The following is a 57,458-nucleotide window of genomic DNA, read 5'->3' as shown; positions in this document are numbered from 1 at the left end:
CTTTCTGGTGAGCTAAGGGTTATCCCTGATGCTGGAGTATGTTGTTAAGCGCGGGTTCGACGCGTGAATAACTGAACTGGAAACCAAGTTCAGTCAGGCGCTTAGGTTTCGCTCTGATACTGTCAAATAGCAGCACAGACGCTTCGCCCATCAGCAGTTTAATCACCCACTTGGGAGTAAACAAGATATGGGGGCGGTGAAGTATTTTCGCCAGCATCTGGCTAAAGTGTTTATTGGTGACCGGATGGGGAGCACAAAAATTAAATTCTCCGTGAGCGTGTGGTGTCTCCAATAAATACAGGATACCGCGCACCATATCCAGGATGTGAATCCAGGGGAAATATTGGTTTCCATCGCCGATGGGGCCGCCCAAACCTAATTTGTACGGAGGCAGCATTTTGCTTAGAGCGCCACCGTTGGGAGCCAGTACCACACCGGTGCGCAGCAGACAGACCCGGGTATCATCGGAACGAGCTCGTTTGGCGATCTGCTCCCAGGTAGCGCATACCTGATGGGGAAATCCATGGTGATGGACTTGCAGCGACTCGTCGAATCTGTGCTCTTGTTGATCGCCGTAATAGCCCACGGCAGAGCCGCTGATGAATACTGCAGGAGGTTTCGTGCTGGCATGGATCAGCTCAACGATTTTTTCAGTGAGTTTCCAGCGGCTGTCGCAGATAATCTTTTTCTGTTTGCTGGTCCAGCGTTTATCGGCAATAGGCTCACCAGCAAGATTGATTACCGCATCAAAGTCATTCAGATCGTGGAAGCCGTCCAAACTGTCGATATAGGAGATATTACCTAAGTCCGCATGGTTAACCAGTTGTTTGGCTCTGGTTGGATTGCGCGTCAGCAGAACTAACTTATGCGTGGCCAGGTGTTTTATCAACTCTCTGCCAATCAAACCGGTACCGCCAGTTATCAGAATCTTCATAGCTCCTCCTTTTCAGCTGTAATTATAGCGGGTTAGCTTATCTTCGCCGTCGGTGCCATCCGTTATTTTTAGTGTCTGCTTCCACAAAACGTAGCTTAAATATAGACCTTTGTGGTTTTGTTACATCTCGTTAAAAACTCGTTGGTCTTATCACAGCAAATATGCACGTGATTTGTCATCATAGCATTAATTCTGGGTGGTAAAGGAATCAGGATGATTGCACTCAAAGCACTGTTTCTCTCCCTGTTAGATAGCCTGCGCGATATCCTGCCCATTATTGTAGTGGTCGCCTTCTTTCAGTTGCTGGTGCTCGATCAGCCAATGCCTAATCTGCTCAATATTCTGCTCGGTTTGTCCCTGGTCGTTGTGGGATTGACACTATTTCTATTTGGTCTGCAAATGAGTCTGTTTCCCATCGGTGAATCGATGGCGCATGCGTTTGCACGCAAGGGGAGTTTGAGCTGGCTATTGGTGTTTTCGTTCTGTCTCGGCTTTGGTACGACGGTCGCTGAACCGGCCCTGACTGCGGTAGCAAATGAAGCGGCAGAAGTTGCCGCCGAGGGCGGTATGATCCCGGCAAGTGGATCAGAGAAGCAGTCTTATGCGAACGGGCTGCGCTTCACCGTCGCGTTGTCGGTAGGAGTCGCGATTGTGATCGGCGTGTTTCGGATCCTGAAAGGGTGGCCGATTCAGTATTTGATCATCGGCGGATATGTCTGTGTGGTGATACTAACCGCGTTTGCCCCTCAGCATATTATTGGCATCGCGTATGACTCCGGCGGTGTGACCACTTCGACGGTAACGGTGCCTCTGGTGACGGCGTTAGGGGTAGGGCTGGCTTCATCAATTAAAGGTCGTAATCCGATGGTCGATGGGTTTGGCTTAATCGCATTTGCGTCGTTACTGCCCATGATGTTTGTGATGGTCTATGGGATGCTGCTGTCATGACTTTAACTGAGATGTTAGTCGTCCTGCTTAATACCTTTCTAGACGTGATTCCCATTGCGGTGATCATTTTTGGTTTTCAGTTCGCAGTGTTACGCAAACCGGTAACCAATGCCAGGCAGGTGATTCTGGGATTTGTCTACGTGGTGTTTGGTCTGGCGCTGTTTCTGATCGGCTTGGAATTAGCCCTGTTTCCGTTGGGGGAGACGATGGCTATACAGCTCACTACGCCGGAATTTGTCGAATCTTTTCGCCTCAGCTCCGGTGATAAGCTGCTGTGGTCAGATTATTACTGGGTTTACCTGTTTGCCTTCTGTATTGGCTTTAGTACCACTGTGGCGGAGCCATCATTAATTGCAGTGGCAATTAAGGCCAACCAGGTATCCGGTGGCAGTATCAGTGTTAACGGATTACGTCTTGCCGTGGCACTTGGGGTGGCATTTGGCATTGCCCTTGGAAGCTATCGCATTGTGGTGGGCGATCCGATTCACTACTACATTATCGCTGGCTACGTCGTGGTAGTGATTCAAACCTGCTATGCCCCCAAATTGATCATCCCATTAGCCTACGATTCAGGCGGTGTGACAACGTCTACCGTCACAGTTCCGCTGGTGGCAGCATTAGGATTAGGGTTAGCATCGACCGTACCCGGTCGCAATCCGATGATCGATGGTTTCGGATTGATTGCATTTGCCAGTTTATTTCCGATGATTACAGTGATGGGCTACGCGCAGATCACTCAGTGGTTGAACAGAGAGCCAGTCTCAAAGGAGAAAGAAGATGCGCTTTAAGTTGTTATTGGCGTTTGTTGACGACAGCAGAACCAATGAAGTGCTGGACGCCGCGCGTGACGCCGGCGCAACGGGAGCCACGGTGATTAATAATGCCCGTGGTGAAGGATTAAATAAAAAACGGACGTTTCTGGGGCTGACGTTGGAAGTGCAGAAAGACGTGTTGCTATTTGTTGTTGAAGAGCATCTGGCGCGTCATATTCTGGAAACCATCGCCGAAGTCGCCGAATTTGATACCGAGTCGGGGCAGGGGATCGCGGTACAGATCGATGTGGAAGACGCGGTGGGGGTTGCCCACCAGGTGGCAACATTGACCAAGATTGTAGAGGAAGAGCTATGAGCCAACATGAAAAAATGCGTGTCCGGGATGTAATGGCCAATACCTACGTGATAGTCGACGGTCTGACCACAGTCCATGAAGGAATTGAACTGGCCAGGGCCCATAAAGTTAAGGCGTTAATTGTGCATAAGCGGCATGAGGATGATGAGTTCGGCATCGTTTTAATGAACGATATTGCCAAGAAAGTTCTGGCGAAAAACCGGGCGCCCAAGCGCACCAATATCTATGAGATCATGACCAAACCCGCGCTGTCGGTTAGTCCGGATATGAATGTGAAATATTGTGCCCGGCTGTTTGAACGGTTTGGTATTAGCCGGGCACCGGTGATCGAGCATGGCCAGGTAATCGGTATGGTGAGTTACAACAACATCGTGATTAATGGTATGGCGAAAGGTGACGATTAACCGTACCAGGCGTACAATTATCGGATTCCCATTCTCAGGAGAGCGATAGTGAAGCTGTTTTTTGCCTCTGATATTCATGGCAGTCTGCCTGCAACCGAGCAGGTGTTGACTGCCTTTCAACATTCTGGCGCCGATCAACTGATACTGCTGGGGGATATTCTTAACCACGGTCCCCGCAATCCGATTCCGGCCGGTTATCAACCGACTGAAGTGGCTGAGGCACTGAACCAGTACGCTAACCAGATTATCGCGGTACGAGGCAATTGCGACAGTGAAGTCGACCAGATGCTGCTAAAGTTTCCCATTATGGCCGATTATGCCTGGCTATTGCTGGAAAACGGCACGCGACTGTTTTTAACCCATGGTCACCTTTATCATCAAGACCAGATCCCGCCGCTGGCTGAGGGTGATGTTCTGGTTCATGGCCACACGCACATTCCAAAGGCCGAGCGTTGCGACCATTTCTGGCTCTGTAATCCAGGTTCTGTGACTTTTCCTCGAGGGGACTTTGCGGCCAGTTATGCCCTTTATGAACACGGCCAATGGCGAGTGTTCACCTTTAACGGCGAACAACTCGCTCAGGCTCAGTTCTAAACCTGTGCGTGAATGGCGTTAGCGATCCACATGGCCTAAATCGCGTTGTGGATCGATGATATCCCGCACTCGCTGTTTAAGCTGTTTGGCATCGGGGAATCCGCCATCAGTTTGTCGCTGCCAGATGGTTACGCCGTTACATACTATTTCGAAACGACCTCCAGTATCCGGGTGTAGCGCGACCTGGTCGAGTTCTTCGCTGAAGGTGTGCAGCAGTTCCTGCGCCATCCAGCTTGCGCGCAGCATCCAGTTACACTGGCGGCAATAGTAAATATCGATTTTGGCTTTCATGTCCCACCTTAGTCCTGGTTGGCAGATTAGATTATCAATTTGATCCCAACCGCGAAGGTTAAGATCTCAAACGCTATCTTAATGTGGCGGTTACTGCTCTTATGGGCGATGTAGGCGCCCAGCCCACCGCCGACAAATGAGCTGAATAACAACAGCGGAATCCACGGCCAGTAAATCGGGGCACCAGCCTGTGCGACAGCCCAACCGCCAATGCCATTCCAGAAAATACCGACGCAGATCATCGTCAGTGCGACCGCTTGTTTGTAACTGTAGCCAAACCAACGCACCAGGAACAGGGTAACCAGAAGCCCGGAACCTGCCGTTAGTGAGCCATTAATGACACCAATCAGGGCCAGCATCAGACCGCCGACAAACCAGCCAACACTGTCTCGGTGCTGAGGCGACTCCTGTTGACCCAACTGCTTTTTCATCCGGGAATAGATACCCAGCGCCAGTATCATCAAGCCGAGCAGTGTACGAGCCAGCTGCTCGGGAATGTTGATCACCAGATTGGCACCGAGTATCACGCCCACGGTACCGGTTGCAATCAGGTAAAGGGCTGCATTGAGATTAACGGTTTTGGCTTTCAGGTGACTGTAAGCGGCGCCGAGCCCCAATGCCACACTGGCGACTTTATGAGTACCAAGGGCGACAGAGAACGGAAGACCGAGAAAAATCAGCAGCGGAAATTGCAGTAAGCCAGCGCCGCCGCCGGATAGCGAGGCGAGAGTGTTGGCAACTAAGGAGCCAAATAGGAGGATCAGTGAATTAAGCCAGTCCATGAATTAACAAAGGGGCTTCCTGCCCCTTTTCCCAGATGATTAGTTAGCAAACATTACCGTAGAGCCATGATTTAAGCTAGTCAGCAGTAAGGTTTTGTCATTGACGACATCGACTCGTCGGCTTTGCTCTGCTTCCATGCGAAACAGTTGCGCGATCACCTGCAGTTGTTCCTGGGTAAAGTCCTTCTTCGATTGCGGTGATGAGTCATCTTTGAAGCTGGTCGGTGAGATCAGTAAATAGTTGTCGCTAATGCTCCAGTCGCCGGTTTCCGAAATGAAAATGACACTTTCGTTGTCACTGTTATCAGTGTACAGGCGCGCTGTGGCGACGCGAATATAGGTACCATTGGTCAGGTATTTAACATTCGAGTTCACGTCAGCCTGTCTTAGTGGACCGACGGCCGGTTCTGCTTGCGACGGTAATACCACGGTGACCATTTTAGACTGCCACTCATGGGAAGTCAGGAGTCGTTCGACCTGAAATTCGTTATTCCAATAAATCCAGCCACTGACCAGTATGGAAGCAGCAATAAGCACGGTGTTGATTTTGGTTTTCATGTTGCTGGCCTCTTATCTACTTACACACTTTTTTCAGTTCTTTCTGGCCGGCATAGATACGCACGGTGAAGTTTAAACCAGACTGCTCCAGAGAATGGATATAGTTCAGCACCAGGTCATTATTCTGACCACCGGTGGCGATCACTTCCTGTGGCTTCTGAGCTTCACCATGAAAATCACTGTAACGATTCAGGCACTGCTCTATGGTCGGCAGCCAGCTATCCAACTCTGGATGGTTGAACGGTGTCTTAACCGGCACCTCGTTGTAAACCCCCAATTGGCGGAACTCAGAAGGCGACGGTTCACTGCTAAAGTAGACGATCACAGGTAGCAGGATTGCCAGCAGTGGGAGCAGTCGACTTAACCAGCGTGGTGATACCGGTTTATCCGATGGTGGCTCTACACTGACTGCAGTGCTGGTATCCAGCTCGGCCGATAAACTCTCATTGTCAGGAGTCTCCAGTGTGGCTTCATCAGCTGAAAGCTCTTCCACTGCCGGTTTGTTGGTGAATAAAGGCGCAATGCGGTTCACACTGCAGATTAACTGGTAGCCGCGCTTTGGCACAGTTTTGACAAATTGAGGCGATTTAGTCGAATCTTTGAGCATTTTCCGCAGTGTGGAGATCGCTTGGGTAAGGCTGGAATCGTCCACTTCGAAACCTTGTTCACGCCAGACAAATTCGTGTAATTCGTTGCGGGTTATGACTTCATTGGGCCTTTCGCACAACAAAAGCAGTATGCGGCTTTCATTGCTGCCCAGACGGGTAAGCTCATTGTTGTCTTCAAGATCGACGAGGGAGTTACTATTGGGATCAAAAGTGAATCGTTCAGCGAGGTTAAACTTTATGCCTATGTTACTCATTGATTTGGCCATTGATATAAAATTACCTAAATTATGGGCGCCTGAATATGAAACTGCGAAACGAGGAATTGGGCTATTTTATAATTTTTGATGTTGTAATCGGCCTAGGATAGACAAAAACGTGATAAAAAAACACTGTTTTTATTTTTTTTGACCTTGAATTTACAATCATCATCCTCATTTACAAGGTCAAGCATAAGCAATCTTTGCTTGTTCAAAAAAAAACACACGAACTAGTTCAGACAGATGTTAGGGAGCGAATATGAGCGAGACCGCTACTGCCAACAAAGAAACCCGTGGCTTTCAATCCGAAGTAAAACAGCTGCTTCATCTAATGATTCACTCTTTGTACAGCAACAAAGAGATCTTTTTACGTGAGCTGATTTCAAATGCCTCTGACGCGGCCGATAAACTGCGTTTTCAGGCGTTATCTGATGCCAATTTGTATCAGGGCGATGCCGATTTAGGTGTGAAGTTATCGTTTGATGAAGATAAACAGACACTGACCATTTCTGACAATGGTATCGGTATGAGCCGTGACGATGTCATAGAACATCTCGGCACCATCGCTAAATCCGGTACCGCTGAATTTTTCTCTAAATTATCCGAAGAACAGAGCAAAGATTCCCAGTTAATCGGTCAGTTCGGGGTCGGTTTCTATTCAGCCTTTATCGTTGCCGATGCCGTGACGGTCAGAACCCGTGCAGCAGAGTGCAGTGCAGACCAGGCCGTCCAGTGGCACTCGTCTGGCGAGGGTGAATACACCATTGAGACGGTCAACAAGGAGTCTCGTGGTACGGACATCATTCTGCATATGCGAGATGACAGTAAAGAGTTCCTCAATGAGTGGCGATTGCGTGAAGTGATCGGCAAATATTCTGACCACATTGGTATCCCGGTTTCTATCCAGACCGCCGAGCGGGATGACGAAGGTAAAGAGACCGGTGAGACAACCTGGCAGCAGATCAACAAAGCGCAAGCTCTGTGGACTCGTGCCAAGTCTGACATCAGTGAAGAAGAGTACCAGGAGTTCTATAAACACGTATCCCATGATTTCGCCGATCCTCTGGTGTGGAGTCATAACCGGGTGGAAGGCAAGAATGACTACACCAGTTTGCTGTATATTCCGTCTAAAGCACCGTGGGATATGTTTAACCGCGACCATAAAAGCGGCCTGAAACTGTATGTCCAACGCGTGTTTATCATGGACGATGCAGAGCAGTTCATGCCTTCTTATCTGCGTTTCGTTCGTGGTTTGATCGATTCCAATGATCTGCCGCTCAACGTTTCTCGAGAAATCTTGCAGGACAACAAAGTCACCCAGTCTCTGCGTAATGCCTGCACTAAGCGGGTGCTCACTATGCTGGAACGCCTGGCAAAAAATGATGCTGATAAGTATCAGGCGTTTTGGAAAGAGTTTGGCCTGGTGCTGAAAGAAGGCCCGGCAGAAGACATGGCCAATAAAGAAAAAATCGCCGGCTTGCTGCGCTTTAACTCCACTGAGCTAGATAGCGATCAGCAGACTGTCGATCTGGCAGGTTACGTCGAGCGGATGAAAGAGGGTCAGGATAAAATTTATTACCTGACAGCTGACAGTTATGCCGCGGCGAAAAACAGCCCACACCTGGAGCAGTTTAAAGCCAAAGGTCTTGAAGTTATTCTGATGTACGACCGTATAGACGAATGGTTGATGAATTATCTGACCGAGTTTGATGGTAAGTCTTTCCAGTCGATCACCAAAGCGGGTCTTGATCTGGGTAAATTCGAAGACGAAGCGGAAAAAGAGAAGCAGAAGGAAACCGAGCAGGAATTCCAGTCTGTGGTGGAGCGTACCAAAGAGTACCTGGGTGAGCGGGTTAAAGATGTGCGTACCACTTTCAAATTGGCATCCACCCCGGCGGTTGTGGTAACGGATGATTTTGAAATGGGCACTCAGATGGCCAAGTTGCTGGAAGCAGCTGGTCAGGCAGCACCGGAAGTGAAATACATTCTTGAGATCAACCCGAACCACCAGTTGGTGCAACAGATGGCCGATGAAGCAGACCAAGAAGCCTTTGGCCGCTGGGTTGAAGTGTTGCTGGGGCAGGCCATGCTGGCTGAGCGCGGTTCGATGGAGGACCCGTCTCAGTTCCTTGGCGCAATCAACCGACTGTTAAGCAAAGCGTAATTGCAACGACTGAAAAAGCTCGCAAACGTGCGGGCTTTTTTGATTAACTGACAGAGAAATTCATTGAAGTTCGGTTAAGTGCCGTTATCTATTTCGAGCGGTAATGGATTACATTCTTTAGTCTAATGGCCGCCATTTTTGACTAAAGTGTGGTAGACTCTCCGGACTTGAATATCTCTTGCGGGGTGTGTGGCTAGCATGCCCCGCTAATCGTTATACCGAAACTTACCGTTGCACCGTCAGATCCGTGTCGATGGCGGACTGTGAGCTTCGGTATAAATCATCATTTTCTAAAGAGGATTAAACATGCGCATCATTCTTTTGGGTGCTCCAGGTGCAGGTAAAGGCACACAAGCTCAATTCATTATGGAAAAGTATGGCATTCCACAGATCTCTACTGGTGACATGTTACGTGCTGCAATCAAAGCGGGCACCGAGCTGGGCAAAAAAGCAAAAGAAGTAATCGACGCAGGTCAGCTGGTTTCAGACGATATCATTCTGGGACTAATCAAAGAACGCATCGCTGAAGAAGACTGTGCGAAAGGATTCCTGCTGGATGGTTTCCCACGCACTATCCCACAAGCTGACGGTCTGAAAGAGATGGACGTTCAGGTTGACTACGTGATCGAATTTGATGTTGCAGATGAAGTTATCGTTGAACGTATGGCCGGTCGCCGTGCTCACCTGCCTTCTGGCCGTACTTACCACGTTGTGTTTAATCCGCCAAAAGTAGAAGGTAAAGACGACGTGACCGGTGAAGATCTGGTGGTTCGTGATGATGATAAAGAAGAAACCGTTCGTGCACGTCTGGGTGTGTACCATGAGCAAACTGCTCCGCTGATTAACTACTACCAGGCTGAAGCTGAAGCGGGCCGTACTCAGTACCTGAAATTTGACGGTACTAAGCAAGTGGCTGAAGTAAGTGCGGATATTGAGAAGGCGCTATCTTAATTAATCGAGCGTAAATTCAATTATTTGTTATATTAGAAGGCGACCAGATTGGTCGCCTTTTTTTATTGCGATCAGTAGAGACGACAGTAGCCGAACAACTTAGTATTACTATGGAAAATAACAATCACACAGGCGTACTTCTGGTGAATCTGGGAACTCCCGATGCACCAACATCACAAGCGGTGAAACGCTTCCTTAGCCAATTTTTACACGACCAGAGAGTAGTCGACATGTCGCGCTGGCTCTGGTGCCCATTGCTGCACGGAATTATCCTGCCGGTGCGCTCACCCAAGGTTGCCAAACTCTATCAGTCAATCTGGATGGAAGAGGGTTCTCCGCTGATGGTCTACTCTAAGCGGCAGGCGCAAAAGCTGGAGGCTAAACTGGATATGCCGGTCGAGCTGGGGATGACCTATGGCAATCCCAGCTTACTTGATGGTATCAAGGCGCTGATGAGCCGCGGCGCAAAGGACATTGTCGTACTGCCCCTTTATCCGCAGTATTCGGCGACGACAACCGCTGCGGTGGCGGATGGAGTGCAGCAGGCGCTACGCAAGCTCAGGGTAATACCCGGCTACCAGCTGATTCGCGATTACTGCGATCATCCAATGTATATCAAGGCATTGGCGGACAAAGTTCGTGATAACTGGAAGAAAAATGGTCAGGGTGATTACTTGCTCTGTTCTTTCCATGGTATTCCGAAACGGTTTGCTGATTTAGGTGATATCTATCCGCAACACTGCCAACTGACCACGCGACTGCTGGCGGAAGAGTTGGGGCTGAATGAAAACCAGATAGGCATGAGTTTCCAGTCCAGGTTTGGCCGTGAAGAATGGCTGCAACCTTACACAGATAAAACGTTAGAGCAATTACCGGGGCAGGGGATTAAACGGCTGGATATTATCGCACCAGCATTTTCTTGTGACTGTATTGAAACTCTGGAAGAAATCGCCCTGCAGTGCAAAGAAGTCTTCTTAGACGCGGGTGGTGAGTCGTTCCATTATATTGAATGCCTGAATGACAGCGATAGTCATATCACTCTGATGGCGGAGCTGATCCAGCGTCGTTAAACCAGATCAGCCAGATCAAAAAAGGGTCACCAGGGGGACCCTTTTGATTACCATTGAGTCTGGCAACTGTTGGCTCCCATGGCCGTTGGCTTAAGCCGTCTGCGGTTTAGCATCCACAACATCGCTCTCATCTGTCACTATGTTGGATTCTGCGCCATGCATCCAGCAAACCAGACTATTGGCACACAGCAGTAACATAACGCCGCAGATAGCGGCAGTGACAGCGATACCGCCAAAGATGGCCATCGCACCCAGTTCACCCACATGGGAACCGATTAATCCTGCCACATAGTTGGCAATCGCGTTGAAACCAAACCAGGCACCCATCATCAGCGAAGCCAGGCGCAGTGGCGCCAGTTTAGTCACCAGCGATAAACCGATTGGCGACAGGCACAATTCACCCAGAGTATGGAAGAAGAACGCGCCCACAAGCCACAGCATTGAGGTTTTTACACTGGTGTCGCCGCCTTGTTCCATGACAGCACCGACCATACAGATAAAGCCAATAGCCAGGAAAAACAGCGCCATGGCAAACTTAACCGGTGAGTTAGGTTCGCGTTTGCCCAGCTTGACCCAAAGTGCGGCCAGCACAGGAGCCAGAGTGATAATGAAAAATGGATTCAGGGACTGGAACCAGGCCGCTGGAACCTCAAAATCACCCAGCATACGGTCGGTGTATTGTTGAGTGTAAATATTCATCAGTCCGCCAGCTTGCTCAAAGCCTGCCCAGAACACGATCACAAACAAGCCCATCACCAGGACAACCTTCAATCGGTCCACTTCTTTTGCGGTCAGTGGCTGTTTCTGAGCGGAATGCTTGCTTTCAAGATCGCGTTTTGCCGCAGGCACGACACCAATTTCTCCCAGCAGGCCGGGCGCCAGTGCAATCTGCATCACCAGGCTGACCAGCATACCGATACCGGCGGCGATAAAACCGGCTTGCCAGCCGTACGATTCGGTCACCAGCCCAGAGATAATCCCTGCCAGCAACGCGCCGATATTAATGCCCATGTAGAATATGGTGAATGCGCCGTCACGGCGGTGATCACCTTCCTGATACAGATCGCCAACCATGGTGGAAATATTGGGTTTAAACAAGCCGTTACCGGCAATTAACAGCGCCAGACCAAGATAGAAGGCGTTCACAGAGGAAAATGGCAGTATTTCTGCGGGCAGAGCCAGGGTAAATTGACCGATCGCCATCAGAGTGCCACCGATCAATACAGAACGTCGCTGGCCCAGATAGTTGTCGGCCAACCAGCCGCCGATCAGCGGGGTAATGTAGACAAGACCTGTATAGGTACCATAAAGATCCAGTGCATCTTTGGTTGTCCAGCCCATGCCTCCGTTCAGAGTGGTATCGGTTAAATAGAGCACCAGAATGGCGCGCATGGCGTAGTAAGAAAACCGTTCCCACAATTCAGTGCCGAACAGTAAAAATAAGCCACTAGGATGGCCTAGAATGAGTCGTTGGTTTGCCATAAGTTTTTATAATCCGCAATACGATGGATATTTATGTGGCAATACGTATACATGATGGATTAATAAACTGCAAATATAGGCATATGTAGAATAAGTGTTAAATGTGGAATTAATGTTCTGATATTTAAAACTTTTTATGTCTGGCACGCAATTCGTGTCACAGATAGTGAAAAATTAGATTACGCTTTTAGCAGGTAGATTAACTGCCAATCAGACGGGGTAATGAGCTCTACGGTTGTTGTAGATTGCGCCGGTCTGCTGAACATTAGCAGTGAAAATGTTAGGATGCGCCAAACATAAAAATAATTTGGCTAGAAAAAATGAAGCAATGGTATCTGTTATATTGTAAACGAGGCGATCAGCGTCGCGCCAAGTTACACCTGGAAAACCAAGGTGTAGAGTGCTATTACCCGCAAGTTAAGCTGGAAAAGCTGGTCAGAGGTAAGCGGCAAGCGGTAACGGAGCCGTTATTCCCCTCCTATATGTTTGTCCGTTTTGACTATCAAGACGGGCCGACGTTTACTGCTGTCCGTTCTACACGGGGTGTGGTGGACTTTGTCAGGCAGGGGGCCTATCCGCAGGAACTACAGGGTGACCTGGTATACGCGCTGAAAGAGCTGGAAGGGGAATACGCCGAACAGGTGGCTTCCACACTCCCCGCTAAAGGGGATTCAATGCGTATCCAGCGTGGCCAGTTTGCTGGCATTGATGCCATCTACCATGAACCGGATGGTGAGACGCGTTCTATTTTGCTGGTTAAGCTGATCAACCAACCGGTACCTGTTAGCATTGACAATCAGGATCTGGATATAGATTAATAAAAAGGCACCGAGAAGGTGCCTTTTTGCTAACGGTGGACGTTATCGTTAGTAAGCGTCGTTGTGGACGGTTTGTACTGCACGGCCTGACGGATCGACACAGTTTTTAAATGATTCGTCCCATTCAACTGCTTTGGCTGAAGAACAAGCCACAGATGGTCCGCCAGGTACGCATTTGGCGGCAGATTCCAGCGGGAACAGCTGCTCAAAGATCTCCCGGTACACATAACCTTCTTTGGTGGTTGGCGTGTTGTAAGGGAAGCGGAACGATGCTGTTTCCATCTGCTGGTCGGTTACTTTCTGCTCGGCCACTTCTTTCAAAGTATCAATCCAGCTGTAACCGACGCCATCTGAGAACTGCTCTTTCTGGCGCCAGGCGATAGAGTCTGGCAGGTAGTGTTCAAAACATTCGCGCAGAATGTGTTTTTCCATTTTGCCGTTGCCACACATTTTGTCTTCCGGGTTCAGGCGCATCGCGACGTCGATAAACTCTTTATCCAGGAACGGAACGCGCCCTTCTACGCCCCAGGCGGCCAGAGATTTGTTCGCGCGGGCACAGTCAAACATGTTCAGGGCCAGTAGTTTACGCACCGTCTCTTCATGGAACTCTTGCGCGTTTGGTGCTTTGTGGAAATACAGGTAGCCACCAAAGATCTCGTCAGCTCCTTCGCCGGACAGCACCATTTTAATTCCCATGGCTTTAATCTTACGTCCCATCAGGAACATAGGTGTAGAGGCTCGGATGGTAGTGACGTCATAGGTTTCAATGTGGTAGATAACATCACGAATTGCGTCTAAACCTTCCTGGATAGTGTAAGTCATCTCATGGTGTACGGTACCAATCTTGTCCGCCACTTCACGAGCAGCTTTCAGGTCAGGTGCACCTTCCAGCCCAATAGCAAATGAGTGCAGCTGTGGCCACCACGCAGCAGATTTTTCATCATCTTCGATACGCATCGCCGCAAAGCGTTTTGCGACTGCTGAGGTAATCGAAGAGTCCAGGCCTCCAGACAGCAGTACACCGTATGGTACGTCGGTCATTAGCTGGCGTTTGATTGCCGCTTCCAACGCTTCCGTCAGTTCTTCTTTGCTGGTGGAATTCCCAGCAACTGCCGCGTATTCGTTCCAGTCACGGATATAGTAGCGTTGTGGCTCGCTGTCGCCGGAGCTGAAGTAGCAACCCGGAGGGAACTCACTGATGGTTTTGCACACTGGAACCAGTGCTTTCATTTCTGAAGCTACATAGTAGTTACCGTGTTCATCATGGCCATGGTACAGCGGGATAATACCGATATGGTCGCGACCGATCAGGTACTGGTCTTTTTCTTCATCATACAGAACAAACGCGAAGATGCCGTTCAACTCTTCCAGCATATCCATCCCCAGATCCTGATACAGAGCCAGAATGACTTCGCAGTCAGAATCGGTTTGGAATTCGTATTTGCCTTCATAGCGGGCACGAATTTCTTTGTGGTTATAGATTTCGCCGTTAACGGCCAGGATATGTTTCTTATTATGGCTGTATAGAGGTTGCGCACCGCTATTCAGACCTACGATGGCCAAACGCTCGTGAGCGAGGATCGCTTTGTCTGAAGAATAGATACCTGACCAGTCCGGGCCACGGTGGCGTAATTTTTTAGACATTTCCAAGGCCACATGGCGCAGCGCTTGAGCATCACTTTTAATGTCCAGAATGCCAAATACAGAACACATACTACTTCCTTAATCTGTTGTCACAAAGTTTCTACATCTAAATTTGCCAGTTTGACTAAAAAAAGCAACAGCTCTTGATGGAAATAAAATTAAAAAGCGCTGTTGATTAGATATTATTTAATAAAAACCTTTTTTTATAAAATGAAATCCATGTTTTGCTGGAAATGTAGCCAAAAAGAGTTGTTGTCCGGTCAATTTTGTCCGTTCTGGGCTGTGAATTTGGGCGCCAATTGATCGCATACGTGTCTCGCAAAGCCGCTACCGGCTTCGCGGTAAATATTAAACGCGGCATCGGCTCCGTCGTCGAGCAGGGTTTCTATCTGGTCCGGATAAGCGGCGATGGCGGCAATTTTACCAGTAAAACCACGTCGCCTTAACAGATCAAGCGCAATCTGATTCCCCTGATGATTTGGCATTGCCAGCAACACCAACTTAACCTGAGCCGTGTCCAGTACCCTTTCCCAGAAGTCTGGGTCGGTGGCATCTCCACTGATGACATTGCGTCCGTGGCGCTGGTGATGATCAACACTCTCTTCGCGCACTTCTATTCCGAGGCAGACCTCACCAAATCGGCTGACCATTTCGTCATAAGTGCCGGTACCGATACGGCCCATGCCCAGGATCAGTACCTGCGCATGGCCGGGATTGATCAGTTGATCTTTAAAGTGCAACTGTTCCGCTGCATGCTCTTTGAGCCAGTGGCGAGAGCGCAGATAAACTTGATGACCAAGGCGGTTTAGTGGTGCAGCGATGACGAATGAGATTGAGACAGCCAGTGCCAACGCCACCAGGATATCGCCACTCATCCAACCCATCTTAAACGCCAGTCCACCAACAATCAGGCCAAATTCACTGTAGTTAAACAGTGACAACGCGGCGAGCAGTGAAGTGCGGATACGGAACTTGAACCGATTCAGAACCACGAAATAGAGCACGCCTTTGACCGGCAAAAGCAATAGAAATAGCAAGGCGAGGGCAAAGCCATTCAGGGTGGGTTGTTCCGACAGGCCAATATTGAGAAAGAAGGCGACCAGAAACAGCTCTTTGAGGTTAAATAAAGATTTGGATAGCTCGGATGCTTTCTTGTGTCCCGCCAGCATCATGCCAAGGATAAGCGCGCCCAGGTCAGGTTTCATACCGACTAATTCAAACAGGCCGGCGCCAAATATCAGCGCAATAAATACGCCAAACAATACTAGCATCTCACCGTGGCCAACGCTGTCGAGGGCTTTAAACAGCAGTGGACGAACCAAGGGTAGGCCAAACAGCGCAATCGCATACCACTCGGGTAGCTTGCCGGTAGAGGCGGTAAGAAACACCACGGCAAAGATATCTTGCATCACCAGAATGCCGATGGCGATGGTGGCATAGGTGGCGTTCATTTCGCCTTTTTCCTGCAGCGATTTAATCGCAAATACCGTGGAAGAGAATGACAGGGCAAAGCCGAGCAGGACCAACTGACCCAGTGTCATCGCCGCCAGTGAGCTGACTCCAATCAGCTTAAAGGCGATCAATGCCAGTGAAAAGCCCAGGGTCGACAGTAGGTTATGTATGCTGGCGCCAGCCCAAATCTCTTTGGACAGCAATGTTTTAATATCCAGCTTCAAACCGATAGTGAACAGCAGCAGTGTCACACCTAAATCGGCCAGAGTGACGAGTGTTTCATCGGAGCGAACGCCAAAGGCGTGCAGGGCGAATCCTGCTAGTAGGAAACCCACCAGAGGGGGAAGGTGGCATTTTAATGCCAGTAAACCGGCCACAAAGGCGGCCGCAATGAGTATCAGATCCATGGTACCTTACAATAAAAAAGCTATGCGTTAGCGGGCATAGCTTTGATTGTAACTGATTGAGATACTTTAAGGATTACTCTTCAAGTAATTTTTGTAACAAGACGCCATTGAGCATTGCGCGCTTGATCATCGCGAATGCGCCCAGGGTTGGCTGACTGTCGATCTGCGAGGCGACGATCGGTAACCCGTTGTGGAAAGTGGTTAAAGACTGGTTTTCCACATTGCGCCGAATTGCAGGAAACACGATATCTTCACAAGCGGTAATATCACCGGCGACCACTATTTTCTGCGGGTTGAACAGGTTGATTGTGATCGCGATGGCCTTACCGAGCTGATTGCCGACCCGGACCAGGCTCTGCTTCGCCAACTCGTCACCCGTGTTGGCGTGTTCACAGACATCTTTAATGGTGATGTCATCCAGCTCGGCCAAGGAAGACTCGTATCCTTGTGCGATCAGCTTCTTAACTCGTTCCACAATAGCCGGGTTGGCGGCCACGGTTTCAAGACAGCCAAAGTTACCGCACTGGCACTGCTCTCCAAGAGGGTCGATCTGAATGTGGCCAATTTCACCGACGTTGCGGTTTGACCCGAGAAATACCTGGCCGTTGACGATAATACCTGCACCGGTACCCCGGTGGACACTGACCAGTATAGAGTCCTGGCAGTCTTTGCTGGCACCGAAATAGTGTTCTGCCAGGGCCATACCGCGGACATCGTTACCGACAAAACACTGAACGTGGAACTCGTTCAATACCAGCTCAGCCAGAGCCAGGTTATTGATTTCAACGTTAGGCATGTAGTCGATAACACCGGTTTCCGGGTTGACCAGCCCCGGCAGCGAAATGCCAATCGCAATTAACTGGTTGATGACACCCTGCTGGCTATCGATAAAGGATTTGATTTGGGCCAGTAACCCTTCAACCAGCTCTGCTTGGGTCTGATATTTAAAGTTGTGCTGAGCGGAGGCCAACTCTTCACCGGCCAGGTTAAACAAGCTCAGCTGCAGATAATCTCGGCCTAGCCGCGCGCAAACGGAGTGGAATGGCGCTACTTCCGTTGTCAATGAAATCGCCCGGCGCCCGCCCGTAGACGCTTGCTGAGCCACTTCCTTGATCAAACCGCGTTCCAGAAGTTGGCGGGTGATTTTAGTAACGCTGGCCGGAGCCAGTTGACTAACATCAGCTACCTGAATTCGCGAGATCGGCCCTTGCTGGTCGATAAGGCGATAAACCGCAGCACTGTTTAACTGTTTAACGAGATCTACGTTACCTATTTGTCCGCCATTCATTCTCAATCTTGCTCGTATTGTCCATTCACTATTGTCGCGACGAGATTAAAGTCCCGATCGAAAGCGGTTAAGTTGGCGATCATTCCTGGTTTTATCCGCCCCAGAACATCGTCTTTACCAATTGCTTTTGCCGGGTAAAGCGTTGCCATACGTAACGCTTCATCCATCGCGATGCCTACATGCTCAACCGTATTCTGAACTGCTTCGATCATGGTTAGAGCTGAGCCGCCAAGTGTGCCGTTTTCATCGACGCACTTGCCATCTCGGTAATATACTTTCTTACCGACAAAAATAAAGTGATCCATGTTCGCGCCTGCCGGAGCTGTGGCGTCGGTCACTAATACTAATTTTTCGCCCTTAATTTTGTGAGCGATTCGAATATTGGCATAATCTACATGGAATCCGTCGGCAATGATACCCGCGTAAACCTCTGGTGTATCAAGAATTGCTCCGACAACACCCGGTTCGCGGCCCACCATAGGCGTCATAGCATTAAACAGATGGGTGGCGAAGCGGATACCAGATTCAAACCCTTTGCGCGCTTCCTTATAAGAAGCATTGGTGTGACCGATGGAGACTAAAATGCCCGCTTTTGCCAACCGCTCGATGTGTTCCGGACGGTTCTGTTCCGGTGCGAGCGTGACTTTAGTGATGATATCGGCATTGTCACAGAGAAAATCGACCATCTCGTCGTCTGAACGGCGAATGTAGTCCACGCAGTGGATGCCTTTTTTCATTACGCTCAGGTATGGACCTTCCAGATGCAGCCCTAGCGAATGGTTCTGATATTGGCGATGGTACTCTCGGGCTGCCGATACTGCCTGGCGCATGTCCTGATCAGATGAGGTGATAAGAGTCGGTAAAAAGCTGGTACAGCCAGACTTTAGGTTGGCCTTGTGCATAGTATGAATGGTGTCTGCGTCAATCGTGTCATTGAACATGACTCCGCCACAACCGTTCAGCTGCAGATCAATAAACCCCGGACTCAGGTTGGCACCTTGCAGATCCTGCTGAGCGATGTCTGCGGGAAGTTCAGATCGCGGGCAGACAGAGACGATTTTATCCTGCTGGATAATCACCGCGTGATCGACCAATACTTCTGATCCGGTGTAGATTTTACAGTTAGTTAGCGCATACATTTTAGCTAATCCTTATCAACTTGAATCTTTTGTTCTTTGGCAATCAAATCAGCGCTGAAAATAACTTTATTTGTGCGCTTCAATTAGATTGCAAAATTGGTTTTGCGAGCGAAAAATTTGCCGTCAATTTGGTGACTGGTTGCTTATGCTGTTTGGCATTGGCATAACTTTTTATTTATTTTACCTTTTCGCCCAATCCCCCGTCTTTATTAAGATTGACGCAATTGCTTTGTCTGAAAGCAAACCAATGTTAACGCCAAACCGCTGTTTTTTTGAATTGTAAAATAAGTTTTATGATCTGGCTAGCAAAAACTTCCCGAACAGCCGGTATCTGGTGATTAGGATCACAAATGATGAGGTTTTAATTTGCGGGGCGAAATTATTGTCATACACTGACCCTGACTAAATTGAATGACTAAAATAAGTCTCAGGGCGATATTCCAAAAATCCTATAGGGGGAAACTAAGGTGAACATTCTTGGATATTTTCAAAAGGTAGGTAAGGCACTGATGGTGCCGGTTGCTACACTACCTGCAGCGGCGATACTGATGGGTATCGGTTACTGGATCGACCCAACCGGTTGGGGTGCTAACAGTGCATTAGCTGCATTTCTAATCAAGGCTGGCGCGGCGATTATCGACAATATGTCGGTACTGTTTGCCATCGGTGTTGCTTACGGTATGTCGAAAGACAAAGACGGCGCAGCGGCTCTGGCTGGTTTCGTGGGCTACACAGTTATTACAACACTTTTAAGCCCAGGAGCGGTTGAGTCTATCGGCCTGGTTGCTCTGGATGATGCAGAAACCAAGCTGGCGTTTGCTAAGATCGGTAACCAGTTTATCGGTATTCTGTCTGGTATTGTTGCCGCTGAACTGTACAACCGTTACTACCAGGTTGAACTGCACAAAGCGCTGGCATTCTTCTCAGGCAAACGTCTGGTTCCTATTCTGACTTCATTTGCGGCTATCGCAATCTCGTTTGTACTGATGTATGCGTGGCCTGTCATCTTTGGTGGTCTGGTAAGCTTTGGTGAGTGGATCACTGGTCTGGGTGAAGTTGGTTCTGGTCTGTACGGCTTCTTTAACCGTCTGCTGATTCCTGTTGGTCTGCACCATGCACTAAACTCAGTGTTCTGGTTCGATATGGCGGGTATTAATGACCTGGGCAACTGGTGGAATCCTAACGCAATCGCTGAAGGTGTTGGCGTAGTGGGCGAGACTGGTCGCTACATGGCAGGCTTCTTCCCAGTGATGATGTTCGGTCTTCCTGGTGCAGCTCTGGCTATCTACCACACTGCGAAACCTGAAAACAAAGCGAAAGTTGCTTCTATCATGATTGCAGCCGGCTTTGCATCATTCTTTACTGGCGTGACTGAGCCACTGGAATTCTCATTCATGTTCATGGCTCCGGTACTGTACCTAATCCACGCCGCGCTGACTGGTCTGTCTCTGTTCATCGCCGACGTAATGAACTGGACTGCGGGCTTCGGCTTCTCTGCAGGTCTGGTGGATATGGTACTGTCTGCTCAGAACCCTCTGGCAAACAAATGGTACATGCTGCTGGTGCAAGGTGCGGTATTCTTCTGCCTGTACTACGTAGTGTTCCGTACTGCCATCGTCAAGTTCGGCCTGAAAACACCTGGTCGTGAAGATGACGAAAGCAGCGAAATCGCAGGTTCGTCAAACTCTTCTGAACTGGCGAAGCAGTACCTGAAAGCGCTGGGTGGTCATGCAAACCTGACTAACATTGATGCTTGTATCACTCGTCTGCGTCTGACTCTGAAAGACACCAGCGTGATCAACGAAAAAACCTTGAAAGACCTGGGCGCCATGGGGGTCGTGAAACTGGGTTCAAACAACATTCAGGTTATCCTTGGTCCTCTGGCTGAAATCATTGCCGGCGAGATGAAAAACATTCCGGCTGATGCAGATTTATCAGGAGTACAACTGCCAGCATAAGCGGATTTATTATCTCAAATCAAAATGCCTCCCTTGTGGAGGCATTTTTTGTCTGTTTCAGGCGAAATTTCGTAGTTATTAGTTGTCTAGCTAGCCAGAAATGTGGATGATTGACGATTATCGCTAGAAACATAAAATTGCAAATCAGAGGTATTCCTTGATGAGTGAAGCTGAGGCTCGTCCATCGAACTTTATTCGCCAGATCATTGATAAAGATTTGGCGGATGGCACCCACAACAGCGTGCATACTCGTTTCCCGCCGGAACCGAACGGTTATCTGCATATCGGTCACGCTAAATCCATCTGCCTGAACTTTGGTATCGCTCAGGACTATCAAGGCAAATGTAATTTGCGTTTTGATGATACCAACCCTGAGAAAGAAGACGTTGAATACGTTGAGTCAATCAAGAATGATGTTCATTGGCTTGGGTTTGAGTGGGATGGTGAAATTTGTTATTCATCCAACTATTTTGACCAGCTGTATGGCTTTGCCGTAGAGCTGATTGAAAAAGGCCTGGCTTACGTAGAAGAACTCAGCCCGGAGCAGATTCGTGAATACCGTGGTACGCTGACAGAACCAGGTAAACCAAGCCCATATCGCGACCGTAGCGTTGAGGAAAACCTGGCGCTGTTCGAAAAAATGCGTGATGGTGGCTTTGAAGAGGGTAAGGCATGTCTGCGTGCAAAGATCGACTTGGCTTCGTCCTTTATCGTTCTGCGCGATCCCGTGCTGTACCGGGTACGTTTTGCTCACCACCATCAAACCGGTGATAAATGGTGCATCTATCCGATGTACGATTTTACCCACTGTATTTCCGATGCGCTCGAAGGCATTACCCACTCCCTGTGTACACTGGAGTTCCAGGACAACCGCCGTCTGTATGATTGGGTACTGGATAATATTACTATCCCTTGTCACCCTCGCCAGTACGAGTTCAGTCGCCTGAACCTGGAATATACAGTGATGTCGAAGCGTAAGCTGAACCAATTGGTCACGGAAAAATTGGTCGACGGCTGGGATGACCCGCGTATGCCAACCATTTCGGGTCTGCGTCGCCGCGGCTTTACGCCAGCATCCATTCGTGAGTTCTGCAAACGCATCGGTGTGACCAAACAGGACAACATGATCGAAATGGGCTCACTGGAATCCTGTATTCGTGATGATCTGAATGAAAACGCACCGCGTGCAATGGCCGTTCTTGACCCGGTGAAAGTTGTGATTGAAAATTTTGCTGACAGCAGCGAAGTACTCACTGTTGCCAATCACCCGAATAAGCCTGAAATGGGCGAACGCCAGGTGCCATTCAGCCGCGAACTGTGGATTGAACGCGAAGATTTCCGTGAAGAAGCCAACAAGAAATATAAGCGCTTAGTATTAGGCAAAGAAGTGCGTTTGCGCGGCGCTTATGTGATTAAAGCCGAGCGGGTAGAAAAGGATGCCGAAGGCAATATCACCACCATTTTCTGTAGCTACGATGCCGATACATTAGGTAAAAACCCGGCGGATGGTCGCAAAGTCAAAGGCGTGATCCACTGGGTATCTGCGGAGCAAGGTCTGCCGGCGGAAATCCGTTTGTACGACCGTTTGTTTACCGTGCCAAACCCTGCAGCGGCAGACAATTTTGCTGAAACCATCAATCCGGACTCGCTGGTTAAGGTGAACGGTTATGTTGAACCAAGCCTGGCCGAAGCTCCGGCCGAGAAAGGCTTCCAGTTTGAACGTATGGGCTACTTCTGTGCCGATGTGAAAGACTCTTCTGCAGAAAAGCTGGTGTTTAACCGCACTGTGGGTCTGCGTGATACCTGGGCCAAGATCGAATCGAAATAAGTGCGCGGTGCAGGCCGGTGTGTTCCGGTCTGTCATCTTACAGGTATAAAAAAGCCAGCTGAATAAGCTGGCTTTTTAGTATCGGTAACACGATCAGGACTTAGGCTTGTGCGCGTCAGGGTTGTCTTTGCATGAACCATCACTGCATTTACCGTAGAGGTAAAGACTGTGGTTAGTCAGAGACACGTTGTATTTCGCTGCGATTTCACGTTGACGTTGCTCAATGACGTCGTCTGAGAATTCGATCACTTCGCCACAGTCCAAGCACACTAGATGGTCATGGTGGTGCTGGGTGGACAATTCAAACACCGACTTACCACCTTCAAAATGGTGGCGGGTAACGATACCTGCATCATCAAATTGGTTCAGAACGCGATAAACCGTAGCCAGGCCAATCTCTTCACCTAAGTCGATCAGTTTCTTATAAAGCTCTTCAGCACTGATGTGTTGGCACTCGGGTTGCTGTAATACTTCTAAAATTTTCAGCCTTGGAAGGGTAACTTTTAGACCAGCATCCTTTAACGCTTGGTTATTGTCTGACATATGTTTTCCTGTTGATGATCTGCAGCAAATAACAGAGTTCAATATTCCTATTATTATAGGGTAGTCCATCTTAACAATAAACCACGAACTTCAAAGGGTTACTAGTTAAAATTGGCTAACTGAGCACGATATGAGTAGTAAGTTGTGGTATGACCAGTTACAATTGATTAACATTGTCGATTGGAACAGGTTAGGAAATCAGTTGATGAATAAGGGACTAGCTAAGATTTATACGCCAAAGTTGGTTAAGTGGGCGTTGAATATCTGGCCACCGTTTTGGGGCGCCGGAATTCGTATCCTGTCTATTAGTGACGACTTTCGTCAGGTACAGATGAAACTTAAGCTACGCTGGTGGAACAAGAATGCCAACCGTACTCAGTATGGCGGCAGTATCTTTTCCCTCACCGATCCGGTCTACTCACTGATGTTGATGGGCATACTGGGTGAGCAATATTATGTGTGGGATAAGGACGCCAGCATTAATTTTGTTAAACCGGGTAAATCAGATCTGTATGCTGAATTTGAAATTAGCCAAAGTCAGCTGGAAGAGATCCTGCATATGACATCACTCGGTGAGAAGTGTTTTCCGGAGTTTATTATTCACGTTAAAGACAGCCGTGGCGAAGTGGTGTCTGAAGTGCAGCGTCGCCTGTATGTGCGTAAAAAACCTGAATACCGTGAAGAAGAACTGGCATAAAAAAACCTCCGCGGGGAGGTTTTTTTACATTAGTCTTCCAGCTCTGCCAGGCACATTTCCTGGTAAATCTGTTCAACCCAGCTTTTGACGCGCTGATCAGTCAGTTCAGGTTGACGGTCTTCATCGATACACAGGCCGACAAACTGGCTGTCGTCGCCGTCAATCAGGGCTTTAGACGCTTCAAACTCGTAACCTTCGGTGGAAGTGTAGCCCAGGATAGTGCCGCCTTTGGCTTCGACGATATCACGAACAGTACCCATGGCATCGCAGAAGTACTCGGCGTAATCTTCCTGGTCACCACAACCGAAAATCGCGACCAGTTTGGTGGAGAAGTCGATTTGCTCCAGTTCTGGGAAGAAGTCATCCCAGTCACACTGAGCTTCGCCGTAATACCAGGTTGGAATGCCCAGTAGCAGCAGGTCAAAATTCTCGATGTCTTCTTTGCTACTTTTAGCAATGTCTTGTACGTGAACCAGTTTTTTTCCTAGTTGCTTTTGAATCATCTTAGCAACGGCTTCAGTATTACCTGTGTCGCTACCGAAGAAGATACCTACACTTGCCATAGAATCTATACCTTTCGTTGTGTCTGTAATTGGCGGAGGAGGAGAGTCGATTAACCTAACCCGGTTCCTTCCCAGCTCAACTGAATGATGCCTTTGGCAATGAATCCGGCACAGCCGAGAAACAGTACCAACCATACAATACGACGACCGAATGGCGGAACATTACCTTGTTTGAGGACGTCTTTTATCGCCATACCAATCAGCAAGAAGATGGATGCGAAGAGCAAGTCCAGCCCTATAGACTCAAGCATGTTCATGTAGTCGTACAGCATGGGTTTCCTTTCAGCCAAATTTGTTGCGCGCACTATACCACTGTTGCCGGCTAAAGTTAATGAGATAGTCGACACTGACCTCTCAATAACAGCGCTAAATAAACTTACGGATTACCCGCAGTACCTCAACCGGTTTTTCCGCGTGCAGCCAGTGACCAGTATTGGCGATCACGTGTGCTTTGGCATGGCTGAACTGCTGCTGCACTAATGGTTGATGCTCGTTGGTCAGGTAATCTGAGTTGCCCCCTTTAACAAACAGGGTGGGGATGGCGGTAGGCGAGATAGGTTGCCAGCCTAAAATGTTCCAGTAATTCTGTTCGATCGCCGGTACGTTAAACCGCCATGCCAGGTGATTGCCCTCTTTATACAGCGACTTACTCAGGAACTGACGTACGCCGTCAATCTCGATGTGCTGGGCCAGGATTTGCAGCGCCTGCTGACGGCTGGCCGGTTTCTGCGCTGTTACCGCATTAAGCCCGGCCAGGACGTTGTCATGTCGGCGGGTCTGATAGGCGACCGGAGCGATATCCAGCACCACCAGTTTAGCAACGCTTTCGGGGGCGATTTCAACCAGTTTCATCGCCACCTTCCCGCCCATGGAATGACCGATGACGATAGCCTGGCTAATGGCCAGATGATCCAGCAGGGCGCTGACATCGGTCGCCATGGACTGATAATCGAGCTGGGAAGAGTGGAAAGACAAACCGTGATTGCGTAAATCGACACTAAGCACCGTATGGTCGCTGCGCAGGTCGCGCGCCAGTAAACCAAGGTTATCAAGATTTCCAAACAGACCGTGCAGTAATACCACCACCGGTCCCTGACCTTCTAGTTTATAGTTGAGCAACTTCGACATTTTATCTTATTCGTGACTGGTTTATCGTAGAGTATCAGAAAAGATCTCGTTATAATCCCACAGAGTTTAAACATAGAGATTGTGAAAAGCGAATGAAAACAATTGAGGTTGATGAAGATCTTTACCGTTATATAGCGAGTCAAACCCAGCATATCGGAGAGAGTGCGTCAGACATTCTGCGTCGGCTGTTGGACGTCGATGGCAAAGTTTCCGGTCAGCCCGCAGTCAATCACGCGGTTACTCCTGCGGCACCAAGTGGTTTGGTCGTGGGGAAAGAGGCGGTACAAGAGGTACAGCTAGACGGAGTGAAAGAGATGCGCTCACTGCTGATCTCCGATGAATATGCCGGCCTGAAAAAAGCCATTGATCGTTTTATGTTGGTACTGTCGACTCTGCATCGCATCGACCCCGACGGTTTCACTGAAGCAACGCAGGTTAAAGGCCGTAAACGGGTTTACTTTGCCGATAATCAGGAAACACTGCTTGCCAGTGGCAATACCACTAAACCTAAAGCCATTCCGGCGTCGCCGTTCTGGGTTATCACTAACAACAATACCAGTCGCAAGCGGCAGATGGTTGACCAGTTGATGGCGAGGATGAGTTTCCCCGCTGACTTAATTGAAAAAGTCGCCAATTCAATCTAATAATTCTGATAGAAGCCTCATAATGTTCAAGATGAACTCCGTAATATGAGGCTTTTTTATTTGTCGTTATTTTAAGAAAGGATGTCAACATGGCAATGCACCCACGTGCTGGAGAGAAAGCACAGCAACAGGATCTCCACAACATTCCTGCTCTGGTCGCCAACTATTTTTTGCTGCAACCGGATCCTGCCAACCCGCAACATAAAGTTCAGTTTGGTACTTCTGGTCACCGAGGTACTGCGGACAAGTCCACATTTAACCAGAATCACATCCTGGCCATCGCACAGGCGGTGGCAGAAGTTCGTGCCAAACAGGGCACTAGCGGGCCGCTGTTTGTCGGCAAGGACACGCACGCACTGTCTGAACCGGCTTTTGCCAGTGTGGTTGAAGTACTGGTGGCGAATGGTGTTGAGGTGATTGTTCAGCAGGACAATGGTTATACACCGACACCGGGCATTTCACATGCCATTTTGACTTACAACCTTAACCACCAGGCTAAAGCAGACGGTATCGTGATCACGCCATCACACAACCCGCCTCAGGATGGCGGTATTAAGTACAACCCAGTCCATGGTGGCCCTGCAGAGGCTGAACTGACACAGGCGATTGAAGATCGAGCCAATGAGCTTATTGCGGCGGGGCTAAACGGTGTCAAGCGTATGTCACTGTCTGAAGCAAAGGCATCTGAGCTGTATATCGAGAAGGACCTGGTGCAACCGTATGTGGAAGATCTGGTGAATGTGATCGATATGGAAGCGATCCAGAAATCCGGCCTGAAAATCGGTGTGGATCCTCTCGGTGGTAGTGGTATCGATTACTGGCGTCATATCGCTGCACATTACGGGCTGGATCTTACCCTGGTGAATGAAGCCATCGATCCAAGCTTCCAGTTTATGTCGCTGGATAAAGACGGTGTCATTCGTATGGACTGTTCTTCGCCTTACGCGATGGCGGGCCTGCTGGCACTGAAAGACCAATACGACCTGGCGTTTGGCAACGACCCTGACTATGACCGCCACGGCATTGTCACACCTAAAGGGCTGATGAACCCTAACCATTACCTGGCCGTGTGCATCGACTATCTTTACCGCCATCGTCAGGCGTGGGGCAAAGAGGTCGCCGTGGGTAAAACGCTGGTATCCAGCGCTCTGATCGACCGGGTGGTCGCGGATCTAGGTCGCCAGTTATGTGAAGTACCAGTTGGCTTTAAATGGTTTGTCGATGGCCTGTATAACGGCAGTTTCGGCTTCGGCGGTGAAGAGAGCGCCGGTGCCTCTTTCCTACGTAAAGATGGTACGCCTTGGTCAACCGACAAAGACGGTATTCTGCTCTGCCTGCTGGCAGCAGAAATCACCGCCGTGACCGGTAAAAATCCGCAGCAGTACTATGAAGAGCTCGCCGCGAAACACGGCGAATCCCAGTATACCCGTATTCAGGCGGTAGCCAACGGGCCACAAAAAGACGTACTGAAAAAACTGTCGCCAGAAATGGTCGCAGCCGAAACGCTGGCGGGCGATCCGATTACCGCCCGTTTGACTCATGCGCCGGGTAACGGTGCTGCGATCGGTGGACTAAAAGTCACCACCGATAATGGCTGGTTTGCCGCGCGCCCTTCCGGAACAGAAGATATCTATAAAATTTACTGCGAAAGCTTTAAAGGTGAAGAACACCTGAAGCAGATCGAGCAGGAAGCGCAGGAAATTGTCAATCAGGTGTTTGCTGCAGCGGGTCTGTAACGGCATCGACTTAATAGCGTTAAAGGCGGCCTTGGGTCGCCTTTATTTTTTCTGCTCTGGCCAATTGTCGGGCACGATAAACCAGAACTGGCCGTCTGCGGTTTGGGCGTGAATAAAGCGCTCCGGTAGGCTCAATATAGGCTGTGATAGATCGGTTAAACCGGTTGCCCAACAGGGTTTATCCAGCGTAAACAGGGGTTGTTTAATCAAAGGCCATTGATGTTGGTAACACCAGTAGCCAGAAATCTGTGACGGATTGAGCTGATACCCGTGACAGTGGGTTGGGATGGTTTCCGGCTGAAACGGATTGATATAGAGCCTTCCCTGCATCAGCAACTTTGGTTGCAGCGGAAGCGGATCGGACCAAAGCTGCTTGAAAGTGGGTTTCTGGCTCAATGTAAGCTGATGATTCAACATATGCGCGAGTTTTTTGTCCAGCCGATCCTTGGCGTTCGGTCCGTACCAGAGGCCCTGATGTAATAGGTAAAACTTGATGGCCACTTCCCAGTGCTCGGTCTGTCGTTGTTGATGGTTTTCAACGATAAAATCGATGGCACCGATGGTCTGGCCATCGTGATTAAGTTGCAGTTCTTCCGCTTTAATCTCAAACTGCCTGGAGTGGTGCAACCACTGCTGGCAGAGGTGCTGATACACAAAACCCAGCCGGCGGTTTCCCTGGTATGCCTGCAATTTTGGCGCTGGTATCGCGTCAAACTGACGGAAATCAATCATAGGAGGCGTTATTTCAAACAGGGAAGCGGAGGACTGAATCCAGTGAAAAAAGTGCGTTAGCTGATCCATGCGTGATTCCGTGAAAAAGGTGCAGAGCGACGTTTCGACATTCTAGCGTGAAATTGTTTTAATGTATGAAATTGTTTTAATGTATGAAAATGTTATAACGGGTGAAATTGCTATAACCTGTGTCGAAAAGTTAATTAGGACATGATTATGAATCATCTTGAGTTGGAACGCATTCTCAATGCAGAGCTGTCGCCTGAGCTGATCAAAGACTATTGCCCAAATGGCCTGCAGGTGGAGGGCAAAGCGGTAATCAAACGCATCGTTACCGGTGTCACCGCTTCACAGGCGCTGATCGATAAGGCGATCGAGTTAAACGCCGACGCCCTGCTGGTGCATCACGGCTACTTCTGGAAAGGAGAGCCCGAGCCGATTCGCGGTATGAAAGGCAATCGTATTCGTAGCCTGATTGAAAATCAGATCAATCTGTATGCCTACCACTTACCCTTAGATATCCATCCGACGCTCGGCAATAACGCACAGCTGGCGCGCTTGCTGGATATCCAGGTTGAAGGTGGTCTGGAAGGTCATCCTCAGTCTGTGGCGATGTTTGGCCGCCTGAACCAGCCAATGACAGGCAGTGAACTGGCGAAAAAAGTGGAACAGATGCTCAGCCGGGCACCATTACATATTAGCCCAGAGCAGGGGGATGGTGTGATTGAAACCGTCGGTTGGTGTACCGGTGGTGGTCAGGACTATATAGATTTGGCAGCCAAGTCCGGCCTGGATGCGTTTATCTCGGGTGAAATCTCAGAGCGAACCACTTACTCGGCCCGTGAGCAGGGGCTGCACTATTTTTCTGCCGGCCACCATGCAACCGAGCGTTATGGCATCAAAGCGCTGGGAGAATGGCTGGCGAATAACCATGGCCTGGACGTCACCTTTATCGATATCGATAATCCGGTTTAGCCACAACGTTGATAACGTTGATCAAGATAAAAAAAGCGAGCCAATTGGCTCGCTTTGTTGTTCAAACATGCCGGACGGGCAGTAATAGTAATAATTATATTATTCGCGCTCGTGGAGCGGCTTAAAATCACGCACGGTCTGACCCGTGTATAGCTGGCGAGGACGACCAATACGGTTAGTCGGATCGCTGTGCATTTCGTTCCAATGGGCAATCCAGCCGATAGTACGAGACAGGGCAAAGATTACGGTGAACATTGAAACCGGAATGCCGATGGCTTTCAGGATAATGCCTGAGTAGAAATCGACGTTCGGGTACAGTTTCTTCTCAACGAAATACTCGTCAGACAGAGCAATACGTTCCAGCTCCATCGCAACGTCCAGTAGTGGATCGTCGATACTCAGTTCGCTCAGTACTTCATGGCATGCTTCACGCATTACAGTCGCACGTGGGTCGTAGTTCTTATATACACGGTGGCCAAAGCCCATTAGACGGAATGGATCGTCTTTGTCTTTGGCTCGTTCGATGTATTCAGGAATATTCTCAACGTGACCAATTTCTTCCAGCATACGCAGGCAGGCTTCGTTAGCACCGCCGTGTGCAGGCCCCCACAGAGAGGCAATACCCGCAGCGATACAGGCAAATGGGTTAGCACCCGAAGAACCTGCCAGGCGAACTGTTGACGTTGAAGCGTTTTGCTCGTGGTCAGCGTGCAGAGTGAAAATCTTATCCATCGCACGTGCTACTACCGGGTTCACTTCATACTCTTCGCAAGGGTTTGCAAACATCATATGTAGGAAGTTTTCTGCGTAGCTCAGGTCGTTACGAGGGTAGATGAACGGCTGACCGACAGAATATTTGTAACACATCGCTGCCAGAGTCGGCATTTTTGAAATCAGACGGTACGCGGCGATTTCGCGGTGCGTATCGTTGTTTACGTCCAGTGAGTCGTGGTAGAACGCAGCCAGAGCTCCGACAACACCACACATTACCGCCATCGGGTGAGCATCGCGGCGGAAACCGTGGAAGAAACTGGCGATCTGCTCATGCACCATAGTATGGCGCGTGACAGTCTTTTTGAATTTCTCGTATTGTTCACGATTAGGGGCTTCACCGTAAAGAAGGATGTAACATACTTCTAAATAGTCAGCATTGTTGGCTAACTGATCGATTGGAAAACCACGGTGTAGTAGTACGCCTTTGGCTCCGTCGATATAGGTGATTTGAGATTCACAGGATGCAGTGGCAAGAAAACCTGGGTCGAATGTGAAATATCCATTCGCACCAAGTTTACGAACATCGATTACCTCTGGGCCTACAGTGCCTTCCATAATCGGCAGTTCGATTGGCGCAAGACCTTCGATATGAAGGGTCGCTTTCTTATCTGCCATAACAATCTCCTTTGTATATTATTTAATCCGTCCAGGATGTTTGTGTGCCAATTTTTTACGTGGGATCGCTTACAAAGTCAATTCTTCTCAACTGATGTGTGCACTTGTCTTTATTTTTTTATCGATATTAAGTTAAAAATCTGTTCTGTGTAGCAAAAATTGTTACATCAATTGTATTAGAATGTTGCGGTCCGTATAGTGGCGCAGTAATTTTTGGTTAAAACCTTATAAATTCAAGGCTAGAAACAAATAAGCGGTAGTCAATTTAGTTTTGGTTGTTAACATTTATTTTACATTTAACTCGCTCTAAATCGCAGTTTGCTGTTAATTAAATGTTAACTTTTATGGGTTTATAGCCAAAATTCGTATATAACAAGAAATGCTCAAAAGAGCGGAGTGAGCAAGCCCGTGAAAGAAAGAAAGTCAAGACCTGTTAATCTAGATTTACAGACTATCAGCTTTCCAATCACCGCAATCGCCTCTATCCTGCACCGTGTTTCAGGAGTAATTACGTTTGTGGCAGTTGGAATTCTGCTGTGGTTGTTATCTATCTCACTATCATCCCCACTTGGTTTCGCAGAAGCCAGTGACATCGTCGACGGATTTTTCGTCAAGTTTATCCTCTGGGGTATCCTGACGGCGTTGGCGTATCACATTGCCGGTGGTATCCGACACCTCATGATGGACTTCGGCTATTTCGAAGAGCTTGAGTCGGGTGCAATGAGCGCCAAAGTTGCCTTCGGTGCGACGGCTGTTCTGTCTCTGTTAGCGGGGGTTCTGGTATGGTAAACAATGTTTCTACCTTTGGTCGCAATGGCGTACATGACTTCCTGTTGATTCGTGCGACCGCAATCATCATGACACTTTACACCGTTTATATGCTGAGCTTTGTCGTATTCTCCGGTGATATCACTTACCAAAGCTGGACTCAGTTCTTCGGCGGCACATTTACCAAATCCTTCACAATGCTTGCTCTGGTTTCTGTACTGATCCACGCCTGGATCGGTTTATGGCAAGTACTGACTGACTACATTAAGTGCGCCAAGCTTCGTGGTGGCCTACAGCTGGGTATTATTGCTGTTCTCTTCGGCTACTTCTTCTCTGGTCTGTTTATTCTGTGGGGTGCATAAGTGTCTATTCCAGTTCGCGAATTTGATGCCGTAGTAATCGGCGCTGGTGGTGCAGGTATGCGCGCTGCACTGCAAATCTCTGAGCAAGGCTTGACCTGTGCTCTTTTGTCAAAAGTATTTCCGACCCGCTCACATACCGTCTCTGCTCAGGGTGGTATTACTGTAGCACTCGGAAATTCACACAAAGATAATTGGCAATGGCACATGTACGATACGGTAAAAGGTTCCGATTACATCGGTGACCAGAACGCTATCGAGTATATGTGTAAGAACGGTCCTGAATCGGTAATCGAATTGGAGAAAATGGGTCTGCCATTCTCTCGTTTTGAAGATGGTTCTATCTATCAGCGTCCGTTTGGTGGCCAGTCGAAAGAATTCGGTGGCGAGCAGGCTGCTCGTACCGCCGCTGCAGCAGACCGTACCGGTCACGCCTTGCTGCACACTCTGTATCAACAGAACGTTAAGCACAAAACCACTATCTTCTCAGAATGGTATGCCCTGGATCTGGTGAAGAACCAGGACGGCGCCATCATGGGCTGTACCGCGATCTGTATGGAAACCGGTGAAATCTGCTACTTCAAGTCGAAAGCGACTATCCTGGCTACCGGTGGTGCTGGCCGTATCTACGCGTCTACCACTAACGCCCACATCAATACCGGTGACGGTGTCGGTATGGCGCTGCGTGCCGGCGTACAGATGCAGGATATGGAAATGTGGCAATTCCACCCGACCGGTATTGCCGGCGCGGGTGTACTGGTTACAGAAGGTTGTCGTGGTGAAGGTGGTTACCTGCTGAACAAAGACGGCGAGCGCTTTATGGAGCGTTATGCGCCGAATGCCAAAGACCTGGCAGGCCGTGACGTGGTCGCTCGCTCGATGATGATCGAAATCCGTGAAGGTCGCGGTTGCGATGGTCCGTGGGGCCCACACATTAAACTGAAACTGGATCACTTAGGTAAAGACGTACTTGAATCTCGTCTGCCAGGTATCTGTGAGCTGTCCCGTACTTTCGCTCACGTCGATCCGGTTAAAGAACCAATTCCAGTTATTCCAACCTGTCACTACATGATGGGCGGTGTACCGACTCAGGTTTCTGGTCAGGCTATTCACCAGCATGCCGACGGCAGCGAATCAGAAGTTCAAGGCTTGTATGCATGTGGTGAAATCGCTTCTGTATCGGTTCACGGTGCTAACCGTCTGGGCGGTAACTCACTGCTTGACCTGGTGGTATTTGGCCGTGCAACCGGCTTGCATCTTGGTGAAACTCTGGCGGCACAAGCGGAAGCTCGTCCGGCAACGGAATCAGACATCGAAGCCTCACTGGCTCGTACCATGCGTTGGGAAAACAGTGCACGCGGCGAAGATCCGGTCCAAATCCGTAAAGATCTGCAGACCTGCATGCAAAACAGCTTCTCGGTATTCCGTGAAGGCGATGCCATGGCCACTGGCCTGGAAGAGCTGAAAGTGATCCGTGAGCGTCTGAAAGATGCCCATCTGGCAGATAAATCTCAGGAGTTCAACACTCAACGTATCGAGTGTCTGGAGCTGGATAACCTGATGGAAACCGCATTCTCCACTGCTGTTGCCGCCAACTATCGTACGGAAAGCCGTGGTGCTCACGCACGTTTCGACTTCCCAGAACGTGATGACGCGAATTGGCTGTGTCACTCAATTTATACCCCGGAAACTGAGCAAATGACCAAGCGTGACGTTAATATGTCACCGGTTCACCGCGAAGCGTTCCCACCAAAAGTTCGTACATACTAAGGGAGGCTAGAAACAATGAAACTGAACTTCTCTGTGTATCGCTACAACCCTGACGTGGACGCTAAGCCGTACATGAAAGACTACACACTTGAGGTAGGCGAAGGCTCTGATATGATGGTGCTGGATGCCCTGATTCTTCTTAAAGAACAGGATGCTACGCTGTCATTCCGTCGCTCATGCCGCGAAGGTGTTTGTGGTTCAGACGGTCTGAACATGAACGGTAAAAACGGTCTGGCTTGTATCACACCACTTTCAGCACTGAACGGATCTAAAGACAAAATTGTGATCCGTCCTCTGCCTGGTCTGCCAGTGGTTCGTGACCTGATCGTCGACATGACTCAGTTCTATGACAACTACGCAAAAGTGAAACCGTTCCTGATCGATGACGGTAGTCTGCCACCTTCTCGCGAGAATCTACAATCGCCGGAAGAGCGTGCTCATCTTGACGGTCTGTACGAATGTATCATGTGCGCATGTTGTTCCACATCATGTCCGTCATTCTGGTGGAATCCGGATAAATTTATCGGTCCTGCTGGCCTGCTGGCGGCGTATCGCTGGTTAATCGACAGCCGTGATACTGCAACGGATGAACGTTTATCAAATCTTGATGATGCATTTAGCGTTTTTCGTTGCCATGGCATCATGAATTGTGTCAGTGTTTGTCCTAAGGGACTCAACCCGACGAAAGCCATCGGTCATATTAAGACTATGCTGGTGAATCGCTCGGTATAAAGTAATAAAAAAATTGCCGGTTATCATTGTGGTAACCGGCATTGATAGCTCGGCGAAGACCGCAGCAGACGTGAAAACTACTGGTTAAGGGAAAATATGCACAACGGCGTGATGAAGGCATGGCTCGAGTCTTCACACTTGGCTGGCGCCAATGCAACGTACGTAGAAGATCTCTACGAACTGTATCTAAGTGATCCCGATCTGGTAAGTGAGGAGTGGAAACGTGTTTTTGAAGAGTTGCCTGTGCGCTCTGAAGAAGTGGCTGAGCAGCCACACTCGCGTGTCCGTGACTACTTCCGACGACTCGCTCAAGAAACAAAGCATTACAATGTCCAAGTTAGTGATCCAGATGTCGATGCTAAGCAAGTAAAAGTTCTACAGCTTATCAACGCGTACCGATTCCGCGGCCATGAAGCCGCAGAACTCGATCCTCTCGGTCTATGGAAACGCCCACCTGTGGCGGAACTGGACCCAGCATTCCACAGTCTTACTGAAGACGATCTCAACGAAACATTCAACGTAGGCTCTTTTGCTATTGGTCAGGAGACCATGGCACTGCGAGATATCCATTCTGCCCTGAAAAAAATCTATACCGGCTCGATCGGTGCTGAATACATGCACATGACCGACACTGAGCAGAAGCGTTGGATTCAGCAACGTTTGGAGTCCGTGGTAGGCCAACCCAGCTTTAATGCAGACGAAAAACGCACCTTCCTTGAAGAGCTGACGGCTGCAGAAGGCCTGGAACGTTACCTGGGTGCGAAATTCCCGGGCGCGAAACGTTTCTCGCTGGAAGGTGGTGATGCGCTTATTCCAATGACCAAAGAGCTGATTCGCCACGCTGGTAATAGCGGTATGCGTGAAGTCGTTATCGGTATGGCTCACCGTGGTCGTCTCAACATGTTGGTTAACGTGTTGGGTAAGAAACCGCAGGATCTGTTTGATGAGTTCGCGGGTAAGCACGATGAAACCTGGGGTACTGGTGACGTTAAATACCACCAGGGTTTCTCGGCAGACTTCGCCACACCTGGCGGCGACGTTCACCTGGCACTGGCGTTTAACCCGTCTCACCTAGAGATCGTTAACCCTGTGGTTATCGGTTCGGTACGTGCCCGTCAGGATCGCCTCGGTGATAAAAACGGCAGCACGGTATTGCCGATCACTATTCACGGTGACTCGGCGATTGCCGGTCAGGGTGTGGTAGCTGAAACCTTCAACATGTCACAGGCGCGTGGTTTCCAAGTCGGTGGTACTGTGCGTATCGTGGTGAATAACCAGGTTGGCTTTACTACCTCCAACCCGAACGATACCCGCTCAACCATGTACTGTACCGATATCGCGAAAATGGTGCAGGCTCCGATCTTCCACGTCAACGCGGACGATCCTGAAGCCGTTGCCTTCGTAACCCGAATCGCACTCGATTACCGTAACGAATTCAAACGCGACGTGGTGATCGACCTGGTTTGTTACCGCCGCCACGGTCACAACGAAGCTGATGAGCCAAATGCGACTCAGCCGCTGATGTATCAGAAAATCAAAAAACATCCGACGCCACGCAAGCTATACGCGGATGTGCTGATCGAGCGTAATGAGTTAGGTATCGACATCGCCACCCAATTGGTGAACGAATACCGCGATGCTCTGGACCACGGTGAAGTAGTGGTGAAAGAGTGGCGTCCGATGGCGATGCACTCGGTAGACTGGTCACCATACCTGGGCCATGAATGGGACATGGAGTGGGATAACCAGTACGACCGTCAGCGTTTGTTAGAGCTGGGTAATCGTATCACCCAGTACCCGGAAAGCCACAAGCTGCAAAGCCGGGTAAACAAGCTATACAACGACCGCAAAGCGATGCTGACCGGCGAAAAAGCCATTGACTGGGGTATGGCAGAGACGCTGGCCTACGCGACTCTGGTCGACGATGGCAAACGTATTCGTATCTCAGGTCAGGATTCCGGACGCGGAACTTTCTTCCATCGTCATGCCGTTCTGCACAACCAGTCAGATGCCAGCACTTATGTACCGCTGGAGAACATCCATGACAAACAAGGTCCGTTCCAGGTATTCGACTCGGTCCTGTCCGAAGAAGCGGTACTGGCCTTCGAATACGGCTATGCAACTGCAGAGCCGGGTGGCCTGACGTTGTGGGAAGCGCAATTTGGTGATTTCGCCAACGGCGCTCAGGTTGTAATCGACCAATTTATTTCTTCTGGTGAGCAAAAATGGGCTCGTTTGTGTGGTTTGACCATGCTGTTGCCACACGGTTACGAAGGCCAGGGTCCAGAGCACTCCTCAGCCCGTCTGGAGCGTTACCTGCAGCTTTGCGCAGAGCAAAACATGCAAGTGATCGTTCCGTCGACGCCAGCTCAGGTATATCACATGCTGCGCCGTCAGGTGGTTCGTCCGATGCGTCGTCCTCTGGTGGTCATGTCGCCAAAATCTCTGTTGCGTCATCCACTGTGTATTTCTACGCTGGAAGACCTGGCAGAAGGGACTTTCCAACCAGCGATTGGCGAAATTGATAATCTGGATCCTGCCAAAGTGAAACGCGTTGTATTCTGTTCAGGTAAAGTTTACTACGACCTGCTAGAACAACGTCGTAATAACGAGCAGGACGATGTCGCGATTGTGCGTATCGAGCAGCTGTACCCGTTCCCGATGGACGATGTTAAAGCGGCGATCGCACCATATACCAATGCTGAAGACTTCGTCTGGTGCCAGGAAGAGCCACAAAACCAAGGTGCCTGGTACTGTAGTCAGCACAACTTCCGAGCCTCGATTCCAAAAGGTGCGGAACTTAATTACGCAGGCCGCCCAGCTTCTGCTTCGCCAGCAGTTGGTTATATGTCGGTACATTTGAAACAGCAGAAGGCGTTGGTTGAAGACGCTCTGACTTTGGGTTCTAAATCGTCAGATTAAGAACCAGAAGTATAAGGAAGAAAGAAAGATGACAATTGAAATTCTGGTTCCAGACCTACCTGAATCAGTTGCGGACGCAACAGTTGCGACTTGGCACAAACAACCTGGCGAAGCTGTGGCACGCGACGAAGTACTCGTTGATATCGAAACCGATAAAGTGGTTCTGGAAGTTCCGGCTCCTGACGATGGCGTACTGGAAGCGATTGTAGAAGCAGAAGGTGCGACCGTACTGTCTAAGCAGCTTATAGCAAAACTGAAGCCTGGTGCGGTAGCGGGTGAACCAACTAAAGACACCACTGAAGCGTCTGAATCTTCTCCAGACAAGCGCCACAAAGCCAGCCTGACTGAAGAGAGCAACGATGCGCTGAGCCCTGCTGTTCGCCGTCTAATGGGTGAACATGGCCTGGAAGCGAATCAGGTTAAAGGTACCGGTGTGGGTGGCCGCATTACTCGTGAAGACATCGAGGCCTTCCTGGCTAAAGCCAAGGATAAGCCGGCAGCGGAAACCAAACAGGCTGATATCGAGCTCCCAGCGGCTGCGCGCACGCAAAAACGCGTTCCTATGACTCGTCTGCGTAAACGTGTTGCCGAGCGTCTGCTGGAAGCGAAAAACAGCACCGCAATGTTGACAACCTTCAACGAAGTCAACATGAAACCTATCATGGATCTGCGTAAGAAATACAAAGATCAGTTCGAAGAGCGTCACGGCATTCGTCTGGGCTTCATGTCGTTCTACGTTAAAGCCGTTGTGGAAGCGCTGAAACGCTACCCAGAGGTGAATGCCTCTATCGATGGCGAAGATATCGTTTACCACAATTTCTTCGATGTCAGCATGGCGGTATCGACTCCGCGTGGCCTGGTGACTCCTGTCCTAAAAGACTGTGACAACCTGAGCCTGGCTGAAATTGAGAAAGGTATCAAAGAGCTGGCCATTAAAGGCCGCGACGGTAAGCTGACTGTTGAAGAGCTGACTGGCGGTAACTTCACCATCACCAACGGTGGTGTGTTTGGTTCACTGATGTCTACACCTATCATCAACCCACCACAAGCGGCCATCCTGGGTATGCACAAAATCCAGGAACGTCCTATGGCGGTTGATGGCAAAGTAGAGATCCTGCCAATGATGTACCTGGCGCTGTCTTACGATCACCGTCTGATTGATGGTCGCGAGTCAGTAGGCTTCCTGGTTACCATCAAGGAATTGCTGGAAGATCCAACTCGCCTGCTGCTGGACGTTTAATCCAAAGCTAAGCCCGGTGACCAGTTCACCGGGCTGACGTTAATTTTGGGCTGGGCTACGCTCATCGCCTCGCCTTCATTTGAGCTGTATTGGCTTATTTGAGAAGACCCTACAGACGTCGTTAGTTGTAATAGCGCGTCAAAGAATATAAAGCCCCTTAGGGAAGAACGAACGGAATATCAAAATGAATTTGCATGAATATCAAGCCAAACAGCTGTTTGCAGAATTCGGTTTGCCTGTACCGGAAGGTTACGCTTGTGATACGCCACAAGAAGCTTTTGAAGCTGCAGGTCGCATCAGCACGGAGAAAAAAGTCGTTAAGTGTCAGGTACACGCCGGTGGTCGCGGTAAAGCGGGCGGTGTTGAGCTGCACGATACTAAAGATGGCGTAAAAGAGTTTGCACAAAAGTGGCTGGGTAAAAACCTGGTAACTTACCAAACAGATGCTAACGGTCAGCCTGTCACTAAGATCCTGGTTGAAGAAGCATCAAACATCGCTAACGAACTGTACTTGGGTGCAGTAGTTGACCGCGCTAGCCGCAAGATTGTGTTCATGGCATCGACTGAAGGTGGCGTGGAAATCGAGAAAGTGGCAGAAGAAACTCCAGAGTTGATTCACAAAGCCGCTATCGACCCATTGGTCGGCCCGCAAGCATATCAAGGCCGTGAACTGGCGTTCAAACTGGGCCTGGAAGGCGACCAAATTAAACAATTCGTTAAGATCTTCATGGGTCTTGGCACTATGTTCGCCCAATACGACCTGGCTCTGCTGGAAATCAACCCGCTGGTTGTTACTGCCGAAGGCAACCTGCTGTGCCTGGACGGTAAGATCAACATCGACTCAAACGCGCTTTACCGTCAGCCTAAACTGCGTGAAATGCACGATCCTTCTCAGGAAGATGAGCGTGAAGCACACGCAGCTCAGTGGGAACTGAACTACGTCGCACTAGATGGTAACGTTGGCTGTATGGTTAACGGCGCGGGTCTGGCGATGGGCACGATGGACATCGTAAACCTGCACGGCGGCAAACCAGCTAACTTCCTGGATGTTGGTGGCGGCGCAACCAAAGAGCGCGTAGCGGAAGCATTCAAGATCATCCTGTCTGATGACAACGTGAAAGCAGTACTGGTTAACATCTTCGGCGGTATCGTTCGTTGTGACATGATCGCTGAAGGTATCATCGGTGCGGTTAAAGAGGTAGGTGTAAGCGTACCTGTTGTGGTTCGTCTGGAAGGTACTAACGCAGACCTGGGTCGCGAAGTACTTGCTAATTCGGATGTTGATATCATTGCAGCTGAGTCGCTAACCGACGCAGCTCAGAAAGTTGTTGCTGCTGCGGAGGGCAAATAATGTCGGTACTAATTAACAAAGACACCAAAGTAATCTGTCAGGGTTTCACTGGTGGTCAGGGTACTTTCCACTCAGAGCAGGCTATTGCATACGGCACTCAGATGGTTGGTGGTGTATCTCCGGGCAAAGGTGGTCAAACTCACTTGGGCCTGCCAGTATTCAACACTGTACGCGAAGCAGTAGAAGCGACTGGCGCAACCGCGACAGTTATCTATGTACCAGCACCTTTCTGTAAAGATGCCATTCTGGAAGCGATTGATGCGGGTATCGAGCTGATCGTGACTATCACCGAAGGCATCCCTACGACTGATATGATCGACGTGAAAGTGAAGCTGGAAGAGACTGGCGTACGCATGATCGGTCCAAACTGCCCAGGCGTTATCACTCCTGATGAGTGCAAGATCGGTATCATGCCAGGTCACATCCACAAGAAAGGTAAGGTCGGCATCGTTTCTCGTTCAGGCACACTGACTTATGAAGCGGTTAAGCAGACCACTGACGAAGGTTTCGGTCAGTCTACTTGTGTTGGTATCGGTGGTGACCCAATCCCAGGATCTAACTTTATCGATATCCTGAAACTGTTCCAGGAAGACCCGGAAACTGAAGCGATCGTGATGATCGGTGAGATCGGTGGTACTGCGGAAGAGGAAGCGGCAGCGTTCATCAAAGAGAACGTCACTAAACCCGTTGTTTCTTACATCGCAGGTGTGACTGCTCCTCCAGGTAAACGTATGGGCCACGCTGGCGCGATTATTTCTGGCGGTAAAGGTACTGCTGAAGATAAATTCGCAGCTCTGGAAGCAGCCGGCGTTAAGACTGTGAAAAGTCTGGCAGAAATCGGCAAAGGGCTACGCGAAGTTACCGGTTGGTAATTCGTTAGTCTCAGATTAAGCACAAAGCCTGGCAATGCCAGGCTTTTTTAATGTTTGACGCTACCGAACTCAGGGCAACAAAAAAGGGACTGGCTTTACGCACAATCCCTTTTAACTGGAATCTATGGCGGAAATTACAGCGTCATTGCTGCAATCCAGCCAAAGATAATCAGCGGAATATTAAAGTGAATAAAGGTGGGTACCACGGTTTCCCAGATATGATCGTGCTGGCCATCGGCATTCAGGCCGGATGTTGGCCCCAGTGTTGAGTCAGAAGCCGGCGAACCTGCGTCACCCAGCGCACCTGCCGTACCCACAATGGCTATGGTGGCCAAAGGTGAAAAGCCGAATGCGGCGGCCAGTGGTACGTAGATGGTGGCAATGATTGGAATCGTCGAGAAAGAGGAACCAATCCCCATGGTTACCAGCAGGCCAACAATCAGCATTAGCAGCGCTGCCAGGGCTTTATTGTCACCGATGCTGCCTGCAATTGACTCCACCAGAGTTTCGACGCCCCCGGTTTGCTTCATCACAGCGGCAAAACCGGCCGCGGCGATCATAATAAAGCCGATCATCGCCATCATGTGCACCCCACGGGTGAAGACATCATGGGTTTCTTTCCAGGCGATCACGCCACCAAAGGTAAACACCAGGAAGCCGGCCAGACCACCGACGATCATCGAACCGGTCGACAACTGGGCTGACAGAGCGACTACGATACCGACCAGTGCAACGATAACATTCTTTTTGTTGATCGCTTGCGGACTCTCTTCAACGTGAGTCATTTCTGTTTCCGGATAGGCGCGAGGTTTGCGGTAACTGAAGAATATTGCGATCAACAGACCAACCACCATGCCGGCACCCGGCAGTAACATCGCTGTTGGTACCTGGCTGGCAACGATAGACTCTAAGCCGTTGTCCTGCAGGTTTTTCAGCAGGATGCTGTTTAAGAAAATACCACCAAAACCGATCGGCAATACCATGTAAGTGGTAACCAGGCCGAAGGTGAGCACACAGGCGATCATTCTACGGTCAATGTTAAGTTTGGCAAAAACGCCCAACAGAGGTGGAATCAAGATTGGGATGAAGGCGATATGGACCGGAATAACGTTTTGTGACGACATGGTTACCAGGATCAACGCGATCAGTACCGCGTATTTCAGCCCGGTGCTGGCAGCCTGACTGTGACGACCGTGGATACGGCGAATCACACTTTGTGCCATTAGGTCAGTCAGACCCGATTTAGAAATGGCCACCGCAAAGGTACCAAGCATCGCGTAGCTCAGCGCGATAGTTGCACCGCCACCAAGTCCGCTTTCAAAAGCAGAGACTGCTTGAGAGAGATCCATACCGGCAACCAGACCACCCACGATAGCGCTGAATGTCAGGGCAACCACGACATTGACGCGCATCAGGGCCAGAGCCAGCATGATACAAACAGAAATTACAACAGGATTCATAGTTTACTCTTTTATTGTGTTTACTTGTTTTCTGCGGCGTCAGGTTCAACCAGCGGCCAGCCACCCAGGGCTTTCCACTTGTTGACGATGCCACAGAATAATTCCGCCGTTTTTTGAGTATCGTATAAAGCGGAATGGGCTTCCTTATTGTCAAATTCCATCCCGGCCGTTTTGCACGCTTTAGCCAGTACTGTCTGGCCATAGGCCAGACCGCTCAGCGTTGCGGTATCAAAGGTGGCAAAGGGATGAAACGGGACTCGTTTTAGCTGGCTGCGCTCGCTGGCAGCCATGACAAAACTGTGGTCGAAAGTCGCGTTGTGGGCGACGATGATGGCACGGCTGCATTCCGCTGCCTTCTGCTCTTTCCGCACCAGTTTATAGATCTCTTTTAACGCTTCAGATTCGCTTACCGCGCCCCGCAACGGGCTGAACGGGTCACGAATACCGTTGAATTCCAGTGCCTCACGTTCGATGTTGGCGCCTTCAAACGGTTCGACATGAAAATGGATGGTACTGGCAGGTTGCAGGTTACCCTGTTCATCCATCTTGAGGGTCACGGCGCAAATTTCTAAAAGGGCATCGGTTTTGGCGTTGAACCCGGCGGTTTCAACATCGATTACCACTGGAAAATAGCCGCGAAAGCGTTTTTTCAGCGTCAAAGCTTGGTTGTCTGTAGTCATGATTACGTCATTTTACCTGCGAGGGCTGGCATTATTGCAGATTCTTATCCTGATAAAAACCGTTGCCCGCCAAATTAATGCCTGCGGAAACCGGGCTATTGGCGGGATAATTGCATGATGGTGAATTAATAACGATAGGGGGCAATGCTTCGCCGCCGTAACTGAGCACTGAGATAGAGACATGTTATCGACTAGAAGCCAATTCGTGACAGGGCTGGCTGCCTTCATCGCCTTTAGCGGGCCTGCAATCGCAATGGAGAAGCAGTATGTGGCCACCCCCCAGCAATCCACCTGGCAGATGGTGGAGAACTCGCCGCTGGAGTGCCGTCTGGTACATCCTATCCCGGGGTACGGTGATGCCCAGTTCAGCTCGCATGCCAGTAAGAAAATTAACCTGGATTTTGAACTGAAAATGCGCCGGCCGATGGGGCAAACCCGCAATGTCGATCTGGTTTCACTCCCGCCGGCATGGCGCCCGGGCGACAACGCTGAGCGGATCAATAATCTGAAATTTTTTCAGCAGTTCGACGGCTATGTCGGTGGACAAACGGCATGGGGTATCTTGTCGGAACTGGAGAAAGGCCGCTATCCGACATTCAGCTATCAAGACTGGCAAAGCCGTGACCAACGTATAGAAGTGGCTTTGTCCTCGGTAATGTTTAAAGCCCAGTACCAGGTTTTCAGCGACTGTATTGCCAATTTACTGCCGTACAGTTTTGAAGATATTGCCTTTACCATTCTTCATTACGACCGCAGTAGTGTAGAACTGAACAAAGCATCACGCAAGCGGCTGGCTCAGATTGCCGATTATATTCGTTACAACAAGGACATCGACCTGGTGCTGGTGTCTACCTATACCGATTCGACCGACAGTAAAAGTGCCAGTCAGAATTTATCTGAACAGCGGGCGGAGGTGTTGCGTAAGTATTTCCAGTCACTGGGCTTGACCGAAGAGCGGATCCAGGTGCAGGGATATGGCAAACGGCGGCCGATTGCAGACAATGCGTCGCCGATCGGCAAAGACAAAAACCGCCGCGTGGTGATATCTCTGGGCCGGACCCAGGTTTAGGCTCGCTGCGTTACAAACACTTAAAAAGCAAAAAGGACGGCGAACCGCCCTTTTTGTTAACCTTCCAGACCAGCACTGGCCTGTTTGTTCTGGATCAGCTCAATCATATAGCCGTCCGGATCTTTAACGAAAGCGATATGGGTGGAACCACCTTTGACAGGACCTGGCTCGCGGGTCACGTTGCCGCCTGCGGCTTTAATCGCATCACAGGTAGAATAGATGTCGTCAACACCGATAGCGATATGGCCAAATGCATTGCCGAGATCGTACTCACTGGTTCCCCAGTTGTAGGTAAGTTCGATCACCGCGCCCTGAGATTCATCACCGTAGCCGAGAAATGCCAGTGTGTATTCATACTGGGTGTTTTCGTTTTTACGCAGTAACTGCATCCCCATCACATCGGTATAAAACTGTATTGAGCGGTCTAAATCACCCACGCGTAGCATGGTGTGTAAAATACGTCCTGAGGCCATAATACTCTGCTCCCTAATTAATCAGTTCTCTGGATAAACTTTGTCTTTGAATTCGCACAAATCTTCGATGATGCAACTGCCACAGCGCGGTTTACGCGCAATGCAGGTGTAACGTCCGTGCAAAATCAACCAGTGGTGGACATCCACTTTAAATTCTTTCGGTACCACTTTCAGCAGCTTTTGCTCAACCTGGTCAACGTTTTTCCCTATGGCAAATTTGGTTCGGTTGGAAACGCGGAATATATGGGTATCGACCGCGATGGTCGGCCATCCAAAAGCGGTATTGAGTACCACATTGGCGGTTTTACGCCCTACGCCGGGTAACGCTTCTAACGCTTCGCGATCTTCCGGGACCTGTCCCTGGTGTTGCTCGACCAGGATCTGGCAAGTTTTGATGACGTTTTCCGCTTTGGAGTTAAACAGACCAATGGTTTTGATGTGCTGTTTGACCCCTTCGACACCTAAATTCAGCATGGCTTGCGGCGTGTTGGCCACTGGGTAGAGCTTGGCGGTGGCTTTGTTGACGCTGACATCGGTCGCCTGAGCAGACAACAACACCGCAATAAGCAGTTCAAAAGGTGAATTCCAGGCGAGTTCTGTCTGCGGATGTGGATTGGCTTCGCGCAGACGCTGCAGTATTTCGACTCGTTTACTGTTATTCATTTTGAGTTAGATATCCTTACTGGTTGGTGACTCGGGCTCGTTCGATAACAGGTTTTGCCTGCTTCGGCTGACGAGCTTGCAGTTGTTTATCGATGACATTTTTCAGCGCGATAAGAAGGCCCACACCGATGAAAGCGCCGGGTGGCAGCAATGCCAACAGAAAATGGCTGTCAAAGTGGAACAGCTCGATTCTCAGGCTGCGTGCCCATTCGCCAAACAGCAAATCGGCGCCATCAAACAGGGTGCCGTTGCCGATAATTTCGCGCATTGCGCCCAGTACCACCAGGACACTGGTCATGCCAAATCCCATCCAGAAACCGTCGATGGCTGCCGGAATAACATCGTTTTTGGAGGCAAACGCTTCGGCCCGGCCGATGATTATACAGTTGGTCACAATCAGCGGGATAAAGATACCCAGCGACAGAAACAGCCCGTAAGCGTAGGCGTTCATCAGCAGCTGTACACAGGTCACCAGCGCAGCAATGATCATGACAAAGATCGGAATCCGCACTTCTTTAGGTACTTTGTGCTTCACCAGCGACACGGTGACGTTAGATCCCACCAATACCGCCAGCGTTGCTAACCCTAGCCCCAGCGCATTGGTTACCGTTGACGAGACCGCCAGCAATGGACAAAGACCCAGCAACTGTACCAGAGCCGGGTTGTTGTCCCACATGCCGTCTTTTATCAGTTTTTGATAATTACTCATCGGCACCTCCACAATTTGGTGTCTGCTTGATCAACTGTTCACGGTTGAGGTTAACATATTGTACGCTGCGTTTAATGGCTTTCACCACCGCTCGAGGCGTGATGGTGGCGCCGGTAAACTGGTCGAACTGTCCACCATCTTTGCGTACTTTCCAGCTGTCCGCGTTGCTCTCATTGAGCAGTTTACCGGTGAATCCGAGCATCCAGTCGGTGACGCGCAGGTCGATCTTATCGCCCAGTCCAGGAGTCTCCTGATGGGAGAGAATACGGCTGCCGGTCACTGTGCCACTGTGGTCGACCGCAACGATGAGTTTGATGGCACCGTTATAGCCGTCGGGCGCAATCGCCTCGATGGCGATCGCGCTGGGCTCACCATTCAGGCTGGCAATATAAGCCGGCATAGGCTCTAAACTGCCCAGCTCAGGGCTGCTGACTAAGGTACAGGCCTGATACAAATCGTTGTCGTGTAACTGGTGAGGAATGACCTGGTTTAGCACCGACAATAGTTGTGCCTGCTGCTGTTTGGCAATGGTGTCTGCAGTCAGGTAATAAGTCACTGCAACCATACCGGTTGAAACACAGGCAAATATTGCCAAAATCAGGCCATTGTTTTTAATTGCGTTAAACATGCTATTCCTTCGAGACCCGTGTAATTAATGCCCGTAAGTACGAGGTTTGGTGTAGTAGTCCAGCATCGGTACGCACATGTTGGCCAGCAGTACGGCGAATGCTACGCCATCAGGAAAACCACCCCAGCTGCGAATAATGAACACCAGCATGCCGATCAATGCACCATATAGCAGTCGGCCTTTCACTGTCGTGGACGCTGTTACCGGGTCGGTGGCAATAAAAAACGCACCCAACATGGTGGCACCCGACAACAGCTGGATCAGCGGTGAGGCGGTAGTGCCGGGAACAATAATTGCAAACAGTCCGCTGATTACCGTCAGGCTGAGCAAAAATGCCAGCGGGATATGCCAACTGATCACCCGCAGTTTGATCAGCAGTAACCCGCCAATCAGGTACGCTAAATTGACCCATTCCCAGCCGATGCCTGCCAGCCCGGCGAACTGGGGTTGCGACAGTGCCTCCGCGCTGGTGCGGCCACTATGCAGGGCAGTTTTGAAGGCATCCAGCGGCGTCGCCATCGTCAGGCCGTCAATACCGGTACGAACTTGCTGTAAAGAGAGCCCCTCCAGGTTATAGCCGGTAAAAATCAGTGCCAGGGTATCGGCCAGACTATTTGGGCTGGCACTCAGCTGTTCCGGCGCAATCCAGCTGGTCATTTGGACCGGGAACGAAATCAGCAGCACCACATAGGCGACCATCGCCGGATTGAACAGGTTTTGACCGATACCACCATAAAGATGCTTGGCCACTACTATGGCGAATATCAGCCCAATTAACACCAGCCACCATGGCGAGAGCGGGGGAATCGCCACTGCCAACAGCCATGCAGTTACCAACGCACTGTTGTCGCGCAGCGCCATCGCTGGTGGCCGCTTACGCAGCAGCATGATACTGGCTTCTAGTGTCAACGCGAACAGGATCGCGATCACCAGTTGGATTAGAGTACCCCAGCCGAAATAGTAGCTCTGAGCTGCCAGGCCAGGGAGGGCGCACACGGCGACCCATTTCATCAGATCAGCGGTACTGCGCCGACTATGACTGTGGGGGGAGCTGGCAATAAAAAACGACACTACTCTTTCTCCTGGTTATTTTTGCTTTGTTGCTGAGCTTTGCGTGCTTTAGCGCGGGCAATAGCGGCGGCAACCGCGGCTTTTTTATCGCTGGCTTCGCTGGCGGGCTCGGAAGTTTCCGTTTCACTGCCAGCCTGTTCCGCTTTGCGCGCTTTGGCGCGGGCAATGGCGGCAGCGACCGCGGCTTTTTTATCGCCGGCTTCGTTGGCGGGCTCGGAAGTTTCTGTTTCACTGCCAGCCTGTTCAGCTTTGCGCGCTTTGGCGCGGGCGATGGCAGCGGCGACCGATGCCTTTTTATCAGCTTTCTCCGGCTGGGCTACGTCATTCGTTTCAGAGCTTGCCTCAGCTTGTTGGGCCGCTTTTCGCTCACGAGCCTGCTGCTTACGTTGTTCTCTAAGCTTCGCCATTTCGCGGTTATCCGGTTCGGCTTGCCCAGACTCCAGAGCAGCGGCTTGCTTGGCTTTCGCTTTAGCAATGGCGGCGGCGACGGCAGGTTTGACTTCGTCACTTGATGGCTGTTTTTGCGCCTTCACTCGAGCAATGGCTGCAGCGACAGCATCACCACCACCAGACTGTTGCATTTCTTTGCGGCGCTGATCGGCGGCTTTTTTGAAGCGATTCTCCCGCTCGGCTTTTTCCCGCTCCATCCGGGCTTTTTTCTCTTCAAAACGGATTTTTGCCCGTTCCGCAGCCTCGGCATCTTCTTTGCGGGTACGGATTTCGGCTTTGGCCTGGCGGTAATACTGCACCAGCGGAATTTCGCTCGGACAGACATAAGCACAGGCACCGCATTCAATACAGTCGCGAATGTGTAATTCTTCGCACTTATCCAACTCTTGAGCCTTGGCATGCCATTGTAATTGCTGCGGCAGCAGGGAGGCCGGACAGACTTCCGCACATTGCGCACAGCGTATGCAGGCCATTTCGAACTGTTCCGCGGCGATTTCATTGCGCTGCGGAGCGAGAATACAGTTGGTCGTTTTGGTTATCGGTACGCGGCTGTGGGGTAGGGTAAATCCCATCATAGGCCCGCCCATGATCAGCCGTGGCAGCCGTTTGTCTGGCTCATAGCCGTAGCTATCGAGTAGATACTGTACCGGTGTACCTATCAGCGCCCAGACATTGCGTGGCTGGATAAAGGTGTTACCGGTCAGGGTGACGACTCTACGGATCAACGGTTCGCCGTCAATAACCGCTTTTTTAATGGCATACAGCGAGCCGACATTTTGTACCAGTAGGCCAATATCAGCCGGAATTCCCCCATTAGGCACCTCTTTATTGGTCAGCACTTTTATCAGTTGTTTTTCCCCGCCAGAAGGGTATTTCGTGGGGATGACGCGGATAACAATGTCTTTGTTTTGTGCTGCAATCTTTAGCGCTTCAATGGCCAGGGGTTTGTTATCTTCAATACCGATGATAGTCAGCTTGGGTTTTAGAATATGTTCGACAATTTCGATACCCTGAATAATTTCGTCAGCATGATGCTGCATCAGGGTGTCATCTGCGGTGATATAAGGCTCACACTCGGCTGCGTTGATGATCAGTATCTCTGTACGTGACAGGCCAGCCTGAATTTTTTTTGCCGTCGGGAAGCCAGCACCGCCTAAACCGGACACCCCGGCCAGGCGTATCAGTTCAATCAGCTCCCCAGGCTCTTTCGCTTGGTAGTCGGCCAGTGGAGACAGCTCGATCCATTGATCTTTTCCGTCTGGACGCAAAATAATGCAGGTTTCGCTCAGACCGGATGGGTGAGCGGTGGTTCTTGGTTCTATTGCTTCAATGAGGCCGGATGTGGGCGCGTGAACCGGCAGCATAAAGCTGGTGTTGTACTTGGTTAACGGCTGACCTTTTAAAACGCGTTCGCCGGTTCGGACCAGCAGGTCACCTGGCTTACCGATGTGCTGCTTCAGCGGCAGAATGATTTCGTCCGGAACCTGAACCTCGGCAATCGTCATCTGGTTGGACTGAGTCTTGTTATCCGCAGGGTGGATACCACCGGGAAAGTCCCACAGTGCGCCGTTTCGGATTTGTTCGATTAGTGACAGCATGCCAGTCCTTAATTTCCACCGCTGCGATCGGTTTGCTCGACCGCTTCGGTAATATCAACAACAGGAATGGCGTTCATTTGCCACTTCCAATTTTCAGTGGTGGTTTCCAGTGGGATCATTTCGATACAATCGGTCGGACATGGCGCGACGCATAAATCACATCCGGTACACTCATCGATGATGACGGTATGCAGTGCCTTGGTGCCACCGACGATGGCATCGACCGGACAGGCCTGGATACATTTGGTGCAGCCTATGCACATATCTTCGTGGATAAAGGCCACTTTCTTAACGGAATCTTCGAGATCGTGCGCTGATTCGGGCACATCGACGCCCATTAAATCGGCCAGTTTTTCTATTGTCGCCTGTCCCCCCGGAGGACACTTGTTAATGGCATCGCCGTTGGCAATAGCTTCTGCGTAAGGTCGGCAACCTGGGTAGCCGCACTGGCCACATTGGGTTTGGGGCAAAATGCTATCAATTTGATCGACGATGGGATCCGCTTCCACTTTAAAGCGGATGGAGGCAAAACCCAGAACGGCACCGAATATGGCCGCCAGGACAGCAATAGCAATAATGGCGATAACGATACTATTCATTACAGTTTCACCAACCCAGTAAAGCCCATAAATGCCAACGACATTAACCCGGCAGTGATCATGGCGATGGACGCTCCTTTAAAGGGCGCTGGGACATCCGCGGCGGCAAGACGCTCACGCATCGACGCAAACAGGATCAGTACCATGGAAAAACCAACAGCGGCACCAAAGCCATAGATGATCGATTCGATAAAGTTATGGTTTTCGTTGATATTCAGCAGCGCCACGCCGAGTACGGCACAGTTGGTGGTGATCAGCGGGAGGAAGATACCGAGTAATCGGTACAATGTCGGGCTGGTTTTATGTACCACCATTTCGGTAAATTGAACCACCACTGCGATCACCAGAATGAAACTCATGGTTCGCAGATACTGCAGCCCAAGCGGGGCGAGAATGTAAGTTTCTACCAGGTAAGCACACACCGAAGCGAGTGTCAGGACGAAGGTCGTAGCAAGTCCCATACCGATTGCGGTCTCCAGTTTCTTGGATACCCCCATAAACGGACACAAGCCCAGAAATTTTACCAGCACAAAGTTATTGACCAGCACAGTACCGATCAATAACAGAAGATATTCGGCCATAACGAGACAGTAATTAAAATTCTGATCCTGACATTATCCTGCTTTGCTAGCTTAATAACAACCGACCAAATACATGGTTTTAAGCTGTTGGCCAAATTTTGCGCTTATTTTGCTGGTGGTTAGCTCAGACATACCCATTTGGAGGGAAGGGAATTCACTCGGCAAAAGTGTGTGTGGCGGGAGCTAAAACGAAAAAAGCCAGATCTTACGATCTGGCTTTCGAAATTTGGCTCCCCCTGCGGGACTCGAACCTGCGACATACGGATTAACAGTCCGCCGTTCTACCAACTGAACTAAGGGGGAATTGCTTTAAGCGGGGCGGATGATAGTCGGTTGTGGTGGATAATGTCAACCGGATTTGCGGTAAAAAGTTAAAATAAATTATGCAAAAAATGCTTTACTTTCCTGCATCCCTTGCGGCTATTAGGCTTGATTTACTTATCCACTAAAATTGTGGATAAGTGTGTTGATGAAGCTTGAGCAACTAAAAAGTTATTAACAGTTAGATTAAATAATCTAGAAAACTAATCATTTACTACGGGTGTTAATCATTGAAAATAATAGGTTTTTCCTGTTTATTCGCCGAAGGTGTTAATGCAGAGAAAAAATATAAATAATTATCAATTGGACGAATTAGGTGCGTTTTGGGTATAAGCTGTGGATACGACTAGGTGCTGATTGGGAGGGAACAGCGAGTAGGGCGGAAGATAGTATCAGACTAAACTGATCAGATCTAGCGGCCACACACAAAGATCTGCAAATCAGAGATAAATTTTATTTGCAGCTAAATTGTCTGTATATTTACACAGGTTTTCAGCTCCGGCTCTGATGAGGGTGTTATGACTAAAGTTTTTGATTTGGTATCGGATTATCAACCATCTGGTGACCAACCCGACGCAATTCGCCAATTGCTTGCAGGGTTGGAAGATGGCCTGGCTCACCAGACTCTGTTGGGGGTGACTGGCTCAGGTAAGACATTTACTTTAGCGAATGTGATCGCCACTGCACAGAGACCGACAATATTGTTAGCCCCTAACAAAACTCTGGCTGCTCAGTTGTACGGTGAGATGAAGGCGTTCTTTCCTAATAATGCGGTCGAGTATTTTGTCTCATATTACGACTATTACCAGCCAGAAGCTTATGTGCCGACAACAGATACCTTTATTGAAAAAGACGCCTCGATTAATGCGCACATCGAGCAGATGCGCTTGTCGGCGACTAAAGCGTTGTTGGAAAGAAAAGATGCCATTATCGTCGCATCGGTTTCGGCGATCTATGGTTTGGGTGACCCCGAATCCTACCTGCAGATGATGTTGCACCTTCGGCGTGGGGATATCATTGATCAGCGTGACATGTTACGCCGTCTGGCGGAGCTGCAATACAGTCGTAATGATGTGGCATTTGAACGTGGTCAGTTCCGGGTTCGTGGTGAAGTGATCGATATTTTCCCGGCAGAATCGGATCAGGATGCGGTGCGGGTAGAGATGTTTGACGATGAGATCGACTGCATCAGTATTTTTGACCCCTTAACCGGTGCACTGAAGCAGCGCGATATTCCGCGTTTTACCGTTTATCCCAAGACCCACTATGTCACGCCGCGAGACCGGATTCTTGAAGCGATAGAACATATTAAGCAGGAGCTTCGTCAACGTCAGCAGTACCTGATGGACAACAATAAACTGCTTGAAGAGCAACGCATCAGCCAGCGAACCCAGTTTGATATCGAGATGATGAACGAACTCGGTTTCTGTTCCGGTATCGAAAACTACTCACGTTACCTGAGTGGTCGCAATGAAGGCGAGCCGCCGCCGACACTGTTTGATTATCTGCCTCACGATGGCCTGCTGGTTATTGATGAGTCCCACGTCACTGTGCCCCAGATTGGCGCCATGTACAAAGGGGACCGTTCGCGCAAAGAGACCCTGGTGGAATATGGCTTCCGCTTGCCTTCGGCGCTGGATAACCGTCCGCTGAAGTTTGAAGAGTTTGAGTCGCTGGCCCCGCAAACCATTTTTGTTTCTGCCACTCCCGGTAACTATGAGCTGGAAAAATCTGACGGTCAGGTTGCCGATCAGGTAGTACGCCCCACCGGATTGCTGGATCCGAAACTGGAAGTTCGACCGGTGGCCACCCAGGTGGATGACCTGTTGTCCGAAATCAACATTCGGGCTGCCAAAGATGAGCGGGTTTTGGTGACCACCTTAACCAAGCGGATGGCGGAAGATCTGACCGAATATCTGACCGAGCACGACGTGCGGGTTCGCTACCTGCACTCTGACATTGATACCGTCGAGCGGGTCGAGATCATTCGTGACCTGCGTCTGGGTGAGTTCGATGTCCTGGTCGGTATCAACCTGCTGCGAGAGGGGCTGGATATGCCGGAAGTGTCGCTGGTAGCGATTCTGGATGCGGATAAAGAAGGCTTCTTGCGCTCTGAGCGTTCGTTAATCCAGACCATCGGGCGTGCTGCGCGTAACCTGGACGGAACCGCGATTCTGTATGCCGACCGCATCACCCGTTCAATGAAATTGGCGATGGATGAAACCAACCGCCGCCGCGAGAAGCAGCAAGCCTACAATGAAGAAAAAGGCATCCAGCCGCAGGCCCTGAAACGGAATGTCAAAGATATTATGGAACTGGGCGATATCGCCAAAAGCAAAAACAAACAGACCAAGCCCAAGTTGGTCAGCCTGTCCAAAGTGGCCGAGCCGTCCAACAGTTATCACAGCATGACGCCACAGCAGTTGGATAAAGAGATCAGTCGTTTAGAAGCGCAAATGTATCAACATGCACAAGATTTGGAATTTGAACTGGCAGCAGAAAAACGCGATAAAATCGAACAGCTTCGGACGCAATTTATCGTAAATAGTTGAGTGGGTTGGCCGTTCTGTGCTGATGAGATCAACCTGAGAGGCGAAGTAACGACGAGATTACTGTTAAACTGCACGCAAAAAAATAGCCAATAGTAATCCGCTATTGGCTGTATTTTGTGAATACTATGTTCACTAACAACGTCAGTTGGCTAGGTGACCCATGAGGGTCATACGGTAAACAGCAGGTTTTGTGCCATTTTCATAGATCAAAAATATGAGTTAAATCTACTAGTTTGCAGCAAAGAACTGTTAATTATTTGCAAAATGCAATTCGTAATGCAATTATTTAGACAAAATGCAATTACAACTGGCTAGGTTATGCAACAAAATCAACAGCAGCAAAAATCCAAGTATTTGCTGATGGTAGAAGATACGGCCTCTGTCGCAGCCTTGTACCGCTCCTACCTGACACCGCTCGGTATCGATATCAATATTGTCGGTAACGGTCGCGATGCGATCGAAAGCCTGAAATTTCGTACTCCTGACCTGATTTTGCTCGATCTGCGTCTGCCGGATATGACCGGTATGGATGTACTGTACGAGGTTAGAGAGCGTTGCCCGGATGTGCCGGTAATCTTTATGACGGCACACGGCTCGATCGATACCGCCGTCGAAGCGATGCGTCACGGCGCCCAGGACTTTTTGATTAAACCCTGTGAGGCGGATCGGCTTCGGGTCACGGTCAACAACGCCATTCGTAAGGCCACCAAGCTGAAAAATGAGCCTGGCCATTCAAATAATCAGAACTATCAGGGCTTTATCGGTAGCAGCCACAATATGCAGGCGGTATACCGGACCATAGACTCAGCCGCCAGCAGTAAGGCGAGTATTTTTATTACCGGCGAAAGTGGTACCGGTAAAGAAGTGTGTGCTGAAGCGATCCATGCGGCCAGCAAGCGCGGCGACAAACCATTTATCGCCATCAACTGTGCCGCGATCCCCAAAGACTTAATTGAGAGTGAGCTGTTCGGTCACGTCAAAGGGGCGTTTACCGGGGCCGCGACCGATCGCCAGGGGGCGGCAGAGCTGGCCGATGGTGGCACCCTGTTTCTTGATGAGTTGTGCGAAATGGATCTGGACCTGCAGACCAAACTGTTGCGCTTTATCCAGACCGGTACTTTTCAGAAAGTGGGATCGTCCAAAATGAAAAGTGTCGATGTCCGGTTTGTCTGCGCGACCAACCGGGATCCTTGGCGCGAAGTGCAAGAGGGCCGTTTCCGTGAAGACCTGTATTACCGTTTGTATGTGATCCCCTTGCATTTGCCGCCACTGCGCGAGCGGGGTGAAGATGTGATTGAAATTGCCTATTCACTGCTGGGCTTTATGTCAAAAGAAGAGGGGAAAGGCTTTATCCGTCTGGCGCCAGAAGTGGTAGAGCGCTTTATTCGCTATGAATGGCCTGGCAATGTCCGTCAATTGCAGAACGTATTGAGAAATGTGGTGGTACTCAACCATGGCCAGGTGATTACCCTGGATATGTTACCGCCGCCGTTGAACCGTCCGGATACCGGTCAGATTCGGGTCCAGCGTGAGGCGTCGGATCAGCCTCTGAGTGTCCATGAAATTTTCCCTCTGTGGCTCACAGAAAAGCAGGCGATCGAGCAGGCAATCGAAGCCTGTGATGGTAATATTCCTAAAGCTGCCGGCTACTTAGATGTCAGCCCTTCGACCATCTATCGCAAATTGCAGGCCTGGAATGATAAGGAAAAAAGTAACTGATCATGGACATCAAGAATCAACAGCAAATCACCCGGCTGGCAGAGGAGATTGGTGAGGAGAATGTTCCGGTGCTGCTGGAAATTTTCTTAGGAGAGCTGAACACCTATATCTCCAACTTATCGCAGCCGGAATCGGTCGATAAGTACGTTTACCTGAGTGAAATCAGCCATGCGTTAAAAAGCAGTGCTGCCAGTTTTGGTGCAGATCAGCTCTGCCAGCAGGCGCGAGACATCGATGCCCGGGCGAAAGCGGGGATCACCCTGACGTTAACCGATGACCTGCAACCTATGCTGGAACTATTACGCAGTACAGAGCAGGCCTATCAACAATTGGCCAGTCAGTAAGTTACTCCGAGATTAGCTCTTCTATCGCCTGAGTTAACTTGAGTCGGTCATGGCGCCAGTCGCGATTGGGTGAGGCCAGTTCCGTTGTCACACAGCGCCAGTGTTCCGCCAGGTCTGGATGAGGTTTATCTCCCAGCAGCACATCAATACGACGCGCCTGACAGGCGCGTTCACACCATTCCAGCTTAGTTTGCAGCGACATGCGTCCGGCAGGGCCATATTCTGGCGACAAGTTTTCGACAAATATCAACTTAGCCTTGCGGTTGTTGGCAATCGCCTGGGCCAACTCTGGCAGCAGTAACGGCGGCATGATACTGGTCAAAAAGCTGCCAGGTCCCAGAATAATGCAGTCGGCTTGTTCTACGGCCATTACCGCTTCACGAGTGGCCGGCACTTCCGGTGACAAATCCAGTCGGCGCAGATCTTCTTCCATTTCATCGACGCTGGTTTCGCCGGTTACCCAATTGCCATTAACTGACAGGGCGGTTAAATCTGACGGGTGTTCTGTCATCGGTACGATGTTTACGTCGACTTTTAACATATTGCGAATTAGGTTAATCGCGTCCAGAGGGCGCACTGACAGATTATCCAGAGCGGTGAGCATCAGGTTGCCTAAATTATGGCCGTTTAGCTCGCCGGCGCCTTTAAAACGATATTCGAACATCATTGAGCTGATCGAAGGGGAGGTGATCAACTGATTGATGCAGTTGCGCGTGTCACCCCAGGCGATGCCACCCTGACAATGTCGAATACGCCCGGTTGAGCCTCCGTTGTCGGTTGTCGTAACGATGCCGGTAGCGTTGTTTCCGAAATCTTTCAGGGCGGCGAGCATACGTCCCAGCCCGTGGCCTCCGCCGATCGCGACCACTTTCTTGTTATGGTAAAGACTCATGATGTGATTCGTGTTTGGTTAATTTGCAGCTACACTTTAATGGATATCAAACAGATTGAGTTACTCAATAATGGGTATTTTTGAGCACCAGCATAGTTTTTTTGATTTTGGCGCTGGAAACCCTCACTGTTATTAAGTATTTTACCAAGCAGCTACTGTTACTAACAGTTGCCATAACTCCGAGTTTATTAAGCTAAGTCTTCTAATAGATATGCTTGGTAAGCCAGTGACATTTGGTCACGAAGGTCTGACTGGAAATGGTTTGGCCTCCCGTATTTGGAAAGGTGTTCCGTGGCGCAACAATTCGAAGATAGATTTCATCGTAAATTCTATTACTTACGTCTGTCGGTGACAGATGTCTGTAATTTCAAATGTACATATTGTCTGCCTGATGGCTATAAGCCTTCGGGACAGAAAAATTCATCCTTTTTATCGGTTGCAGAAATCAAGCGTGTCGTGACTGCTTTTGCTGATTGCGGCACCAGCAAGGTGCGCATCACCGGTGGTGAGCCAAGCCTGAGAA

General features: G+C 49.8%; 55 protein-coding genes, 1 tRNA gene and 1 riboswitch (1 of these 57 only partly in view). Of the genes, 28 read left to right on the top strand and 28 right to left on the bottom strand.

What is annotated here, in order from left to right; translation table 11 throughout:
- Positions 1–19 precede the first annotated feature (19 nt).
- Positions 20–934 carry a TIGR01777 family oxidoreductase gene (locus tag ACQY6F_RS02965; RefSeq protein ID WP_428772087.1) on the bottom strand — a complete coding sequence of 305 codons (915 nt, stop codon included), beginning with the start codon at positions 932–934 and terminating at the stop codon, positions 20–22.
- Positions 935–1,147: 213 nt separating this feature from the next.
- Here ACQY6F_RS02965 and ACQY6F_RS02960 point away from each other — a divergent pair, with 213 nt between their 5' ends.
- From ACQY6F_RS02960 to yfcE, 5 genes are read left to right on the top strand one after another with little or no spacing between them, the layout of a single operon-like run.
- On the top strand, positions 1,148–1,882 hold the full coding sequence (locus ACQY6F_RS02960) for a DUF1538 family protein (RefSeq protein ID WP_428772086.1): 735 nt from the start codon (positions 1,148–1,150) through the stop codon (positions 1,880–1,882).
- Positions 1,879–2,670: a DUF1538 domain-containing protein gene (locus ACQY6F_RS02955; RefSeq protein ID WP_428772085.1), complete on the top strand. Its 792-nt coding sequence runs from the start codon at positions 1,879–1,881 to the stop codon at positions 2,668–2,670. Before ACQY6F_RS02960 ends, ACQY6F_RS02955 begins: the two co-directional genes overlap by 4 nt.
- Positions 2,660–3,010, top strand: coding sequence for a P-II family nitrogen regulator (locus tag ACQY6F_RS02950; RefSeq protein ID WP_428772084.1), 351 nt, complete (start codon positions 2,660–2,662; stop codon positions 3,008–3,010). Before ACQY6F_RS02955 ends, ACQY6F_RS02950 begins: the two co-directional genes overlap by 11 nt.
- Positions 3,007–3,414, top strand: coding sequence for a CBS domain-containing protein (locus ACQY6F_RS02945; RefSeq protein WP_428772083.1), 408 nt, complete (start codon positions 3,007–3,009; stop codon positions 3,412–3,414). Before ACQY6F_RS02950 ends, ACQY6F_RS02945 begins: the two co-directional genes overlap by 4 nt.
- Positions 3,415–3,462: 48 nt before the next feature.
- Entirely contained in the window at positions 3,463–4,008 is a 546-nt protein-coding gene (gene yfcE / locus ACQY6F_RS02940; RefSeq protein WP_428772082.1) for a phosphodiesterase, read from the top strand.
- Positions 4,009–4,026: 18 nt separating this feature from the next.
- On the opposite strand, the gene ACQY6F_RS02935 is transcribed toward yfcE, so the two are convergent.
- The 4 genes from ACQY6F_RS02935 to ACQY6F_RS02920 are packed head-to-tail and all read right to left on the bottom strand — an operon-like array spanning position 4,027 to position 6,501.
- A complete protein-coding gene (locus ACQY6F_RS02935; protein ID WP_428772081.1) occupies positions 4,027–4,299 on the bottom strand; it encodes a SelT/SelW/SelH family protein in 273 nt (90 codons plus the stop codon).
- 26 nt (positions 4,300–4,325) lie between these two features.
- Positions 4,326–5,081, bottom strand: a complete 756-nt coding sequence (locus tag ACQY6F_RS02930; protein WP_428772080.1) for a sulfite exporter TauE/SafE family protein — start codon at positions 5,079–5,081, stop codon at positions 4,326–4,328.
- 39 nt (positions 5,082–5,120) lie between these two features.
- Positions 5,121–5,639 (bottom strand): regulatory protein ToxS, encoded by a 519-nt coding sequence (locus ACQY6F_RS02925; RefSeq protein ID WP_428772079.1) that lies wholly within the window; start codon positions 5,637–5,639, stop codon positions 5,121–5,123.
- A 16-nt stretch (positions 5,640–5,655) separates the two neighbouring features.
- Positions 5,656–6,501, bottom strand: coding sequence for a winged helix-turn-helix domain-containing protein (locus ACQY6F_RS02920; protein ID WP_428772078.1), 846 nt, complete (start codon positions 6,499–6,501; stop codon positions 5,656–5,658).
- A gap of 262 nt (positions 6,502–6,763) precedes the next feature.
- Between ACQY6F_RS02920 and htpG the strand changes: the two genes are divergently transcribed.
- The 3 genes from htpG to hemH all read left to right on the top strand — a co-directional run bounded on the left by htpG (position 6,764) and on the right by hemH (position 10,689).
- Positions 6,764–8,668 carry a molecular chaperone HtpG gene (gene htpG / locus ACQY6F_RS02915; protein WP_428772077.1) on the top strand — a complete coding sequence of 635 codons (1,905 nt, stop codon included), beginning with the start codon at positions 6,764–6,766 and terminating at the stop codon, positions 8,666–8,668.
- A 306-nt stretch (positions 8,669–8,974) separates the two neighbouring features.
- Positions 8,975–9,619, top strand: a complete 645-nt coding sequence (adk, locus tag ACQY6F_RS02910; RefSeq protein WP_428772076.1) for an adenylate kinase — start codon at positions 8,975–8,977, stop codon at positions 9,617–9,619.
- Between the two features lie 110 nt (positions 9,620–9,729).
- Entirely contained in the window at positions 9,730–10,689 is a 960-nt protein-coding gene (hemH, locus tag ACQY6F_RS02905) for a ferrochelatase (protein WP_428772075.1), read from the top strand.
- A gap of 90 nt (positions 10,690–10,779) precedes the next feature.
- Here the strand turns inward: hemH and ACQY6F_RS02900 are convergent, their stop codons facing one another.
- A complete protein-coding gene (locus ACQY6F_RS02900; RefSeq protein WP_428772074.1) occupies positions 10,780–12,171 on the bottom strand; it encodes a peptide MFS transporter in 1,392 nt (463 codons plus the stop codon).
- Between the two features lie 320 nt (positions 12,172–12,491).
- On the opposite strand from ACQY6F_RS02900, the gene rfaH reads away from it, so the two are divergent.
- Positions 12,492–12,989, top strand: coding sequence for a transcription/translation regulatory transformer protein RfaH (gene rfaH, locus ACQY6F_RS02895; RefSeq protein ID WP_428772073.1), 498 nt, complete (start codon positions 12,492–12,494; stop codon positions 12,987–12,989).
- 48 nt (positions 12,990–13,037) lie between these two features.
- On the opposite strand, the gene asnB is transcribed toward rfaH, so the two are convergent.
- The 4 genes from asnB to nagA form a co-directional block, all read right to left on the bottom strand.
- A complete protein-coding gene (asnB, locus tag ACQY6F_RS02890) occupies positions 13,038–14,702 on the bottom strand; it encodes an asparagine synthase B (RefSeq protein ID WP_428772072.1) in 1,665 nt (554 codons plus the stop codon).
- A 191-nt stretch (positions 14,703–14,893) separates the two neighbouring features.
- Positions 14,894–16,492, bottom strand: a complete 1,599-nt coding sequence (locus tag ACQY6F_RS02885) for a cation:proton antiporter (protein ID WP_428772071.1) — start codon at positions 16,490–16,492, stop codon at positions 14,894–14,896.
- A gap of 73 nt (positions 16,493–16,565) precedes the next feature.
- The gene (nagC, locus tag ACQY6F_RS02880; RefSeq protein WP_428772070.1) at positions 16,566–17,780 is read right to left on the bottom strand and encodes a DNA-binding transcriptional regulator NagC; all 1,215 of its coding nucleotides are present in this window, start codon (positions 17,778–17,780) and stop codon (positions 16,566–16,568) included.
- Positions 17,781–17,782: 2 nt separating this feature from the next.
- Entirely contained in the window at positions 17,783–18,919 is a 1,137-nt protein-coding gene (gene nagA, locus ACQY6F_RS02875) for an N-acetylglucosamine-6-phosphate deacetylase (protein ID WP_428772069.1), read from the bottom strand.
- 467 nt (positions 18,920–19,386) lie between these two features.
- Between nagA and nagE the strand changes: the two genes are divergently transcribed.
- Positions 19,387–20,877, top strand: a complete 1,491-nt coding sequence (nagE, locus tag ACQY6F_RS02870) for an N-acetylglucosamine-specific PTS transporter subunit IIBC (RefSeq protein WP_428772068.1) — start codon at positions 19,387–19,389, stop codon at positions 20,875–20,877.
- Between the two features lie 160 nt (positions 20,878–21,037).
- A complete protein-coding gene (gene glnS / locus ACQY6F_RS02865) occupies positions 21,038–22,705 on the top strand; it encodes a glutamine--tRNA ligase (RefSeq protein WP_428772067.1) in 1,668 nt (555 codons plus the stop codon).
- 93 nt (positions 22,706–22,798) lie between these two features.
- Here the strand turns inward: glnS and fcrX are convergent, their stop codons facing one another.
- On the bottom strand, positions 22,799–23,248 hold the full coding sequence (fcrX, locus tag ACQY6F_RS02860; RefSeq protein WP_428772066.1) for a ferric iron uptake transcriptional regulator FcrX: 450 nt from the start codon (positions 23,246–23,248) through the stop codon (positions 22,799–22,801).
- Between the two features lie 205 nt (positions 23,249–23,453).
- Between fcrX and ACQY6F_RS02855 the strand changes: the two genes are divergently transcribed.
- Positions 23,454–23,945: a DUF4442 domain-containing protein gene (locus tag ACQY6F_RS02855; RefSeq protein WP_428772065.1), complete on the top strand. Its 492-nt coding sequence runs from the start codon at positions 23,454–23,456 to the stop codon at positions 23,943–23,945.
- Between the two features lie 29 nt (positions 23,946–23,974).
- On the opposite strand, the gene fldA is transcribed toward ACQY6F_RS02855, so the two are convergent.
- The 3 genes from fldA to ACQY6F_RS02840 all read right to left on the bottom strand — a co-directional run bounded on the left by fldA (position 23,975) and on the right by ACQY6F_RS02840 (position 25,636).
- Complete coding sequence (gene fldA, locus ACQY6F_RS02850) at positions 23,975–24,508, bottom strand: flavodoxin FldA (protein WP_428772064.1); 534 nt, start codon at positions 24,506–24,508, stop codon at positions 23,975–23,977.
- Between the two features lie 50 nt (positions 24,509–24,558).
- Complete coding sequence (locus tag ACQY6F_RS02845; RefSeq protein ID WP_428772063.1) at positions 24,559–24,780, bottom strand: DUF2788 domain-containing protein; 222 nt, start codon at positions 24,778–24,780, stop codon at positions 24,559–24,561.
- A 94-nt stretch (positions 24,781–24,874) separates the two neighbouring features.
- Positions 24,875–25,636, bottom strand: a complete 762-nt coding sequence (locus ACQY6F_RS02840) for an alpha/beta fold hydrolase (RefSeq protein WP_428772062.1) — start codon at positions 25,634–25,636, stop codon at positions 24,875–24,877.
- 92 nt (positions 25,637–25,728) lie between these two features.
- Between ACQY6F_RS02840 and seqA the strand changes: the two genes are divergently transcribed.
- A complete protein-coding gene (seqA, locus tag ACQY6F_RS02835) occupies positions 25,729–26,280 on the top strand; it encodes a replication initiation negative regulator SeqA (protein WP_428772061.1) in 552 nt (183 codons plus the stop codon).
- An 89-nt stretch (positions 26,281–26,369) separates the two neighbouring features.
- The gene (gene pgm, locus ACQY6F_RS02830) at positions 26,370–28,016 is read left to right on the top strand and encodes a phosphoglucomutase (alpha-D-glucose-1,6-bisphosphate-dependent) (protein WP_428772060.1); all 1,647 of its coding nucleotides are present in this window, start codon (positions 26,370–26,372) and stop codon (positions 28,014–28,016) included.
- Between the two features lie 42 nt (positions 28,017–28,058).
- On the opposite strand, the gene ACQY6F_RS02825 is transcribed toward pgm, so the two are convergent.
- Positions 28,059–28,817 carry a DUF1853 family protein gene (locus ACQY6F_RS02825; RefSeq protein ID WP_428772059.1) on the bottom strand — a complete coding sequence of 253 codons (759 nt, stop codon included), beginning with the start codon at positions 28,815–28,817 and terminating at the stop codon, positions 28,059–28,061.
- 147 nt (positions 28,818–28,964) lie between these two features.
- Between ACQY6F_RS02825 and ACQY6F_RS02820 the strand changes: the two genes are divergently transcribed.
- On the top strand, positions 28,965–29,723 hold the full coding sequence (locus ACQY6F_RS02820; RefSeq protein ID WP_428772058.1) for a Nif3-like dinuclear metal center hexameric protein: 759 nt from the start codon (positions 28,965–28,967) through the stop codon (positions 29,721–29,723).
- 99 nt (positions 29,724–29,822) lie between these two features.
- On the opposite strand, the gene ACQY6F_RS02815 is transcribed toward ACQY6F_RS02820, so the two are convergent.
- Entirely contained in the window at positions 29,823–31,112 is a 1,290-nt protein-coding gene (locus tag ACQY6F_RS02815) for a citrate synthase (protein WP_428772057.1), read from the bottom strand.
- A gap of 396 nt (positions 31,113–31,508) precedes the next feature.
- Between ACQY6F_RS02815 and sdhC the strand changes: the two genes are divergently transcribed.
- From sdhC to sucD, 8 genes are all read left to right on the top strand, one after another.
- Positions 31,509–31,901: a succinate dehydrogenase cytochrome b556 subunit gene (gene sdhC / locus ACQY6F_RS02810; RefSeq protein ID WP_428772056.1), complete on the top strand. Its 393-nt coding sequence runs from the start codon at positions 31,509–31,511 to the stop codon at positions 31,899–31,901.
- Positions 31,895–32,242 (top strand): succinate dehydrogenase, hydrophobic membrane anchor protein, encoded by a 348-nt coding sequence (sdhD, locus tag ACQY6F_RS02805; protein WP_428772055.1) that lies wholly within the window; start codon positions 31,895–31,897, stop codon positions 32,240–32,242. The genes sdhC and sdhD overlap by 7 nt, the downstream gene beginning before the upstream one ends.
- Complete coding sequence (sdhA, locus tag ACQY6F_RS02800; RefSeq protein ID WP_428772054.1) at positions 32,243–34,009, top strand: succinate dehydrogenase flavoprotein subunit; 1,767 nt, start codon at positions 32,243–32,245, stop codon at positions 34,007–34,009. It begins immediately after the preceding gene.
- Positions 34,010–34,024: 15 nt separating this feature from the next.
- Positions 34,025–34,741 (top strand): succinate dehydrogenase iron-sulfur subunit, encoded by a 717-nt coding sequence (locus ACQY6F_RS02795; protein WP_428772053.1) that lies wholly within the window; start codon positions 34,025–34,027, stop codon positions 34,739–34,741.
- A gap of 96 nt (positions 34,742–34,837) precedes the next feature.
- Entirely contained in the window at positions 34,838–37,663 is a 2,826-nt protein-coding gene (gene sucA, locus ACQY6F_RS02790; protein WP_428772052.1) for a 2-oxoglutarate dehydrogenase E1 component, read from the top strand.
- Between the two features lie 28 nt (positions 37,664–37,691).
- A complete protein-coding gene (gene odhB, locus ACQY6F_RS02785) occupies positions 37,692–38,903 on the top strand; it encodes a 2-oxoglutarate dehydrogenase complex dihydrolipoyllysine-residue succinyltransferase (protein ID WP_428772051.1) in 1,212 nt (403 codons plus the stop codon).
- A 184-nt stretch (positions 38,904–39,087) separates the two neighbouring features.
- Entirely contained in the window at positions 39,088–40,254 is a 1,167-nt protein-coding gene (gene sucC / locus ACQY6F_RS02780; RefSeq protein WP_428772050.1) for an ADP-forming succinate--CoA ligase subunit beta, read from the top strand.
- The gene (sucD, locus tag ACQY6F_RS02775) at positions 40,254–41,126 is read left to right on the top strand and encodes a succinate--CoA ligase subunit alpha (RefSeq protein WP_045953798.1); all 873 of its coding nucleotides are present in this window, start codon (positions 40,254–40,256) and stop codon (positions 41,124–41,126) included. Before sucC ends, sucD begins: the two co-directional genes overlap by 1 nt.
- Before the next feature lie 134 nt (positions 41,127–41,260).
- Here sucD and ACQY6F_RS02770 read toward each other — a convergent pair whose 3' ends face one another.
- Both ACQY6F_RS02770 and rnt read right to left on the bottom strand, forming a co-directional pair.
- Entirely contained in the window at positions 41,261–42,586 is a 1,326-nt protein-coding gene (locus tag ACQY6F_RS02770) for a Na+/H+ antiporter family protein (RefSeq protein WP_428772049.1), read from the bottom strand.
- A 20-nt stretch (positions 42,587–42,606) separates the two neighbouring features.
- The gene (gene rnt, locus ACQY6F_RS02765) at positions 42,607–43,266 is read right to left on the bottom strand and encodes a ribonuclease T (protein ID WP_428772048.1); all 660 of its coding nucleotides are present in this window, start codon (positions 43,264–43,266) and stop codon (positions 42,607–42,609) included.
- Between the two features lie 181 nt (positions 43,267–43,447).
- Here rnt and motY point away from each other — a divergent pair, with 181 nt between their 5' ends.
- Entirely contained in the window at positions 43,448–44,335 is an 888-nt protein-coding gene (gene motY, locus ACQY6F_RS02760) for a flagellar protein MotY (protein WP_428772047.1), read from the top strand.
- A gap of 56 nt (positions 44,336–44,391) precedes the next feature.
- Here the strand turns inward: motY and gloA are convergent, their stop codons facing one another.
- From gloA to ACQY6F_RS02715, 9 genes are all read right to left on the bottom strand, one after another.
- Positions 44,392–44,808: a lactoylglutathione lyase gene (gloA, locus tag ACQY6F_RS02755; protein WP_428772046.1), complete on the bottom strand. Its 417-nt coding sequence runs from the start codon at positions 44,806–44,808 to the stop codon at positions 44,392–44,394.
- Positions 44,809–44,829: 21 nt separating this feature from the next.
- A complete protein-coding gene (nth, locus tag ACQY6F_RS02750; protein WP_428772045.1) occupies positions 44,830–45,471 on the bottom strand; it encodes an endonuclease III in 642 nt (213 codons plus the stop codon).
- A 16-nt stretch (positions 45,472–45,487) separates the two neighbouring features.
- Positions 45,488–46,180 (bottom strand): electron transport complex subunit E, encoded by a 693-nt coding sequence (locus ACQY6F_RS02745; protein WP_428772044.1) that lies wholly within the window; start codon positions 46,178–46,180, stop codon positions 45,488–45,490.
- Positions 46,173–46,808 (bottom strand): electron transport complex subunit RsxG, encoded by a 636-nt coding sequence (gene rsxG / locus ACQY6F_RS02740; RefSeq protein ID WP_428772043.1) that lies wholly within the window; start codon positions 46,806–46,808, stop codon positions 46,173–46,175. Before rsxG ends, ACQY6F_RS02745 begins: the two co-directional genes overlap by 8 nt.
- A gap of 24 nt (positions 46,809–46,832) precedes the next feature.
- Positions 46,833–47,879: an electron transport complex subunit RsxD gene (gene rsxD, locus ACQY6F_RS02735; protein WP_428772042.1), complete on the bottom strand. Its 1,047-nt coding sequence runs from the start codon at positions 47,877–47,879 to the stop codon at positions 46,833–46,835.
- Positions 47,879–49,927, bottom strand: a complete 2,049-nt coding sequence (rsxC, locus tag ACQY6F_RS02730) for an electron transport complex subunit RsxC (RefSeq protein WP_428772041.1) — start codon at positions 49,925–49,927, stop codon at positions 47,879–47,881. Before rsxC ends, rsxD begins: the two co-directional genes overlap by 1 nt.
- Before the next feature lie 8 nt (positions 49,928–49,935).
- Positions 49,936–50,526 (bottom strand): electron transport complex subunit RsxB, encoded by a 591-nt coding sequence (rsxB, locus tag ACQY6F_RS02725; RefSeq protein WP_428772040.1) that lies wholly within the window; start codon positions 50,524–50,526, stop codon positions 49,936–49,938.
- Positions 50,526–51,107 (bottom strand): electron transport complex subunit RsxA, encoded by a 582-nt coding sequence (gene rsxA, locus ACQY6F_RS02720; RefSeq protein ID WP_428772039.1) that lies wholly within the window; start codon positions 51,105–51,107, stop codon positions 50,526–50,528. Before rsxA ends, rsxB begins: the two co-directional genes overlap by 1 nt.
- Before the next feature lie 227 nt (positions 51,108–51,334).
- Positions 51,335–51,410, bottom strand: a tRNA-Asn gene (locus tag ACQY6F_RS02715).
- A gap of 536 nt (positions 51,411–51,946) precedes the next feature.
- Between ACQY6F_RS02715 and uvrB the strand changes: the two genes are divergently transcribed.
- The 3 genes from uvrB to luxU all read left to right on the top strand — a co-directional run bounded on the left by uvrB (position 51,947) and on the right by luxU (position 56,043).
- The gene (gene uvrB, locus ACQY6F_RS02710; RefSeq protein WP_428772038.1) at positions 51,947–53,980 is read left to right on the top strand and encodes an excinuclease ABC subunit UvrB; all 2,034 of its coding nucleotides are present in this window, start codon (positions 51,947–51,949) and stop codon (positions 53,978–53,980) included.
- A 318-nt stretch (positions 53,981–54,298) separates the two neighbouring features.
- Positions 54,299–55,699, top strand: coding sequence for a quorum-sensing sigma-54 dependent transcriptional regulator LuxO (gene luxO / locus ACQY6F_RS02705; RefSeq protein WP_428772037.1), 1,401 nt, complete (start codon positions 54,299–54,301; stop codon positions 55,697–55,699).
- Between the two features lie 2 nt (positions 55,700–55,701).
- Positions 55,702–56,043, top strand: coding sequence for a quorum-sensing phosphorelay protein LuxU (gene luxU / locus ACQY6F_RS02700; RefSeq protein WP_428772036.1), 342 nt, complete (start codon positions 55,702–55,704; stop codon positions 56,041–56,043).
- A 1-nt stretch (position 56,044) separates the two neighbouring features.
- Here the strand turns inward: luxU and ACQY6F_RS02695 are convergent, their stop codons facing one another.
- Positions 56,045–56,935 (bottom strand): YvcK family protein, encoded by an 891-nt coding sequence (locus ACQY6F_RS02695; RefSeq protein WP_428772035.1) that lies wholly within the window; start codon positions 56,933–56,935, stop codon positions 56,045–56,047.
- A gap of 165 nt (positions 56,936–57,100) precedes the next feature.
- A riboswitch (molybdenum cofactor riboswitch) is annotated at positions 57,101–57,238 on the top strand.
- Here ACQY6F_RS02695 and moaA point away from each other — a divergent pair.
- Positions 57,227–57,458: the 5' portion of a GTP 3',8-cyclase MoaA gene (gene moaA / locus ACQY6F_RS02690; protein WP_428772034.1), read on the top strand. It continues 758 nt past the right edge of the window; 232 of the gene's 990 nt are visible here — the first part of the coding sequence; it begins with the start codon at positions 57,227–57,229; its stop codon lies off the right edge, out of view. It overlaps the preceding riboswitch by 12 nt.

Source organism: Vibrio sp., from assembly GCF_050299255.1.
Lineage (GTDB): Bacteria > Pseudomonadota > Gammaproteobacteria > Enterobacterales > Vibrionaceae > Vibrio.
This window is presented reverse-complemented; position numbering and strand designations above follow the sequence as displayed.

Coding starts and splice junctions, on each gene's coding strand:
- fcrX (WP_428772066.1), bottom strand. CDS start 23,248: ATGTCAGACAATAACCAAGCGTTAAAGGATGCTGGTCTAAAAGTTACC.
- ACQY6F_RS02845 (WP_428772063.1), bottom strand. CDS start 24,780: ATGCTGTACGACTACATGAACATGCTTGAGTCTATAGGGCTGGACTTG.
- sucA (WP_428772052.1), top strand. CDS start 34,838: ATGCACAACGGCGTGATGAAGGCATGGCTCGAGTCTTCACACTTGGCT.
- adk (WP_428772076.1), top strand. CDS start 8,975: ATGCGCATCATTCTTTTGGGTGCTCCAGGTGCAGGTAAAGGCACACAA.
- rsxG (WP_428772043.1), bottom strand. CDS start 46,808: ATGTTTAACGCAATTAAAAACAATGGCCTGATTTTGGCAATATTTGCC.
- ACQY6F_RS02955 (WP_428772085.1), top strand. CDS start 1,879: ATGACTTTAACTGAGATGTTAGTCGTCCTGCTTAATACCTTTCTAGAC.
- ACQY6F_RS02945 (WP_428772083.1), top strand. CDS start 3,007: ATGAGCCAACATGAAAAAATGCGTGTCCGGGATGTAATGGCCAATACC.
- nth (WP_428772045.1), bottom strand. CDS start 45,471: ATGAATAACAGTAAACGAGTCGAAATACTGCAGCGTCTGCGCGAAGCC.
- ACQY6F_RS02820 (WP_428772058.1), top strand. CDS start 28,965: ATGAATCATCTTGAGTTGGAACGCATTCTCAATGCAGAGCTGTCGCCT.
- sucC (WP_428772050.1), top strand. CDS start 39,088: ATGAATTTGCATGAATATCAAGCCAAACAGCTGTTTGCAGAATTCGGT.
- hemH (WP_428772075.1), top strand. CDS start 9,730: ATGGAAAATAACAATCACACAGGCGTACTTCTGGTGAATCTGGGAACT.
- rnt (WP_428772048.1), bottom strand. CDS start 43,266: ATGACTACAGACAACCAAGCTTTGACGCTGAAAAAACGCTTTCGCGGC.
- rsxC (WP_428772041.1), bottom strand. CDS start 49,927: ATGCTGTCACTAATCGAACAAATCCGAAACGGCGCACTGTGGGACTTT.
- glnS (WP_428772067.1), top strand. CDS start 21,038: ATGAGTGAAGCTGAGGCTCGTCCATCGAACTTTATTCGCCAGATCATT.
- ACQY6F_RS02960 (WP_428772086.1), top strand. CDS start 1,148: ATGATTGCACTCAAAGCACTGTTTCTCTCCCTGTTAGATAGCCTGCGC.
- ACQY6F_RS02770 (WP_428772049.1), bottom strand. CDS start 42,586: ATGAATCCTGTTGTAATTTCTGTTTGTATCATGCTGGCTCTGGCCCTG.
- htpG (WP_428772077.1), top strand. CDS start 6,764: ATGAGCGAGACCGCTACTGCCAACAAAGAAACCCGTGGCTTTCAATCC.
- sucD (WP_045953798.1), top strand. CDS start 40,254: ATGTCGGTACTAATTAACAAAGACACCAAAGTAATCTGTCAGGGTTTC.
- ACQY6F_RS02920 (WP_428772078.1), bottom strand. CDS start 6,501: ATGAGTAACATAGGCATAAAGTTTAACCTCGCTGAACGATTCACTTTT.
- gloA (WP_428772046.1), bottom strand. CDS start 44,808: ATGGCCTCAGGACGTATTTTACACACCATGCTACGCGTGGGTGATTTA.
- ACQY6F_RS02925 (WP_428772079.1), bottom strand. CDS start 5,639: ATGAAAACCAAAATCAACACCGTGCTTATTGCTGCTTCCATACTGGTC.
- rsxB (WP_428772040.1), bottom strand. CDS start 50,526: ATGAATAGTATCGTTATCGCCATTATTGCTATTGCTGTCCTGGCGGCC.
- seqA (WP_428772061.1), top strand. CDS start 25,729: ATGAAAACAATTGAGGTTGATGAAGATCTTTACCGTTATATAGCGAGT.
- rsxA (WP_428772039.1), bottom strand. CDS start 51,107: ATGGCCGAATATCTTCTGTTATTGATCGGTACTGTGCTGGTCAATAAC.
- asnB (WP_428772072.1), bottom strand. CDS start 14,702: ATGTGTTCTGTATTTGGCATTCTGGACATTAAAAGTGATGCTCAAGCG.
- ACQY6F_RS02950 (WP_428772084.1), top strand. CDS start 2,660: ATGCGCTTTAAGTTGTTATTGGCGTTTGTTGACGACAGCAGAACCAAT.
- rfaH (WP_428772073.1), top strand. CDS start 12,492: ATGAAGCAATGGTATCTGTTATATTGTAAACGAGGCGATCAGCGTCGC.
- motY (WP_428772047.1), top strand. CDS start 43,448: ATGTTATCGACTAGAAGCCAATTCGTGACAGGGCTGGCTGCCTTCATC.
- ACQY6F_RS02935 (WP_428772081.1), bottom strand. CDS start 4,299: ATGAAAGCCAAAATCGATATTTACTATTGCCGCCAGTGTAACTGGATG.
- ACQY6F_RS02795 (WP_428772053.1), top strand. CDS start 34,025: ATGAAACTGAACTTCTCTGTGTATCGCTACAACCCTGACGTGGACGCT.
- uvrB (WP_428772038.1), top strand. CDS start 51,947: ATGACTAAAGTTTTTGATTTGGTATCGGATTATCAACCATCTGGTGAC.
- nagA (WP_428772069.1), bottom strand. CDS start 18,919: ATGTATGCGCTAACTAACTGTAAAATCTACACCGGATCAGAAGTATTG.
- ACQY6F_RS02885 (WP_428772071.1), bottom strand. CDS start 16,492: ATGGATCTGATACTCATTGCGGCCGCCTTTGTGGCCGGTTTACTGGCA.
- pgm (WP_428772060.1), top strand. CDS start 26,370: ATGGCAATGCACCCACGTGCTGGAGAGAAAGCACAGCAACAGGATCTC.
- ACQY6F_RS02930 (WP_428772080.1), bottom strand. CDS start 5,081: ATGGACTGGCTTAATTCACTGATCCTCCTATTTGGCTCCTTAGTTGCC.
- nagC (WP_428772070.1), bottom strand. CDS start 17,780: ATGAATGGCGGACAAATAGGTAACGTAGATCTCGTTAAACAGTTAAAC.
- luxU (WP_428772036.1), top strand. CDS start 55,702: ATGGACATCAAGAATCAACAGCAAATCACCCGGCTGGCAGAGGAGATT.
- ACQY6F_RS02840 (WP_428772062.1), bottom strand. CDS start 25,636: ATGTCGAAGTTGCTCAACTATAAACTAGAAGGTCAGGGACCGGTGGTG.
- ACQY6F_RS02695 (WP_428772035.1), bottom strand. CDS start 56,935: ATGAGTCTTTACCATAACAAGAAAGTGGTCGCGATCGGCGGAGGCCAC.
- ACQY6F_RS02855 (WP_428772065.1), top strand. CDS start 23,454: ATGAATAAGGGACTAGCTAAGATTTATACGCCAAAGTTGGTTAAGTGG.
- ACQY6F_RS02745 (WP_428772044.1), bottom strand. CDS start 46,180: ATGAGTAATTATCAAAAACTGATAAAAGACGGCATGTGGGACAACAAC.
- ACQY6F_RS02825 (WP_428772059.1), bottom strand. CDS start 28,817: ATGGATCAGCTAACGCACTTTTTTCACTGGATTCAGTCCTCCGCTTCC.
- luxO (WP_428772037.1), top strand. CDS start 54,299: ATGCAACAAAATCAACAGCAGCAAAAATCCAAGTATTTGCTGATGGTA.
- fldA (WP_428772064.1), bottom strand. CDS start 24,508: ATGGCAAGTGTAGGTATCTTCTTCGGTAGCGACACAGGTAATACTGAA.
- ACQY6F_RS02900 (WP_428772074.1), bottom strand. CDS start 12,171: ATGGCAAACCAACGACTCATTCTAGGCCATCCTAGTGGCTTATTTTTA.
- ACQY6F_RS02815 (WP_428772057.1), bottom strand. CDS start 31,112: ATGGCAGATAAGAAAGCGACCCTTCATATCGAAGGTCTTGCGCCAATC.
- odhB (WP_428772051.1), top strand. CDS start 37,692: ATGACAATTGAAATTCTGGTTCCAGACCTACCTGAATCAGTTGCGGAC.
- sdhD (WP_428772055.1), top strand. CDS start 31,895: ATGGTAAACAATGTTTCTACCTTTGGTCGCAATGGCGTACATGACTTC.
- ACQY6F_RS02965 (WP_428772087.1), bottom strand. CDS start 934: ATGAAGATTCTGATAACTGGCGGTACCGGTTTGATTGGCAGAGAGTTG.